At 70.4% G+C, this 56,995-nt stretch carries 51 protein-coding genes and 2 pseudogenes (2 of these 53 only partly in view); 26 read left to right on the top strand and 27 right to left on the bottom strand.

The window, feature by feature from the left end:
- A pseudogene (locus AB0D04_RS07550) lies at positions 1 to 66 on the bottom strand (peptide-methionine (R)-S-oxide reductase); its annotated part reaches 153 nt to the left of the window's first position; the annotation flags it as partial.
- Between the two features lie 128 nt (positions 67 to 194).
- Between AB0D04_RS07550 and AB0D04_RS07545 the strand changes: the two are divergent.
- The 6 genes from AB0D04_RS07545 to AB0D04_RS07520 all read left to right on the top strand — a co-directional run bounded on the left by AB0D04_RS07545 (position 195) and on the right by AB0D04_RS07520 (position 5,322).
- Complete coding sequence (locus AB0D04_RS07545; protein WP_362700370.1) at positions 195 to 617, top strand: recombinase family protein; 423 nt, start codon at positions 195 to 197, stop codon at positions 615 to 617.
- A gap of 456 nt (positions 618 to 1,073) precedes the next feature.
- Positions 1,074 to 1,601 (top strand): hypothetical protein, encoded by a 528-nt coding sequence (locus tag AB0D04_RS07540; protein ID WP_362700368.1) that lies wholly within the window; start codon positions 1,074 to 1,076, stop codon positions 1,599 to 1,601.
- Positions 1,602 to 1,636: 35 nt separating this feature from the next.
- Positions 1,637 to 1,948, top strand: coding sequence for a hypothetical protein (locus tag AB0D04_RS07535; RefSeq protein ID WP_362700366.1), 312 nt, complete (start codon positions 1,637 to 1,639; stop codon positions 1,946 to 1,948).
- 321 nt (positions 1,949 to 2,269) lie between these two features.
- A complete protein-coding gene (locus AB0D04_RS07530) occupies positions 2,270 to 2,710 on the top strand; it encodes a C2 family cysteine protease (RefSeq protein ID WP_362700431.1) in 441 nt (146 codons plus the stop codon).
- Between the two features lie 20 nt (positions 2,711 to 2,730).
- A complete protein-coding gene (locus tag AB0D04_RS07525; protein ID WP_362700364.1) occupies positions 2,731 to 3,003 on the top strand; it encodes a DUF6406 domain-containing protein in 273 nt (90 codons plus the stop codon).
- 126 nt (positions 3,004 to 3,129) lie between these two features.
- On the top strand, positions 3,130 to 5,322 hold the full coding sequence (locus AB0D04_RS07520) for an SUKH-4 family immunity protein (protein WP_362700362.1): 2,193 nt from the start codon (positions 3,130 to 3,132) through the stop codon (positions 5,320 to 5,322).
- Positions 5,323 to 6,312: 990 nt separating this feature from the next.
- Here the strand turns inward: AB0D04_RS07520 and AB0D04_RS07515 are convergent.
- From AB0D04_RS07515 to AB0D04_RS07490, 6 genes are all read right to left on the bottom strand, one after another.
- Positions 6,313 to 7,116 (bottom strand): hypothetical protein, encoded by an 804-nt coding sequence (locus AB0D04_RS07515; protein ID WP_362700360.1) that lies wholly within the window; start codon positions 7,114 to 7,116, stop codon positions 6,313 to 6,315.
- Positions 7,100 to 8,344: a hypothetical protein gene (locus AB0D04_RS07510; RefSeq protein ID WP_362700358.1), complete on the bottom strand. Its 1,245-nt coding sequence runs from the start codon at positions 8,342 to 8,344 to the stop codon at positions 7,100 to 7,102. The genes AB0D04_RS07515 and AB0D04_RS07510 overlap by 17 nt, the downstream gene beginning before the upstream one ends.
- Before the next feature lie 712 nt (positions 8,345 to 9,056).
- Entirely contained in the window at positions 9,057 to 9,464 is a 408-nt protein-coding gene (gene msrB / locus AB0D04_RS07505) for a peptide-methionine (R)-S-oxide reductase MsrB (RefSeq protein WP_362700356.1), read from the bottom strand.
- Between the two features lie 16 nt (positions 9,465 to 9,480).
- The gene (gene murC / locus AB0D04_RS07500) at positions 9,481 to 10,881 is read right to left on the bottom strand and encodes a UDP-N-acetylmuramate--L-alanine ligase (protein WP_362700354.1); all 1,401 of its coding nucleotides are present in this window, start codon (positions 10,879 to 10,881) and stop codon (positions 9,481 to 9,483) included.
- 143 nt (positions 10,882 to 11,024) lie between these two features.
- Positions 11,025 to 11,705 (bottom strand): response regulator transcription factor, encoded by a 681-nt coding sequence (locus AB0D04_RS07495; protein WP_362700352.1) that lies wholly within the window; start codon positions 11,703 to 11,705, stop codon positions 11,025 to 11,027.
- The gene (locus tag AB0D04_RS07490; protein ID WP_362700350.1) at positions 11,702 to 12,937 is read right to left on the bottom strand and encodes a sensor histidine kinase; all 1,236 of its coding nucleotides are present in this window, start codon (positions 12,935 to 12,937) and stop codon (positions 11,702 to 11,704) included. The genes AB0D04_RS07495 and AB0D04_RS07490 overlap by 4 nt, the downstream gene beginning before the upstream one ends.
- Before the next feature lie 208 nt (positions 12,938 to 13,145).
- On the opposite strand from AB0D04_RS07490, the gene AB0D04_RS07485 reads away from it, so the two are divergent.
- Together AB0D04_RS07485 and AB0D04_RS07480 are read left to right on the top strand one after the other, a co-directional pair.
- On the top strand, positions 13,146 to 14,216 hold the full coding sequence (locus AB0D04_RS07485) for an ABC transporter permease (protein WP_362700429.1): 1,071 nt from the start codon (positions 13,146 to 13,148) through the stop codon (positions 14,214 to 14,216).
- Complete coding sequence (locus tag AB0D04_RS07480) at positions 14,213 to 14,893, top strand: ABC transporter ATP-binding protein (protein ID WP_362700348.1); 681 nt, start codon at positions 14,213 to 14,215, stop codon at positions 14,891 to 14,893. Before AB0D04_RS07485 ends, AB0D04_RS07480 begins: the two co-directional genes overlap by 4 nt.
- Before the next feature lie 34 nt (positions 14,894 to 14,927).
- Here the strand turns inward: AB0D04_RS07480 and AB0D04_RS07475 are convergent, their stop codons facing one another.
- Positions 14,928 to 15,392, bottom strand: a complete 465-nt coding sequence (locus AB0D04_RS07475; protein WP_362700427.1) for an indole-3-glycerol phosphate synthase — start codon at positions 15,390 to 15,392, stop codon at positions 14,928 to 14,930.
- 154 nt (positions 15,393 to 15,546) lie between these two features.
- On the bottom strand, positions 15,547 to 16,401 hold the full coding sequence (locus AB0D04_RS07470) for a dihydrofolate reductase family protein (protein ID WP_362700346.1): 855 nt from the start codon (positions 16,399 to 16,401) through the stop codon (positions 15,547 to 15,549).
- A 115-nt stretch (positions 16,402 to 16,516) separates the two neighbouring features.
- Here AB0D04_RS07470 and zapE point away from each other — a divergent pair, with 115 nt between their 5' ends.
- Positions 16,517 to 17,599, top strand: a complete 1,083-nt coding sequence (gene zapE / locus AB0D04_RS07465) for a cell division protein ZapE (protein ID WP_362700425.1) — start codon at positions 16,517 to 16,519, stop codon at positions 17,597 to 17,599.
- Here zapE and AB0D04_RS07460 read toward each other — a convergent pair.
- A complete protein-coding gene (locus tag AB0D04_RS07460; RefSeq protein WP_362700441.1) occupies positions 17,596 to 18,009 on the bottom strand; it encodes a hypothetical protein in 414 nt (137 codons plus the stop codon). The genes zapE and AB0D04_RS07460 overlap by 4 nt on opposite strands.
- Here AB0D04_RS07460 and AB0D04_RS07455 point away from each other — a divergent pair.
- Together AB0D04_RS07455 and AB0D04_RS07450 are read left to right on the top strand one after the other, a co-directional pair.
- Positions 17,917 to 18,483, top strand: a complete 567-nt coding sequence (locus AB0D04_RS07455) for a TetR/AcrR family transcriptional regulator (RefSeq protein ID WP_362700423.1) — start codon at positions 17,917 to 17,919, stop codon at positions 18,481 to 18,483. The genes AB0D04_RS07460 and AB0D04_RS07455 overlap by 93 nt on opposite strands.
- A 126-nt stretch (positions 18,484 to 18,609) precedes the next feature.
- Positions 18,610 to 19,977, top strand: a complete 1,368-nt coding sequence (locus tag AB0D04_RS07450; RefSeq protein ID WP_362700344.1) for an alkaline phosphatase PhoX — start codon at positions 18,610 to 18,612, stop codon at positions 19,975 to 19,977.
- A 22-nt stretch (positions 19,978 to 19,999) separates the two neighbouring features.
- On the opposite strand, the gene AB0D04_RS07445 is transcribed toward AB0D04_RS07450, so the two are convergent.
- The 4 genes from AB0D04_RS07445 to AB0D04_RS07430 all read right to left on the bottom strand — a co-directional run bounded on the left by AB0D04_RS07445 (position 20,000) and on the right by AB0D04_RS07430 (position 22,785).
- On the bottom strand, positions 20,000 to 20,260 hold the full coding sequence (locus AB0D04_RS07445; protein ID WP_362700342.1) for a hypothetical protein: 261 nt from the start codon (positions 20,258 to 20,260) through the stop codon (positions 20,000 to 20,002).
- A gap of 28 nt (positions 20,261 to 20,288) precedes the next feature.
- Positions 20,289 to 20,954: an ABC transporter gene (locus AB0D04_RS07440; RefSeq protein ID WP_362700340.1), complete on the bottom strand. Its 666-nt coding sequence runs from the start codon at positions 20,952 to 20,954 to the stop codon at positions 20,289 to 20,291.
- Positions 20,951 to 21,940: an ABC transporter ATP-binding protein gene (locus AB0D04_RS07435; protein WP_362700339.1), complete on the bottom strand. Its 990-nt coding sequence runs from the start codon at positions 21,938 to 21,940 to the stop codon at positions 20,951 to 20,953. The genes AB0D04_RS07440 and AB0D04_RS07435 overlap by 4 nt, the downstream gene beginning before the upstream one ends.
- A gap of 167 nt (positions 21,941 to 22,107) precedes the next feature.
- Positions 22,108 to 22,785, bottom strand: coding sequence for an AIM24 family protein (locus AB0D04_RS07430; protein ID WP_362700337.1), 678 nt, complete (start codon positions 22,783 to 22,785; stop codon positions 22,108 to 22,110).
- Positions 22,786 to 22,862: 77 nt separating this feature from the next.
- Between AB0D04_RS07430 and AB0D04_RS07425 the strand changes: the two genes are divergently transcribed.
- From AB0D04_RS07425 to AB0D04_RS07400, 6 genes and pseudogenes are all read left to right on the top strand, one after another.
- Positions 22,863 to 23,600: a peptidyl-tRNA hydrolase gene (locus AB0D04_RS07425; protein WP_362700335.1), complete on the top strand. Its 738-nt coding sequence runs from the start codon at positions 22,863 to 22,865 to the stop codon at positions 23,598 to 23,600.
- 61 nt (positions 23,601 to 23,661) lie between these two features.
- Positions 23,662 to 24,312, top strand: a complete 651-nt coding sequence (locus AB0D04_RS07420) for a LysE family translocator (RefSeq protein WP_362700333.1) — start codon at positions 23,662 to 23,664, stop codon at positions 24,310 to 24,312.
- Between the two features lie 172 nt (positions 24,313 to 24,484).
- Positions 24,485 to 25,799, top strand: a pseudogene (locus tag AB0D04_RS07415) (DUF692 domain-containing protein).
- Between the two features lie 31 nt (positions 25,800 to 25,830).
- On the top strand, positions 25,831 to 26,895 hold the full coding sequence (locus AB0D04_RS07410; protein ID WP_362700331.1) for a TIGR04222 domain-containing membrane protein: 1,065 nt from the start codon (positions 25,831 to 25,833) through the stop codon (positions 26,893 to 26,895).
- Positions 26,896 to 27,027: 132 nt separating this feature from the next.
- Positions 27,028 to 27,786: a TIGR04222 domain-containing membrane protein gene (locus AB0D04_RS07405; RefSeq protein WP_362700329.1), complete on the top strand. Its 759-nt coding sequence runs from the start codon at positions 27,028 to 27,030 to the stop codon at positions 27,784 to 27,786.
- A 137-nt stretch (positions 27,787 to 27,923) separates the two neighbouring features.
- Positions 27,924 to 29,615, top strand: a complete 1,692-nt coding sequence (locus AB0D04_RS07400; protein ID WP_362700327.1) for an alpha/beta hydrolase — start codon at positions 27,924 to 27,926, stop codon at positions 29,613 to 29,615.
- Positions 29,616 to 29,740: 125 nt separating this feature from the next.
- Here the strand turns inward: AB0D04_RS07400 and hemQ are convergent, their stop codons facing one another.
- Both hemQ and hemG read right to left on the bottom strand, forming a co-directional pair.
- Positions 29,741 to 30,496: a hydrogen peroxide-dependent heme synthase gene (gene hemQ, locus AB0D04_RS07395; RefSeq protein ID WP_362700325.1), complete on the bottom strand. Its 756-nt coding sequence runs from the start codon at positions 30,494 to 30,496 to the stop codon at positions 29,741 to 29,743.
- Positions 30,493 to 31,992, bottom strand: a complete 1,500-nt coding sequence (hemG, locus tag AB0D04_RS07390) for a protoporphyrinogen oxidase (RefSeq protein WP_362700323.1) — start codon at positions 31,990 to 31,992, stop codon at positions 30,493 to 30,495. Before hemG ends, hemQ begins: the two co-directional genes overlap by 4 nt.
- 286 nt (positions 31,993 to 32,278) lie before the next feature.
- Between hemG and AB0D04_RS07385 the strand changes: the two genes are divergently transcribed.
- The 3 genes from AB0D04_RS07385 (at position 32,279) to AB0D04_RS07375 (ending at position 36,037) form a co-directional block, all read left to right on the top strand.
- Positions 32,279 to 33,274, top strand: coding sequence for a DUF4349 domain-containing protein (locus tag AB0D04_RS07385; RefSeq protein WP_362700321.1), 996 nt, complete (start codon positions 32,279 to 32,281; stop codon positions 33,272 to 33,274).
- A 136-nt stretch (positions 33,275 to 33,410) separates the two neighbouring features.
- A complete protein-coding gene (locus tag AB0D04_RS07380; protein ID WP_362700319.1) occupies positions 33,411 to 34,607 on the top strand; it encodes a thiolase family protein in 1,197 nt (398 codons plus the stop codon).
- A 47-nt stretch (positions 34,608 to 34,654) separates the two neighbouring features.
- On the top strand, positions 34,655 to 36,037 hold the full coding sequence (locus AB0D04_RS07375; RefSeq protein WP_362700317.1) for an FAD-dependent oxidoreductase: 1,383 nt from the start codon (positions 34,655 to 34,657) through the stop codon (positions 36,035 to 36,037).
- Between the two features lie 9 nt (positions 36,038 to 36,046).
- Here AB0D04_RS07375 and AB0D04_RS07370 read toward each other — a convergent pair whose 3' ends face one another.
- A complete protein-coding gene (locus tag AB0D04_RS07370; RefSeq protein WP_362700315.1) occupies positions 36,047 to 37,543 on the bottom strand; it encodes a hypothetical protein in 1,497 nt (498 codons plus the stop codon).
- A gap of 48 nt (positions 37,544 to 37,591) precedes the next feature.
- On the bottom strand, positions 37,592 to 38,659 hold the full coding sequence (gene hemE / locus AB0D04_RS07365) for a uroporphyrinogen decarboxylase (RefSeq protein WP_362700313.1): 1,068 nt from the start codon (positions 38,657 to 38,659) through the stop codon (positions 37,592 to 37,594).
- 146 nt (positions 38,660 to 38,805) lie between these two features.
- Here hemE and AB0D04_RS07360 point away from each other — a divergent pair, with 146 nt between their 5' ends.
- The 6 genes from AB0D04_RS07360 to AB0D04_RS07335 all read left to right on the top strand — a co-directional run bounded on the left by AB0D04_RS07360 (position 38,806) and on the right by AB0D04_RS07335 (position 46,000).
- Positions 38,806 to 39,462 carry a DUF3000 domain-containing protein gene (locus AB0D04_RS07360; RefSeq protein ID WP_362700311.1) on the top strand — a complete coding sequence of 219 codons (657 nt, stop codon included), beginning with the start codon at positions 38,806 to 38,808 and terminating at the stop codon, positions 39,460 to 39,462.
- 473 nt (positions 39,463 to 39,935) lie between these two features.
- Positions 39,936 to 40,598 carry a response regulator transcription factor gene (locus AB0D04_RS07355; RefSeq protein ID WP_016573641.1) on the top strand — a complete coding sequence of 221 codons (663 nt, stop codon included), beginning with the start codon at positions 39,936 to 39,938 and terminating at the stop codon, positions 40,596 to 40,598.
- A 78-nt stretch (positions 40,599 to 40,676) separates the two neighbouring features.
- Entirely contained in the window at positions 40,677 to 41,951 is a 1,275-nt protein-coding gene (locus AB0D04_RS07350) for a ribonuclease D (RefSeq protein WP_362700309.1), read from the top strand.
- Between the two features lie 225 nt (positions 41,952 to 42,176).
- Complete coding sequence (locus AB0D04_RS07345) at positions 42,177 to 43,403, top strand: acetyl-CoA C-acyltransferase (RefSeq protein ID WP_362700307.1); 1,227 nt, start codon at positions 42,177 to 42,179, stop codon at positions 43,401 to 43,403.
- A complete protein-coding gene (locus AB0D04_RS07340; protein ID WP_362700305.1) occupies positions 43,400 to 45,532 on the top strand; it encodes a 3-hydroxyacyl-CoA dehydrogenase NAD-binding domain-containing protein in 2,133 nt (710 codons plus the stop codon). Before AB0D04_RS07345 ends, AB0D04_RS07340 begins: the two co-directional genes overlap by 4 nt.
- Positions 45,533 to 45,613: 81 nt before the next feature.
- Entirely contained in the window at positions 45,614 to 46,000 is a 387-nt protein-coding gene (locus AB0D04_RS07335) for an NTP pyrophosphohydrolase (protein ID WP_362700303.1), read from the top strand.
- A 43-nt stretch (positions 46,001 to 46,043) separates the two neighbouring features.
- Here AB0D04_RS07335 and AB0D04_RS07330 read toward each other — a convergent pair whose 3' ends face one another.
- The 9 genes from AB0D04_RS07330 to ngcE all read right to left on the bottom strand — a co-directional run.
- Positions 46,044 to 47,591, bottom strand: a complete 1,548-nt coding sequence (locus tag AB0D04_RS07330) for an amino acid permease (protein WP_362700302.1) — start codon at positions 47,589 to 47,591, stop codon at positions 46,044 to 46,046.
- A 217-nt stretch (positions 47,592 to 47,808) separates the two neighbouring features.
- A complete protein-coding gene (gene dxs / locus AB0D04_RS07325) occupies positions 47,809 to 49,803 on the bottom strand; it encodes a 1-deoxy-D-xylulose-5-phosphate synthase (RefSeq protein ID WP_362700300.1) in 1,995 nt (664 codons plus the stop codon).
- Positions 49,804 to 50,025: 222 nt separating this feature from the next.
- A complete protein-coding gene (locus tag AB0D04_RS07320; RefSeq protein ID WP_362700298.1) occupies positions 50,026 to 51,333 on the bottom strand; it encodes a sugar ABC transporter permease in 1,308 nt (435 codons plus the stop codon).
- Entirely contained in the window at positions 51,330 to 52,130 is an 801-nt protein-coding gene (locus tag AB0D04_RS07315) for an ATP-binding cassette domain-containing protein (RefSeq protein ID WP_362700296.1), read from the bottom strand. The genes AB0D04_RS07320 and AB0D04_RS07315 overlap by 4 nt, the downstream gene beginning before the upstream one ends.
- A gap of 117 nt (positions 52,131 to 52,247) precedes the next feature.
- Positions 52,248 to 53,342, bottom strand: coding sequence for a substrate-binding domain-containing protein (locus tag AB0D04_RS07310; protein WP_362700294.1), 1,095 nt, complete (start codon positions 53,340 to 53,342; stop codon positions 52,248 to 52,250).
- A 140-nt stretch (positions 53,343 to 53,482) separates the two neighbouring features.
- Positions 53,483 to 54,682: an ROK family transcriptional regulator gene (locus tag AB0D04_RS07305; protein ID WP_362700292.1), complete on the bottom strand. Its 1,200-nt coding sequence runs from the start codon at positions 54,680 to 54,682 to the stop codon at positions 53,483 to 53,485.
- A 286-nt stretch (positions 54,683 to 54,968) separates the two neighbouring features.
- A complete protein-coding gene (locus AB0D04_RS07300) occupies positions 54,969 to 55,937 on the bottom strand; it encodes a carbohydrate ABC transporter permease (RefSeq protein ID WP_362700290.1) in 969 nt (322 codons plus the stop codon).
- A complete protein-coding gene (locus AB0D04_RS07295) occupies positions 55,937 to 56,860 on the bottom strand; it encodes a sugar ABC transporter permease (RefSeq protein WP_362700288.1) in 924 nt (307 codons plus the stop codon). The genes AB0D04_RS07300 and AB0D04_RS07295 overlap by 1 nt, the downstream gene beginning before the upstream one ends.
- A gap of 78 nt (positions 56,861 to 56,938) precedes the next feature.
- A protein-coding gene (gene ngcE / locus AB0D04_RS07290; protein WP_362700286.1) for an N-acetylglucosamine/diacetylchitobiose ABC transporter substrate-binding protein crosses the window boundary here: on the bottom strand, positions 56,939 to 56,995 show its 3' end. 1,383 nt of this gene lie beyond the right edge of the window; only the last 57 of its 1,440 coding nucleotides appear in the window; its start codon lies beyond the right edge, outside the window; it ends in the stop codon at positions 56,939 to 56,941.

Here is a 56,995-nt window from a genome sequence, read left to right as displayed (position 1 = left end):
GTCCTCGATGAGCTCTACGGCGTCGGAGTCCTTGGGGTCGCAGAAGGACGGCCATCCTTAGTGTGTGGATACGCACTATTGCGGGATGGTGACATGAGCGAGCGCGTGATCGGCGTCATCCGCCTTTCAGACAAGACGGATGCCACGACCTCACCCGTACGGCAACGAGCCGGCATCACCAACGCAGCGGCAGCATGAGGGGCGACGATCGTCGACTGGGCCGACGACATCGACGTATCCGCTCCCACAAATCTCCCTGGGAGCGCCCGGAACTCTCCAAGTGGTTCGATCGTCCGGAGCAGTGGGATGCCCTCATCTTCTGGCGGCTGGACAGATTCGTTCGAAAGGTCTCGGACTTCACCGAGATGATCAAATGGTGCCAGGCGCATGACAAGAACCTGATCTCTGCCACTGAGACGATCGATATCCGCTCCCCCATCGGCCGGGTCATCGCATACCTCGTGTCAGCTTTCGCCGAAATGGAGGCGGAAGCGATTCGCGAGCGTGTTACCGGATCGCATGACCACCTGCGAAGGAACGGCCGGTGGGCGGTGGTCTCGCTCCATACGGCTACCGGGCCGAGCCCATCCCTGGAGGCAAGGGGGTGCGACTCGTAGAAGATCCTGAGGCCGGCGAGATCGTAAGAGAGATCGCTCGACGGGTAATCGCGCGCGAGTCCTACCTCTCGATCGCCGCGCTTCTCAACGAACGTGAGGTGCCCTCACCTACACACCAGCGCAACATCAGCGCCGGCCGTCCCGTTGAACCCAAGGGGAAGCCCTCGAAATGGCCCGCCCCTTCTTCGGTCCCACCGGGCCTGACGGCACCCGGACGCCGTTGCGGGTGCGCGAGTTCGACATCGGCTACCCCGAACACGGCGATCGCTTTATCTCGGAAGGTGTATCGGCCGGACGCTCCCGGGACAGCACTTTGACACCCAGGGGTTGAGGGCTTGTCAGTGCCTCTGGCTACGCTGGCACAGATATGAAACGGACATGAACCGGCAGCTCGATGACGCCGGTTGGTGAACGGGGGCGCAGTCATGGGCAACGGGTTCAAGAGCGAACCGGGAGTTGCTGAAGGTCGAGGGGAAGAACTTCTCCGAGATCGGCAGGGATTTCTACCAGGCGACCACCAAGCTGAAGAACGGCCTGGCGGCGCAGGGTGACGGTGGAGGCAGCGGAGGCGAAGCGCCGAAGGAGACGACGTTCTCGAGTGTCGCGCAGGACGCCGGGAAGGGCCTGACCACCTTCAGCGACAAGGAAGGCACCCCACCGTGGGGTGACGACGAGCTCGGCGAGAAGTCCGGCGTGGTCTACGAAGACCCACGCGACGGCATGACGGACTCGATGGAGCACCTTGCCACCAAGCTCAATGAAATCGGCAAGGCGTTGGAGCGGATGGCGAAGAACGCACGAGGCCACGGGGGCGTGTGGCGACCATACAGCGGGGTTGCAGGGCCGCCACAGCAGCACCGTCGCGGCAGCCAGGGTCGAGTGTTTGCGCCGTATCGGTTTCGGCGTCGGCTCGGCTCCGGCTCGACGTTTCGACGGCCAACTGCCCCCCGGCAAGTCCGAGTTCCACCGCATGACCGCGCCTGACCCACAGCCGCACCTTCACTGATAGGAGAGAGTCCGTGTCGCATCCCGACGCCCCGGAACCGGTACAGCCCATCCCCGCCACTGCCGAAGAGGCATTGGCTGCCGCTCGCGCCCGATTCGAAGTACTGGATCTGGAAGGAAACCCGGCGCCGTTGTACGTGGCGGAGTTCGACATCGGCTTCCTCGTCCACGCCGTCATGCCCCCACCGCCGCCCGGCACTCAGGCGCCATTGGGTGGCAGTCACATGGTGATCTCCAAAAGCGACGGAGCCGTCACCTATGTCCCCAACTTTCCGCCGGACTCCGCGATCGAGTTGTACCGCAGCCTGCGCCGGCCCAATGACTAGGGCGGCCGCCTGAGGGCTGGACGGCTTTGGACCGGATGTCTGCTACAGCACTGTGACACAACAGAGTTGAGGGATTCAGAAGGGCCCTTGGGTAGGCTCTGGCATGGGCATGGCTCTGCGCCGGCGCAAGCCGGTTGAGCACTCACGAGGCTCCGAATGGCGCCTCCGGCAGCGGAGAAGCAGGGGCCCTTCCGCCGGCGGTGAGGCGGCAGGGGCCGGTCGGCCCACAGGGCTGGGACAACACGAACTGCAGGGGCGACAACGGGGGTCTTCGTCGTCGCCGGCGATCACGGAGAAGGCCATCGCGGGCCTCGACCAGTTCTGGGACGACAAGAAGCGCGAGCACGAGTCGCAGTTGCCCCGCAACAGGGACTTCGACGACAACCTGCTGACGGGTACTCCCGTATCACCCAGGGCTCCACATCCGGCGACCGTGCCGAGCTGCTTGTCCAGCTCACGGGACGCACGTCGGAGAACCACGAATTCCCGACGCATTACGATATTCACGGCCGCAGCCCGGAAAAGCAACTCCTGGACCACCTGCGGGAACTCACGGAAAGCGGCAGACCGGTCGTTATCGGCACCCGCCCCAGGGGCACGGATGTGGAGAACAATATGGAGAAAAACCTCCTGAGTTCACACGCCTACGAGATCGTCTCGGTCGACGACAAGGGCCTGATTCAATTGCGCAATCCGCACAACAAGGACCATCCCGAGCCGCTGACCATCAAGGAATTCATGAAATGCTGCAGCAACCAGTAAGCGTCTTTGGAGGATGAGAAATGAGTAGAGCCGACACGATTCACCTCTGGCACGGGATTCAGAAAAATACCGAGAGCGCGAGCTACACAGTGATGGACATCTACAGGGACTCCGACGCCTCGGTCAGGGTTCGGCTCGGGATCGCCGCCGCCGAGGAGCAATATCACACCCTCCGCATCGGCGAGACCTTCCCCGTGGGCGACGAGACATGGCAGCTTGCCGACCTGACGGGTTGGCCGAGCGAGGACGACTGGACCGTGGTGCTGCGCCGCGTCGCGACTGCCCCGGCCTGAGACCGCCACCGCCCACTTCTGCAGGCGACACCGCCTGCCCGGGTCATGCGGCAGCAAGAGCCCGGGCCGTTCCTTCACCCGCGGCCACGCATAGGGTCGAGGAGTCATCGCGCACCGAGGAGGACCATGCCCGAGCCAACCACCGACGCCCCCGGAATCCCCGAGGAAGAGGTCGCCGGTCGCGTCGGCGCATGGTGGCGTGAGGGTGGGCGCGGCGGCCAAGTGGCCTATCTTGTCCCGACGGACGGCCATGGTGCCTGGGCCATCGTGCGGGAGATACACGAGCACGTGCCCGGCAGTGTTGTCGTCGACGCCACCGGTCTCACCGCCGAGCAGGTCATGCAGCAGGCCCTCGCGGCGCTCGGGGTCGATCTGTCCGAGGACAAGCGGGACGACTGGCGTTTCGCGCTCGGCGCGTGGCCCGAGGAGCGGTTGCTGCTGGTCGTCAACGCCCACCGTGCCGGGACGACACGGCGGTCGTACGAGCCCGAGCGGCTGGTGACCTGGATTCTTCGGCAGTTGGCGCGTGGCAAGTTGGCCGTGATGGTCCATGTGGTTCCGCGGTTGCTGCTTACGGGGGCCGATCCCAGGGAAGTGTTCCGGGTTTCCGCGCCCGCCACCGGGCCGTCGGTGGCGCCGGACTCGGCCGCCCTGCGGGCCTTGGCCCTTGCCGAGCCCCGCCATGTGCCTCTCCCCGTCTGGGCCCAACTTGTCACCGGGCTGACCGGTGAAGCGGCATCCGAAGACGAACTCACCGAATTCGCGAGGGAAGAGCCCGGAATTCTTCGGCTCGGGCCGCTCGGGGTTTCCTTTGTCAACGAGGGCCTGGCCGAGACCTTGCGCCGGGAGGCCGAATCCACCGAACTCCGCCGTGTCCATGGGCATGTGGTTACTTGGCTGATGCGCTCGGCACCGGATATGCGCCACCCCGGCGGGTGGGCCAGACGTGGCGCCGTCGGTCTGTACGCGGCCACTGGGCTCGCCATGCACGCCGTGCAGGCGGGAACGTACGGCGAAGTCCTTCGGGACGGACGCGTCATCGCCAATCTGCCGCAAACGGCACTCATGGACGCGGCACGCAGCATCACCTTCCTCATCCCCGGAAACACGGCCGCCTCCGACGCCATTCATCTGTGGGGCTGGGATGTCACACCGCGGCATCAGACGGACTGGGCTTCGTGGCTGCACTTGATGGCTCTTTCGCGCGACGATCTCGAGGTCGCGTCAGCGATCGTCTCCTCTGGGGTGGCACTGCCCTGGCAGGCCAAGTGGGCGCATTGGCGGCCGCCGGGCGGCTATCACGCGAGCTATCTTGAGGCCGGGAGATTCGCCGCCCTGACGGAGGTGCGCTGGCAGGGGCGTCCCGCCATCGCCGGCTTGCAGCAGCGGACGGTGAACGGGGAACGGCAGCCGTTCGTCTCGATCTGGGACGTGGAGACGGGGGACCATGTCGCGGGCCCCTGGGAGCACGACGAGATTCCGCAGGAGCATCGTGCTGATCTCACCTGGCCCGCGTCGTCCGGGAACGGCTCCGCCGCGCCTGCTCGTGTCCGAGAGTTGTTCGCCGCATCGTCCCCCCGACGAGACGGCCGGGCTTTCATGCTGCCCTGCGCGCCGCTGGCCGTGGGTGAAGTCGTCGTCTTCGCGGGCAACTTGGGGCTGATCGCCGTCAAGCCCGCGGACGGCGTGGACATCTCCGACTTCGGTGCCCGGCTGCAGCCTCTGAGCGGGGACTACACGGACGCGGGCCCGTGCCGTCCGATCGACGCGCCGGCACCGAGTCACGAGGACCTCATCGCACTGTTCGGCGAGGACCTGCTCTATCCCATCGAGGCCGAGGACTTTCCGGATCGGCTCACCCATGCGGCGACGCGCGAACTTCTCCTTGATTTCGGTCTGCCCTACATGAACGAAGGGGCCATGGGGCTTTTCCCGTTCGGCAACTGGGAGATGGGAATTCTCGACGAACTGCCCTCCTGGCCCGAGGGAATCGAGCCCGTCCCCGAAAGCGGGCCCTTCTTCCAGATCGGCAAGTGGATAGGCGGCAAGCTCGTCGTCGACGGTCCCACCGGACACGTCCTGCGCGTTCCCACGGAGCCGGGCCAGGGGCACCTCGTCGGCCTTCCCATCGCGCACAGCCTCGAAGTTTTCCTCACCATGGTCGCGCTGTTCGTCACCGGGTGGCGTACGCGGGACATTGCGCCCCCGGCCAGTTCCGAGCGCGAGCAGGTCGCCTATTGGGTCCTGGGAGCGCTGGCCGAAGTCGACGAGACGGGCGGTGAGCAGCCCGCCTGGTCGTACGTACTCCACAACACGTGATGCCGACCACAAAGTTGCTGGACTTCCCGGGAAGCTCTGTTCACCTCACCCGCGACATCGAAGAGACCGTCGGCAGTCAATGGTGCGACTCCCCCAGGGGTTCCAGGAGCGCGAGGGGAATCTGGTGCCTGTGACGGTCGGGAATGGGTCCGTCGGCCATCCGATGGAGACCGCACAAGGTTTCGACTGGGTGTACGGCCCGAGAGGTCTCTCCGTGCTTCACGCACCGTTCGAGTACCGGCTTCACCGCGAGTGCGCCTGGAGCGCAACGTGCTGGACCTCCCGGTGGATCACGGAATGTTGGCCAGTGTCGCCTTGGGGGGACTGTTTACATTCTCAGAGCGACTCTGCATCCCCCTGGCCCTGGAAGTGCTCACCGCATACTGGGAAGAGGAGTTCGACATCCCCGTGAAGGACCGTCCCCGCCCGATGCAGGCACGGAGGCTGCGACGCAGTCAACTCCCATCAGAGATCGTCCCGCTCCGACCTGACTGGCGAGACGAAGAAGTGACGACCGCAGATGAGGCAGACCAAGACACCGCTTCGCGCTTCGTCCGAGAATTCATCAAGTCCAACCCAAGTGATACAGCAGAGATGTCGATTGGCTGGACCGAGATCTACGTCTACACCGGAATGGTGCGACTATCTCGTGGTTTGTCGACGCCGACGACACCACGATTTCCGTCGCCGTCGCGGGTGCGGTTGTGGGCCACCCGATCACAAGGGTCGACGGTCACGCGTGGGTGTACGGGCCATTGCCCGCGACACTGCATGCCCCGTTCGAGTACCGAGTCCATCGTCGGTCCGGCAGGCTGATTCTCGACATCTCCCTCTACTGGGACCTTTGGACCGAGAACGGCGCCGGCGTCTCCGACGTCAGACGCGGCGTCGATGCACTGACCAGCCTCGGTGGGCAACTCGCCTGACTGACATCGTCATTGAGGTTCTCCAACGTGGCGTTGAGACATGGTGGAGGACGACGAGGGCCTGTCACCAGCCGACTGGCGTGATTGCATCTTCGGGTCCTTCGGGCGGCATCAGATCTCCCTCGCTGACGGTGTACGTCAGCGAGGGGTAGACGAAGTCCGTTTCTGTGTTCTCGCGGCGCCGCATTCGGAAGAAGTCGCGCCTCTGCTCATCGTCGGCCGACGTGAGCCGCGCGCCCTGTGGCAGGTGCGGGAGTCCGCCGCTGAACCGGATGAAGGTCTTCGACGTGCGAAACGTCACGCCCAGCCACTGGTTGTCCGCCACCTGGGCGGGCGCGTCCAACACGATCCTGTGCTTGAGCCGTCGATTCAAAGCGACGGAAAAAGCGACGATGCCGTGGTGGTCGAGAGGGATCTCAAGCTTCTCGTCACCGGGCTGCTTCGTTTCGAAGATCAGCTTCCTCGGCGGTCCGGATTCGGGATACCGGTAGCAGGAGAAAACAGCGATGAACGATTCTTCGGCCAGATCAAGGGCCTGGTCGGAATGGCCGCCCATCTTGGTGTATGCGTTCGTGTAGCGCTCGATGAGAGCATTGTTGAAGCCAACCGGAAGCTCCGCACACTCCTGGATCTGTTGCGCCAGCCGTTCGTGTACCGCCCGGAAACGCTGCATCGGGCTGCCGTATTGAGTGGTGGTGCGTACGAGAGGCACATCGCCGGCATTGTCAATCTTCGTGAGTGCGGCGCCCTGCCGGCCTTTACCCACGTCTTCCCAGCGCACCGACGCGGACAGTTCCGCGAAGAGGTTCTCTTCAGTCGGCAGAGTGCAAGAGAAGATCTCGTCCCAAATCCTAGTCTCGGGGGGCAATGTAGTCTCCCGTGTTCATGCTGAAGAGGAATGCGTCGCCGTAGTCGATGAAGGACGAGGTCCTGTTCTCCTCGGCGTACAGCCTGCGCAGCGCGTCCATGCCGGCCTCTGTGGGAGGCTCCAGCGGCACCCGGTCACCTGCCCCTGTTCCTCCCGCTACCTTGAGGTAGGTGTGGCCGTCCTCATGCATGGCTTCCGCGCTCGAACAGCGGACCACGTATCCCAGTCGGGTCGGGAGCAGTTCGGCATCCAACGCCGACGGCCGGATCTCGTGCGTATAGAGGCGGTTGGCGGACAGCGGCATGAAGAAGACAGAGCCGGGATAGAGCGTCACGGTGAATTGCGCGGGGAACGAGGCGTCGTCGCGTTCTTCAGTAGGATCCTTGAGGCGAAAGTGGAGTCGAGTCAAACCGCTGACACCCTCCGCCCCGAAGTCGAAGGGGTCTTCGGTCAGCGGCCGCAGGTCATCGAGCTGGTCGTAGAACGTGCAGAAGGCCATGATGCCGTTGACGGGCATGTCCTTGGTCTTGTCGGCATGCGCAGAGATCCGAGCCTTGGACTGCTTGCGCTCCGCCGTTGCAAGGGTGTTGTGGTAGATCTGGGCCAGGACGTGATTGAGCGGTGCCTGGTTCCGGAAGACAGTGGTGGCCTCGCGATTGAGGTCGCCGACAATGCGTGTGTCGGTGGGCCGGAAGTCCTCGGTGGGCCCAGAGAGATTCGTGGAGCATCGGAGCAGGCGGAAATGCAGTGCGTCTCCGACTCGTGTGACGGGCGTCAGATAGATTCCACTGCGATGGGCCGTTCCCGGCTTGGTGGACTCTGTCAGGGACTGGAACGTGTGCTCCGCACGAATGCGGTCGAACTCATCGGAGCCGAGCCCGAAGAAGCGTCGGTAGTACACACCGACGCCGTGTACGCGGAGGGGCACTCTGCCGAGGTCGACAAGGGGCCACGGCGCACCCACGCCCTCGGGGTAGCCGTGTGAAAGCTCCCGGATAACGAACACGCGGGCGGCGGCCTGCAGTCGACAGTCGCTGATCCCGGATATGTCGCCGCACAGATAGACGGTCTTTCGTGCGAGGTCGGGCGGAGCTGAAGCCAGGCCCTCGGGCGTGATGGTGGTCCCGAAGAAGGCCCTGACCCATTCCTGGTCCTGCATCACCGACGGCGCGACCAAGATGTTGCTCGAATCATCAACGCGGGCTTCTGCGAACTCTGTTGTGCCCATTCAACGGTACCTGCCATCCACGCTTGCGAGTAATCCCCCGGCGAGGAGAGCGAGGTGGCCAGTTCCGTACCCGGAGGGCGAGAATGAAGCCACCCCATGGCCTCGCTGTCCCGAGGCAGACGAGAGGGCTGGTGCCCCTCTCGTGGGAAGGGCGCTGAGAAGGTAGCCCGTTCATGTCCTCGGCACACGGAACGCTAGCAGTCTGGCCCGGGATCACGTCGTACGGATTCTCCGTACGCACAGGCGACTGACGACCAGACGACAGGACATCGGGACACGGTGGCGACGCCGTCCTATTACCGTGATGAAGTTCGGGAGCGGTGGCGGCGAGGAGCGGCATGACTGTGGCATCGGTGGGCATCCCCGCGGAAGGAGTGCCCGGTCGCGTGGGCGCGTGGTGGCGTGGCGGTGGGCGGGGTGGCAGCGCTCCTTCGTTGAGGAGGGCGTGGCCGAAGCCCTGCGACGCGCAGTCGATTCCGAGGACCTTCCCGAGGGGTTGACCCATCAGCCGTCTCGCGAGCTTTTTACCGAGTTCGGCCTGCCGGACGTGGGCGAGGGCGAGGGCGTGGGCGAGGGCGAGGGCGAGGGCGAGGGCGACATGAGGCTACTGCCGTACGGAGATTGGGAAGTCGGCCTCTTCGACGAGGTGGCCGATGCCCGCACAAGGCTCCCTGTGCGGGCATCCTCCAGTCCAACAACAGCCGGTTGCGGGTCAGTCCTCGTCAGCCGTCAGCCGCAGTGAGATCGAGTTGATGCAGTACCGCTGGTCCGTCGGGGTGGCGTACCCCTCGCCCTCGAAGAGATGACCCAAGTGGGAGCCACACTTCGCGCAGCGGACCTCGGTGCGGTCCATTCCGTGCGAATGGTCGGACAAAAGTTCCACCGCGTCTGAGTGATGTGCATCCCAGAAGCTCGGCCAGCCGCAGTGGCTCTCGAATTTGGTGTCGGAGCGGAAGAGTTCGGCGCTGCAGGCGCGGCAGGAGTAGACGCCCGTGGTCTTGGTGTCGGTGTATTCGCCCACGAAGGCGGGCTCGGTGCCGGCCTCGCGGAGGACCTGGTACTCCGCGGGGGTCAGCTCGGCGCGCCACTGGTCGTCGGGCTTGTCGATCTCGTACGGCATCTGGGGCCTCCTCGGCTCAGCCGGCCAGGCGGGTCAGGATGGCGGGGCCGAGGTCGGTCACATCGCCCGCGCCCATGGTGAGAACAAGGTCACCGGGCTTGGTCATTCCGGCGATGAGGTCGGGGACGGCTGCCCGGTCACTCTCGGCGGTGACATCGGCACCGGCGGCGCGCGCGGCGTCGATGATCAAGGTGCTGGTGACGCCCGGGATCGGGTCCTCGCGGGCCGGATAGATGTCCAGGACGACGGAGGCGTCGGCGAGGGCGAGTGCCTGGCCCATTTCCGCGCCGAGCTCCTGGGTGCGGGAGAAGAGGTGCGGCTGGAAGACCACCAGGACCCGGGAGCTGTCCGCGACGGCGCCGCGGATGGCGTCGAGGTCGGCGGTCATCTCGGAGGGGTGGTGGGCATAGGAGTCGATGACCTGGACGCCGGCCGCCTCGCCCTTGAGCTGGAGGCGGCGCTTGACGCCGGTGTAGGTGCCGAGCGCGGAGGCGAGGTTGTGCGGCGGCAGGTCCAGGGCGACGCCGGCGGCGAGGGCGGCGACGGCGTTGTGGGCATAGTGCCGGCCGGGGACGGAGACGGTGAAGGTCAGGATCTTGCCGCTGGTGAGGGTGACGGTGACGTCGCTGGTCAGGCCGCGGGGGTTGACCTTGAGGATGCGGACGTCGGCGTCCCTGGACTCGCCGTAGGTGACGACCTCGATGTCGTAGCGGCCGGAGATCTTGTCGGTCAGCTCGCGGGCGCCGGGGTGGTCGGCGGAGATGACGAGGGTGCCACCGGGGCGGATGCGGCCGACGAAGGTCTCGAAGGACTCGTAGATCTCGTCCATCGAGGCGTAGTTGGCGTGGTGGTCCAGCTCGACGTTGAGGACGATGGCGACCTCGGGGGCGTACTTGTGGAAGCTGCGGTCGCTCTCGTCGGCTTCGGCTACGAAGATCTGGCCGGTGCCGTGTTCGGCGTTGGAGCCGGGGGCGTCCAGGTCGCCGCCGATGGCGTAGGACGGCTTGAGGCCGAGCGAGGTGAGGGAGACGGCCAGCATGGAGGTGGTGGTCGTCTTGCCGTGGGTGCCCGCCACGGCGATGGGGCGCAGGCCGTCCATGAGGGCGGCGAGGGCGTCGGAGCGGTGGACGACCGGGATGCCGCGCTCCTGGGCGGCGACGAGCTCGGGGTTGTCCGCGCGGATGGCGGAGGAGACCACGACGCTGGTGGCGTCCGCGGCGAGATGTCCGGCGGCGTGGCCGATGTGGACGGTGGCGCCGAGGTCGCGCAGGGCCTGGGCGGTCGCGGAATCCTTGGCGTCGCTGCCCGCCACCTTGGCGCCGCGCTGCGCGAGGATCTTGGCGATGCCCGACATGCCGGCTCCGCCGATACCGATGAAGTGCGGCCGGTCCATCGAGGCTGGGATGGCGGGTGCCATGGGTGGGTCTCCCTGAATCGTCATCGTCGCGTGCGGTGGTGCGGTGGTGCTGTCTGTCTGCGTGCGGTCGTGCTTCTGGTGATTCTCGCACTCGGCACCGACAGAGCGGGGCGCGACGGTCACTCGGGGGCGGTTCCGGGCGCTCAGCGGCGGATCAGGCCCTGTGCCGTGGCGGCCGCGACCGCCGAGGTGCGGGAGTCGACGCCCAGCTTGGCGTAGATGTGGACGAGGTGGGACTTGACGGTCGCCTGGCTGAGGAAGAGCTGTTTGCTGATCTGCGCGTTGGACAGGCCGTCGGCGACGAGCTGGAGGACCTCGGTCTCGCGGCGGGAGAGCGCGGTGGCGGGGGTGCGCATGCGGTCCATCAGGCGCAGCGCGATGGTGGGCGCGAGGGCGGACTTCCCGGCGGCGGCGGTGCGGACGGCGGCGGCGAGCTCCTCGGGCGGGGCGTCCTTGAGGAGGTAGCCGGTGGCGCCGGCCTCTATGGCGGCGAGGATGTCGACGTCGGTGTCGTACGTGGTCAGGACCAGGACGCGGGGGGCGCCCTCGCGGGCGGTGATCTCGGCGGTGGCCTGGGAGCCGAGCATCTTGCCGCCGAACTGGAGGTCCATCAGGACGACGTCGACATCGAGCTGGGCGGCGAGGCCTACGGCCCCTTCGGCGGTGGGGACGTCGGCGACGACCTCGAAGTCCGGTTCGGTCTCCAGGACGGCGCGCAGTCCGGCCCGTACGACGGGGTGGTCGTCGGCGAGCAGCAGCCGGATGGTGGGGGCACCTCCCTGCTCGAGCGGAGCCGAGAGCTTGGGGGAGTCCGTGGCGGTCACGTGGCGGCCTCCGGGGTGGCGGGTGCTGCGGGGCAGGGCAGGGTGACGGCGATGGCGGTGCCCTCTCCGGGGGCGGACTCCACGGCGAGGGTGCCGTGCAGGGCGCGGGCCCGGGCGCGCATGGCGGCGAGGCCGAAGCCGGCGCCGGAGGCGGCCGCGGAACCGGGGGCGGCCACCCGGGAGGGGACGAAGCCCGTTCCGTCGTCGACGACGTCCAGGGCGACCTCGGTGTCCATGTAGCTGAGGGTCAGCTCGACCCGTTCCGCGCCGGCGTGCTGGACGGTGTTGGCGAGCGCGGACTGGGCGATGCGCAGCAGGGCGACCTCGTGCGGGGTGGGGAGTTCGGTGGGGGCGCCGGAGACGTGGCAGTGCACGGCGAGGCCGGAGGCGCGGGCGGTGGTGGCGCAGAGCCGTTCCAGGGCGGCGGGCAGCGAGCCGGCCTCCAGGTCGGGCGGGCTGAGGGCGCGGACGAAGCGGCGGGCCTCGGCGAGGTTGTCGACGGCGGCGACACGGGCCTGCCGGACATGGCCGAGGGCCGTCTCGGGGCGCTCCGGTATGGCGCGTTCGGCGGCGCGCAGCAGCAGCTGGATGCTGGAGAGGCCCTGCGCGAGGGTGTCGTGGATCTCGCGGGCCAGACGCTCGCGCTCGGCGAGGACGCCGGCGGTGTGTTCGGCGGTGGCCAGGTCGCTGCGGGCGGCGGTGAGCTCCTCGATGAGGCGGCGGCGCGCCTCGCTCTCCCGGTAGAGCGCCTCGTAGCCCAGGACGACAGCGACCGCGACGGCCGCGCCGAGGGCGGGGCCGACGACCGTTCCGACGCTCAGGGTGTGGGTGTGCCATCCGAATCCGGCGATGGCGATGACGGTGGTGGCCACGACGGCGGGCAGTGCCCCGCGCAGCGGCAGCAGATGCAGCTGGACGAAGAAGAGCGGGAAGGCCAGCCAGATGCCGTCCGGGGTGAGGGCGAGAAGCAGCATCCACAGGAGCGCCACGGCGCCGAGCCAGAGGGCGGCGGCCGTGGTGGAGGTGCGGATGCGGGGCAGCGAGGGGCCCGCGGCGTAGAGGGCGAAGAGGGCGAGGGCGGTGATGATGACGGCCGGGGCGTCGGCAGCGTGGTCGGCAACCGCCCGCAAGGAGGCGAGCGCGAGCAGCGCGGCCACCATCAGGTGGAGGCAGGTGCGCAGCACCCGCAGCACGGGGGTGAGGGAGTGATCGCTCCCGGCTTTCTCGGTCACGGCCCTATCAGGCTAAGGGCCGCTCCGACCTGCGGCATCAATCGAAAGGTGGAGCGCCTGCTGATCGAAGGGCGGAGCGCGGGCCGCATCTTTCGATACGGGCGAACCAGACCCTGGTGCGATGCCACGGGCCCCTGCTTCGGGCGACGGTGGGACCAGTCGCCGGGCGGTGGGGCCCGGCGGCGCCGATCCGAGGATGGCAAAGCCTGTGTTCGTCGCGTGGAGAGACCTGAGGTTCGCCAAGGGGCGGTTCGCCCTGATGGGCACCGTCATTGTGCTGATCACGGTGCTGGTGGGCCTGCTGTCGGGCCTGACGGCGGGCCTGGGCCGGGAGAACACCTCGGCGATCACCGCGCTGCCCGCCGACCACCTGGTGTTCTCGGCGCCCGCCGAGGGCAGCGCCGTCTCGTTCAGCGACTCGCGGCTGCCGGAGCGGACCGCGCAGGGCTGGGCACGGGTGCCGGGCGTACGGCGCGCCGAGCCGCTGGGGATCGCCACGACGAAGGCGGAGGCGGGGAGCAGGACCGCGGCCGTGTCGGCGTTCGGCATAGGTTCCGGGTCGCCGCTGGCGCCGGGAGGGGTGTCGCCCGGTGACGGCGAGGCGGTGCTGTCCGAGAAGGCCGCGGATTCCCTGGGCGTACGGGCCGGCGGTTCGCTCACGCTGGGCGGCCGCACGGTCGAGGTGGCGGCGGTGACGGGTGCGGCGATGTACAGCCACACGCCCGTGGTCTGGACGTCGCTCAAGGGCTGGCGGCAGCTGGCCGGCGGCTCCGGTGGCGCGACCGTCCTGGCCCTGTCCACCACCGGTGCGGCCGATCTGGCCGCCGCCGACGAGAAGCTCGGCACCGAAACCGTCACGGCCGACGACGCGCTGAAGGCCATCGGCTCCTACAGCGCCGAGAACGGCTCCCTCCAGCTGATGCGCGGCTTCCTCTTCGCGATATCCGCGCTGGTCATCGGCGCCTTCTTCACGGTGTGGACGATCCAGCGCAGCGGCGATGTCGCCGTCCTGAAGGCGCTCGGCGCCTCGACCCGGTCCCTGCTGAAGGACGCGCTCGGCCAGGCCGTCGTCCTCCTGGTGATCGGTACGGGCCTGGGGACCGCGGTGGCGGCCGGGGTGGGCGCCGCCGTCGGGGGCACGGTGCCGTTCGTCCTCGACCCCGCCACAGTGCTGATACCGGCCCTGATCATGATCGCGCTGGGTGCCGTCGGCGCTGCCCTGTCCATCCGCCGCATCACGTCCGTAGACCCGCTGACCGCCCTGGGAAGTGCCCGATGAGCCTCGAGATGACCGATGTCACCCTCACCTACCCCGACGGCGGCGGCCGGCTGACCGCGCTGGACGCGGTGTCGCTGGAGGTGCCGGCCGGCCGGATGACGGCGGTGATCGGCCCGTCCGGCTCCGGCAAGTCGAGCCTGCTGGCGGTGGCCGCGACGCTGATCACCCCGGACCGCGGGCGGGTGGTGGTCAACGGCACGGACACCACGGGTCTGAGCCGTGCCGAGCTGACGGCGCTGCGCCGCACGACCATCGGCACGGTCTTCCAGCAGCCGAATCTGCTGCCGTCCCTGACGGCTGCCGAGCAGCTCCAGGTGATGGCCCACCTGGACGGCCGCTCACCCCGTAAGGCCAGGTCGCGGGCGCTGGAGCTGCTGGCGGCGGTCGGCCTGGAGGGTCAGGCCGACCGGCGGCCGCACCAGCTGTCGGGCGGTCAGCGGCAGCGGATCAACATCGCCCGGGCGCTGATGAACGAGCCGTCCGTCCTGCTGGTGGACGAGCCGACCAGCGCGCTCGACCACGAGCGGGGCGCCGCGGTGCTCGATCTGCTGACCACCCTCACCCATCAGCGCGCGACCGCGACGGTGCTGGTCACCCACGACCGTTCACATCTCGACGCGGCGGACGCGATGGCCGAGGTGCTGGACGGCCGGCTGAGCGTCCCGCTACGGACGTGAGAACGGGCCGCGGGTGTTGCCTGGGCCGTGTCGTCTAGCTTCCGCCCTTGGCGGGCTCGTCGGGTGCGTGCGAGAAGAGTTTGAGGACCGGCACGCCGACCTTGTGGCGGGCGCGGGAGGCCCAGTCGCGGTGGAAGAACTCCTCGACGAAGTGCGGGGCGGTCAGCACGATCACCTCGTCGGCGTGGGTCTGCTCGACCACGGACGTCAGTAGGTCAAGCGGGTGGTCCTCGACCACCTGTCCGACGGCCTCGGCCCCGGTGGCGCGCAGCGAGGCGAGGGTGTGGGACAGGGCGCGCTCGACGGGAAGCTCCGCGGTGATCTCCTCGCCCTCGCGCACCGCCTCGTCGAACTCCCCCAGCGCGACGTCGTCGATGGCCCGCAGCAGGACGTCCTGCTTGCCGCGCGGCTGCATCAGGACGACGAATGATCCCTGGTCATCGCCGTGCAGGGTGGTCACAAACTCCACGTCGGCGGGCGTCAGCGGCTTCTCGATCATCAATACGCTCGTGAACACGACGGACGCCCTTCTCCTCTTCGGGCCCGCATGGCACGGAGCCCACAGAAACCATCCTGCCCCGTCGCCACGCGGGACCTGTTGGCCTTTAGTGTGCCCAACCGGGGCTAAGCGGAACTGGTAATTCCGTTCATTGTCAGGACCGACGGTATCGGGTGAAGAGGAACCCGGCCTCCTCCAGAACGGACGCCAGCGCGAACCGTTCCGGAACCGCCACCGCGGGCCCGTTCATGATCCTCGGGGCGTCGCCGACGGCCACCACCGGAGCCAGCGACAGACACATCTCGTCCAGCGCCCCGGCCGCCGCGAACTGCCCCAGAAGCGACGGCCCGCCCTCGGTGAGCAGCCGCTCGAGCCCCCGCCCGGCGAGCACCCCGGCCACCCGCGCCGGGTCCACGCCCAGCCCTTCGCCCGCGAAGAGCACCTCGACGCCTGCCGCCCGCGCCTCGTTCACCCGGTCCGACGAGGCGCCCGCACCGGTCAGTACGAGGGTGGGGACCACGGGCGCGGCAAACAACGGCAGGGTGAAGTCCAGCCCCAGCCCCGCGGTCACCACGGCGATGGCGGGCGCCGGGCCCTGGCCCGCGGCGGCCCGCCGGGCGGCGAACGCCTCGCGGGCACGGGCAGGCCGGTAGCCCTCCTGCCGGACCGTTTCGGCGCCGACCACCACCGCATCCGCGAGGCCGCGCAGCACGCCGAAGATCCGCATATCGGCGTCGCTGGAGAGCGGCTGGGAGCGGCCCTCGTGATGGGCCGCGCCATCCATGGAGGAGACCATGTTCGCCCGCAGCCACCCGGTGCGGCCGGCCCGCGCCGGGTCGTCCGCCGCCGGGTACGCATAGGCGTCGGCCAGCTCGTCCAGCGTCCACTCGCGGTCCGTGGTGTCCGCCGGCACCGGCCCCGACGTGGGGTTCTCAGCGTCCCCGGCCCCTGTGGACGAGCCGGTGTGCTGGGCGGGCGGAGGAGTGAATGGCGGGTACAGGCGTCGCATGGCGGCAGTGTGACATGCCTCGCTCACCGGACCGAGGGGTCCCGCGGAGCGACTAGGCTGGACGGCTGTGTCGTCGTCTTCGCAGCCCTCGTCCTCGTCCTCCCAGCCCGCCCCGATATCCGGGGCGCCGGCTGACGGGAGCGACGCGGCCCCCGCCGCGCTCACCGCCCGAGCGCCGCATGTCCCCGCCGACCGTCTGGTCGCGGAGATGGTGCCGCCGCCCCGTTTCCAGGGCGCCCGCTTCGACACATACCTACCCGACGCGAACCAGCCCAGCCAGGCCGAGGCCGTCCAGGTGCTGAGCACCTTTGCCGCAAGCATCGGGGCCGGGGCCGGCGAAACCGCGAAGCGGCGCTGGTTCGCCAAGAAGCCCGCCGCCCCCAAGGGCCCCCGCGGTGTCTATCTGGACGGCGGCTACGGCGTCGGAAAGACCCACCTTCTCGCCTCCCTGTGGCACGCCACCGCCGCCCCGCCCGAGCGCAAGGCCTTCGGCACGTTCGTCGAGCTCACCAACCTCGTCGGCGCGCTCGGCTTCCAGCAGACCGTCCGCACCCTCGGCGAGCACAAACTGCTGTGCATCGACGAGTTCGAGCTGGACGACCCCGGTGACACGGTCCTGGTCTCCACCCTGCTCGGCAAGCTGGTCGACTCCGGCGTGGCGCTGGCCGCCACCTCCAACACGCTGCCCGGCAAGCTCGGCGAGGGCCGGTTCGCGGCCGTCGACTTCCTGCGCGAGATACAAGGACTCAGCGCCCATTTCCGCCCGCTGCGCATCGACGGCGAGGACTACCGTCACCGCGGCCTGCCGGAGGCGCCCGCCCCATTCGACGACGAGACCGTCACCCGCGTCGCATATGGCACCCCCGGCGCCTCGCTCGACGACTTCCCCTCCCTGCTGGACCACCTCTCCAGGGTCCACCCCAGCCGCTACGGGGCGATGTGCGACGGCATACAGGCCGTCTGCCTCACCGACGTCCAGGCGGTGCCCGACCAGTCCACCGCGCTGCGTCTGGTGGTCCTCGCCGACCGGCTCTACGACCGCGAGATACCGGTGCTGACCTCCGGCAAGGCCTTCGGCGAGCTGTTCAGCGACGAGATGCTGCGCGGCGGCTACCGGAAGAAGTACTTCCGAGCCATATCCCGGCTGACGGCGCTGGCCCGCGACGCGGGGGCGCTGGCCGGGCACCAGGCGGCCTAGGGGCTCTTGCCGTAGTGCCGGGCGAGGGCGTGGAACGCCTTCTTCGGCTCCCATGGCATGCCGGGATACGCCTGTGACGGGGTCCCGTCGAGGGTCTTCACGATGCCGAACGAGCCGAGGTCCAGGTCCGTGCGGGGGTCCGCCCGGTGCGGGAGCACGTCACAGGCGAAGCTGAACCAGAAGGTCGAGTCGACGCCCTCCGCCTCGAAGACCGGCAGCAACTCATCCATGTAGCGGACCTGTTCGCCCTCGTCCCGTACCGTCCCCGGCCGGATGGTGTGGTCCGGCTCGATGACGGTGAAGCCGGCGGCGCCGAACTGGAAGCCGCGCTGCTCCAGGCCGCCTGGGAGGAACTCCTCCCGGTCGGCTACCAGGAGCTGACGTACGAGGGCGTGGCGGCCCGTGCCCACACCAGCCGGACGGTGCTCTACCGGCGCTGGCCCCAGCGCCGCGATCTGGTCCTGGCCGCCCTGCGCCACCAGACGCCGCCGCTGGCCCCGCCCGCGCCGGACGCCGGGTCGCTGCGCGGCGATGTACTCGGACTGCTGCGTTTCATCGCCGCGAGGATGACCGATCTCGCACCGGTTCTCCAGGTGCTCACCGACGGCCGTACCCGCGACAGCGACCTCAGCGATTTTGTGGCGGACCGCACGCAGGAGGCCGGCGGGGACGCGATGGCGGCCGTGCTCGACCGCGCGGCGCGGCGAGGCGAGGTCGAGCCCTCCCGCCTTCCCGCCCGGGTCACCGCGCTGCCCGTCCACCTGGTGGTCGCCGAGACCCTGCTCACGCATCGCGCGCCGTCGGAAGCGGCCCTCACGGAAGTGGTGGACCAGATTTTCCTCCCGTTGGTCGGCCACTACGGGGCGCCGGAAGGGGGCGGATGAGGGCCGGCGAGTCCCTTCGGCCCCACGCGCATCCGGGGGAACGCTGGTTCGCCTGGTTCCCGGCGGCGGGTGCGCGTGGTACACACAACCGGGTCACGTCTCCTGTCCGCCAACAGGGAGTTGCCCATGTCTGCGACACGACGTCAGATCCTGGCAAGAACCGGCGCGTTGGGGGCGTCCATCGCCTTCGCCGGCAGCCTCTCGGAGATCTTCGCGGGGACCGCGACCGCCCAGAGCATGGGCAAGAGCGGCTACGGACCGCTGGTCCCCGACCCCGACGGCCTGCTCGACCTCCCCCAGGGTTTCCGCTACCGGGTCCTCTCCCGGGAGGGCGACCCGCTGCCCTCCGGCGAGGGCAAGGTCCCCAGCAACTGCGACGGTATGTCGGCGTTCCCCGGACGCCGCGGCGGCACCTACCTCGTCCGTAACCATGAGAACCGCACGAACTCCCGCTCCGCCGTCCCCCGGGTCCCCGATCTGACGTACGACCCCGGCGGCGAGGGCGGCTGTACGGCCCTGGAACTGGACCGGGACAACCAGGTGCGCTCCGAACGGGTCGCCATCGCCGGTACGTCCACCAACTGCGCGGGCGGCCACACCCCTTGGAACACCTGGCTGACCTGCGAGGAGACCGAGTTCCGGGCCGGGGAGGAGAACTACACCAAGGACCACGGGTTCATCTTCGAGGTCGATCCCTACGACCCGCGGCGCACCGGGGCCGTTCCGCTGACCGCGATGGGCCGCTTCCAGCACGAGGCCATCGCGGTGGACCCCGGCACCGGCACGGTCTACGAGACCGAGGACGCCTTCGAGAAGCCGTTCGGCCTCTTCTACCGCTTTCTGCCCGAGAAGCCGATGGGCGGCCGCGGCTCACTGCGGGCGGGCGGCCGACTCCAGGCGCTGCGGGTCCCCGGCGTGCCCGACCTGTCCACCGTCCAGGAGCCCGGCATCGCCTTCGACCGCGTCACCTGGGTGGACGTCCCCGACCCGCTCGCGCGCCGGACCCCGATCCGCTTCCAGGACTTCGGCCCCCAGGGCATCACTCATGCCCAGAAGCTGGAGGGCTGCTACTGGGGCGGCTCCTGCGTCTATTTCATCTCCAGCTTCGCGCACCGCGACGACGGCTCGATGGCCGACCACTACGGCCAGGTCTGGAAGTACGACCCGAAGCGGCGCCGGCTCAGCCTGGTCGTGGTCTTCGGCCCGGACACCGACCTCCAGCTCCCCGGCGAGTCCCCCGACAACATCTGCCTCGCACCCAGCGGCGGCCTGATGGTCTGCGAGGACGGCGAGGGCGCCCAGCATGTCTTCGGCCTCACCCGCTACGGCGAGGTGTACGCCATGGCCCGCGGCCGCCAGAACATCGGCACCCCGGAGAAGCCGGAGTGGGGCGAGTTCGCAGGCGTGACCTTCGCGCCCGACCACCGGACGATGTACGTCAACTGCTACACGCCGGGGACGACATTCGCCGTGACGGGTCCCTGGCACCACTGAGCCGCTGCCGGCCCGTTCCCGGCTAGCCGGAGCAGGCGGAGCGCTGGGCCTCCTGCCACTCGCACACCGGGCAGAGCACGATGCCGGGACGGTCGGCCGGATACTCCGTCGGCTTGCCGCACAGCACACAGTCCGCGTACGGCGGTCCCCCCGCGGGGCCGTCGTACGCGACACCGCCGGGAGCAAGGCAGTAGCCGGGCTCGGCGGGCTCGTCGGTGTCGTGCTTGCCGTTGGCGTGTCCGTCGAGGGCGTGTCCGTCGAGGGCGTGGTCGGTGTCCGACATGGCATCGAGGGTACGCCGGGGCGCCCGGTCAGCCACGCCGGGAGCTCAGCGCGCAGGCGGCAGCGACGGCCACCGCGGCTATTGGGACGGTCCCGGCGAGCGGCAGCCACGGGATGCTGACCGTGCCGTGTTCGGAGCCGGTGACCAGGCCGGTCACGGCGGCGTTGGCGGGCGAGGCACCCACGACGGACACCAGCAGCGCGGCGAGCATCCCGGCCGGTACGGCCAAGCCGGGGCTGCGCAGGACCGGCCAGTTGCACAGCGCGCCGACCGCCGTGCCGAGCAGCACACAGGACAGCGCGGTGAGCAGCCCGGCACCGGTGGCGGGCAGGAGGGGGATGGCGTGATGGTCCGAGGAGCGGGGATCGGACGTCAGGGCCACGAAGGCCGTACCCAGGATGCCCAGCAGCAGTGCGCCGGACATCCCGGTCAGCAGGCAGGCCAGGTGGACGCGGCCGGGGCCGGCGGCCGCCGCGACGCAGTTGCGGGCCGCCGGGGGCTCGTTGGTGACGCAGATCCTGGTCAGCCAGACGGCAATGGGCAGCAGCCCGGCGCCGGCCATGCCGTACGAGTCGAGGATCGGGCCGCCGGTCTGGATGCCGACGGCCACGAAGGCGGCGTAGAGGATGACCGGTGGCAGCCAGCGGTGCGAGCCGATGAGCAGGGCCGCCTGATAGCGGAGCAGGGCGGTCATGGGCGGGGTCCCTCGTCGGAGTCGTGGCCGGGGTGGTGGGCGGCGCCGTGGCCGGGGGTGCGTCCCGCACTGTGGGCAATGGGGCCGGCACCGTGGCCCGTCTGCTGGGCTTCGGGGCGCGGGGTGGCGGTGACCGAGCGGATGTGCCAGGGCGGGCGCGCGGTGAGCAGGGCCCGTAGCAGCGCGTCGGAGTGTGCGGCCGCCACGGTCAGCCGGGTCGTACCGTCCGGGCCCGGCGCCATTGCCGGTCTGCCGGGGAGTTCCGGGGCGCCGGTGGCGGGGCCGGCCCCGGCTTGCGGCACGCTGCCCGGCGGGCCCTCGGCCTCGATGACCACCCGGGGGCCGGCGGCCGCGGCCGTCTCCTCGGCCCGGCCGCGTTCCGCCGCCACCAGCCGGCCGTCCGCGACGCGGTAGCGCGCATCGGCCGCGCCGGCCAGGCGGCGCGGATCGTGGTCGACGAAGACAACGGTGCCGCCGTCGGCGACCCGCTCGGCGACCGCGCGGTCGAGGACATCGCGCGCCGCCTGGTCCAGGCCGGTCCAGGCCTCGTCCAGGACGAGGAGTTCGGGTTCGGCGAGCAGCGCCTGGGCGACCGCGACTTTCTGGCTGGTGCCCTTGGACAGCTGGGCCAGCGGTGTGATGCCGTGCCCGGCCGCCCCGAAACGGTCGAGCCAGGCGTCCGCGCGCCGGGCCGCCTCGGGGCCGCGCAGACCGTGGATGCGCCCCAGGTGGGTGAGATAGCCGCCGGCGGTGAAGGGCAGCGCCACCGGGAACCGCTCGGGCACATACGCGGCGCGCGGGCGGCCGGTGATGCGCCCGGTGGTGGGCCGGTCGATGCCCGCGAGCAGGCGCAGCAGGGTGGACTTTCCGCTGCCGTTGGTCCCCTCGATGCGCACCAGCCTCCGGGCGGGCACCTCGAGCTGCACGTCCCGCAGCACCCAGGGTCCCCGCACCCCGTAACGCCGCCCGACCCCGTCGAACCTCATGCCGTCCGGCACCTCCCCGTAGCCCGGTCCCAGGTTCCCCCGGCCCCCCGAAAACCCCGTCGCTCCCCCAACTCCGTCCACCCCCGGATTGGTTCCCGCCGAATGCACCCGTTCCCTTCGCCCGACCACGGGAGTTTGACGGCAGGGCCTAGACCCATCGGACAGCCCTAGTTCCCCGCGGACTTCTCCGGACGCAGCTCACTCGGCCGTACGATCACGAACCCCTCGCCGTCCAGCCGCAGTTGGACGGCCTCCCCGGAGCCGCCGCGGAGCATCGAGCCGAGGCTCTGCGAGCGGTGCAGCGAGGTCTGCAGGGCGCTGCTCCAGCCGACCACCGCGTCGGTGTCGACAAAGACCGGGGCCTGGGCGGAAACGGGTATGACGATGGGGTTGCCCTCACACATCACGCCGAGCTTGCCCTGGCCGCTGAAGACGGAGTTGAAGATTCCGCCGCCGACCATGCCGGCGCCCTTGACGACCTTGATCTCGTAGGAGAGGGACGGGTCGAAGCAGAGCACGTTGCGGCCGTTGATGGTGACGCCGTCGCCGGGAGTGATGTCCATGATGAAGCAGTTGGCGGCCTCGTGTGCGAACCACACCTCGCCCTGGCCCCGTACGGTCATCAGCGCCAGGCCCTCGCCGGTGACGGCGCGCTTGAGGAATTTACCGACGCCCTGGCCGTGCTTCTCGAACTGCAGGTTCCCGCGGTAGGCGATCATCGCCCCCTGCCGCGCGTAGCACTCGCCGTTCACCGCGTACTTGATCGACTTCGCGTTCTGCTGTGTCATGCCGGGCGCGGCGGCCGGCTTGGCCATGTTCTCGGAGGCGAAGAGGTCGCTGTTCATGGCCGGGATGCTAGGCCGTATCGGTCGCGTGGGCCGCGCACATCGCGCAGTTGGCAGCGGCTGGCAAACTGGGCCAGGTGACACGACCCGATACCACCAGCCCCAGCAGCCCCTTCCACCACGAAGTGACCGACCGGGATGCGGCGCCGCAGTTCGTCTTGCCGCTGGTCGCGCGCATCGAGCGGGCCGAGCCTCCGGCGCGTACGGACGCGCTGGAGACCGCGGCGCGCGCGGTGCTGGTGCTGCTGTCGGACGAGCGGGCGGCCGACGACGGCGAGTGGGCACAGGCGGTACGGGACTGGCAGGACGCCCGGATCCGGAAGGTGGTGCGCCGGGCGCGTGGCGCGGAGTGGCGGCGGGCCGAGGCGCTGCCGGGCATCACGGTGACCGGCGAGCACGCCGAGGTGCGGGTCTTCCCGCCGGTCCCGCTGGACGGCTGGCCCAAGGACCTGGCACGGCTCCAGGTGTCGGGCACCGAGCTGGACGACCCGGAGCCGCCGGCCGCTCCCGAGGCCGGCGGGCCGGTGCTGTGGTTCAACCCCGAGCTGGCGATGTCGGCCGGCAAGGAGATGGCCCAGGCCGGACACGGCGCGCAGCTCGCCTGGTGGGAGCTGTCCGGGGAGGAGCGCGCGGCCTGGGGCGCGGCCGGTTTCCCGCTGGCCGTACGGTCCGCGGACCCGGCCGCCTGGGATGCGCTGACCCGCAGCGGGCTGCCCGTGGTCCGCGACGCCGGGTTCACGGAGATCGCCCCGGGTTCGTGCACGGTGGTCGCCGATCATCCGGCGCTACGGCGGGCGCTGCCGCACGGGGGCTGACCTGCCGCACGACCGGGCCGGGCGGCGGCCGGGGCGCGGGCGCCCCCGTACCCTGGCCCCCATGCTTGCCTCGCTCCTCGGATTCACCGCCGTCGCCGCACTGCTCACCGTCTCGCCCGGCCCCGACTTCGCGGTGGTCCTGCGGACCGCGCTCGGCTCGGGACGGCGGGCCGCGCTGTGCAGTGCGTTCGGGATAGCCGCCGGATGCTTTGTGTGGGGGCTGGCCGGCGCGGTCGGGCTGACGGCGATGCTGGCCGCCTCCCAGGTGGCGTACGACGTGCTCCGGGTGGCCGGGGCGCTCTATCTGATGTGGCTCGGGGTGCAGGCGCTGCGCAGCGCCCGGCGTACCCGGGCGGGACGGGGGACGGCGCGGCCCGCCGGAGAGCCGGCGGCCGAGGAAGTGCGCCAGACACCCCTGCGGGCGTTCCGGACGGGTCTGCTGACCAATGTCCTCAACCCCAAGGTCGGGGTGGTCTATATGTCCCTCCTGCCACAGTTCATCCCGCACGGCGCCTCGGTCATCGCGACAACCCTGCTGCTCGTCGCCGTCCATGCCGTGCTGGGCGTGCTGTGGCTGGGGGGCATCGCCGTGGCGGTCCACCGGGCGCGGGGCATCTTCCAGCGTCCGCGCGTACGGCGGTGGCTGGATCAGGCCACCGGCGGAGTGCTGCTCGCGCTGGGCGCGGCGGTGGGATACGAGACCGCCCGCTGACCCACCGGAGTGCCCGTCCGCCGCCCCTCCGGCCCCGCCGGGATCCGCGGGGGCCTCCGGCGGCCCCCGCCCGCGCCGGAAGCTCAAATCAACCTCTGAACACCGCAGGTGCAGGGTTCGGCCCGCTGTCAGTGGCCATGAGTACCCTCACCACGGAGCGAGAGGGGGAACCATGGAGCGCCTTGGTACGGGAATCGGCTGGCGGCCGGAAATTGCCGCGGAGATCGCCCGGCTGCCCGGTGTCGACTGGGTGGAGGTCGTGGCCGAGAACATCTGCCCCGGCCATCTTCCGCAGGCCGTACAGGAGCTGCGCGAGCGCGGCACGACCGTCGTCCCGCACGGCGTCTCGCTCGGCCTCGGCGGTGCCGACCGGCCGGATGCGGGGCGGCTGACCGCGCTCGCCGAGCGGGCCGAGGCGCTGGGTGCGCCGCTGGTCACCGAGCACATCGCATTCGTCCGGGCCGGCGGGCCGCTGACCGCCTCGCCGCTGATGGAGGCCGGGCATCTGCTCCCGGTGCCGCGCACCCGCGACGCACTGGACGTGCTCTGCGAGAACGTACGGATCGCCCAGGAGGCGCTGCCGGTGCCGCTGGCCCTGGAGAACATCGCCGCGCTCATCAACTGGCCGGACGAGGAGCTGACCGAGGGGCAGTTCCTCACCGAGCTGGTCGAGCGGACGGGGGTGCGGCTGCTCATCGATGTCGCCAACCTCCATACGAACCACGTCAACCGGGGCGAGGACCCGGCGGTCGCACTGGACGAGCTGCCGGTCGAGGCGATCGCGTACGTCCATGTCGCGGGCGGGGTGGAGCGGGACGGGGTGTGGCACGACAGCCATGCCCACCCGGTGACCCAGCCGGTGCTGGACGTACTCGCCGAGCTCTGCGCCCGTACGACGCCGCCGGGCGTGCTGCTGGAGCGAGACGACAACTTTCCAGACTTCCCCGAGGGCGGGGAGCTGGCCGGTGAACTGGACGCGATACGCGCCGTACTGAAGGAGGCCCGTCATGTCCAGGCGGCTTGAGGTGGTGCCGGGCGGCAGGGGCGCGCCGGGGTCCGGTACGGATGCGGCGCGGCAGCGGCTGGCGCTCGCGCAGACCGCGCTGCTGTCCGCGCTGGTCGCCGGGACGCCGGCCCCGGAGGGGTTCGACCGCACCCGGCTGGGGGTGCAGAGCCGGGCGCTGACCGCCAAGCGCGCCTCCGTCGTGGCCAAGGTCGCGCCCGAACTTCCCGAGATCCTCGGCGACGGCTACCGGGCCGCCTTCCTCGGCTATGCGCGGCACCGTCCCATGAGCGGCGGCTACCGTCAGGACGCCCTGGACTTCGCGGCGCATCTGCTGGCGCAGCACCGTCCCGAAGACCCCTCCGCGCGGCGGCAGTTGACGCAGTGGTGGCGGGACCGCGCGGGCCCGAAGCCGCCGTCCACCGGGCCCGCGGCCCGGCTCGTGCGCGCGGTCCGGCTCGCGCTCCACCGGGGCGGTGCGTGACATGACGTACGCAACGGGGGAGGTGCAGGGCATGACGTACCCGACGGGGGTGTTCCTGGCGGTCCTGGTCTCGTCGCTGGTGCTCATCATCGGTACGGTCGCGGTCCGCCGGGCCACGCCGCCGCGCATCCGGCCGGCGGACGCGCCGACCCACGACGTCCGGGAGATCGCGTTTCTCGCCGGCGGTCCCGGCCGGGTGGTGGACTCCACGATCGCCCAGATGCACGAGGACGGGCGGCTGGCGGTCGGCGGTCCCGGCGTGGTGACCGTCCGTCAGGCCGTCGCCCATCACGCGGTGGAGACGGCCGTCCTGGACGCGGTCGCGCAAACGCCCGGTGGGGCGCTGCCCGCGGTGCGTGCCGCCGCGATGCGGAGCCCGGCGGTCCAGGGGATCGGCAACCGGCTGGCGGCCCGCGGGCTGATGCGGCATCCACAGACGGGCCGGGGCTGGCGGGCAATGGCCGGGTTCCAGGTGGCGGGTTGTGTGGCGCTGGGCTTCGTCGGCCTGGTGATCACGCTTTCAGGGGCCGACGGGAACGACGAGTTCGAGGCGCCGACCGTCTTCGTGATCGCGCCGGTTGTCGTCATCGGCATGATCGTCGCCTCGACGTGCAAAAAGGCGCTCGCCCGGCGGATCACCAAGGCCGGAACCTTCGTGCTCAAGGCCGCGCGGGCCGCCAACAGCCCCAGTGCGGTCCATGGCCCCGGTGCAGTCGGCGACGTCGTCCAGGCCGCGGGGATCGCGGTGGCGCTCGGCGGAGCCGCAGTGATCGCGGACGAGCTGGTGCGGGAGCAGCTGACACAAGCTCAGCGCGCCATGGTGTCCGCCTCCGCCACGCCGTCCAGCACCGGCTCGTCCTCGAGCAGCTGCGGCTGGGTCACGCCCGACGGCGGCTCGTCCTGGTGCGGCTCCTCGGGCGACGGGTCCTCGTCCGGCTGCGGGAGCTCTTCCTGCGGCGGCGGGGGCGGCGGATCGAGCGACGGGGGCGGATCCTCGTGCGGGGGCGGCGGGTCCTCGTGCGGGGGCGGCGGGTCCTCGTGCGGGGGCGGCGGATCGTCGTGCGGCGGGGGCGGCTCGAGCTGCGGCGGCGGCTGACGCCGTGCGGGAGGCGGCGGACCCCGTGAGCGACGGGCGGAAACGGGTCCGTGACCGCCCGCGCTCGCGGCCGTGACCAGATGCTGAGAAACCTCGTGGCGACGCGTATCCGCCATCCCGTAGAACTCCGCCATGTGGCTCCTCTTCCTGGCCGTCGCCTGGGTGGCGGCGGGCCTGTCCTGCGCCCGTGTCTGCCGTACGGCCCTGGCCGCCGCCCGTGCCACGCTGCCGGTGCCCGGCTCCGATGAGCGGCGGCCACCGGAGCTGACCCTGTACGAGACCGCCTATCTGGCCGGTGGCCCCCACCGGGTGGCCGATGTCGCCCTGGTGTCGATGGCCGGAAAGCACCGGCTGCTGCTCGCGCACACCGGCTGGGCCTCGGTCATCGACCCGGTCGGCCGGGACGGGGTCGAGCGTGCCGTCCTTGCCGCCATCGGCCCCGAGGGCCAGTGCCGGATCCAGGCGATACGGGGCGCCCTCGCCACGACCGCCGTGGTCCGGGCGCTGTCCGACCGGCTCGTCGCCGCGGGCCTCGCCCTGCCCGCCCAGGCCCGTACGGGTGTTGCCACCGCGATCCGCCGTCTGAAGGGCACCGTCCTCCTCGTGCCGCCGGCCGCCGGGGCGGCCCTGTGGACGGCACCGGCGGGCACCGGGAGCGGGCTGCTGCTGGCATGGTTCGCGCTGCCGCTGGTCCTCACCACCGGTACGTGGGCGATCGCCCGTATGGAGGTCCATCCCTACCCCAACTGGGCTACCCCGGCGGGCGAGCGGCTGCTGCGGCAGCACCGGCAGGCCGACGCCCGCGCCGCCCTCACCGCGCTCGCCGTCCACGGCCGGTCCACCCTCACCGATCCCGCGCTGCGCGCCGCCCTCCACTCTTCCGGGGCATAGCGTCCGACACCGGTGTCCGGTGCTTTACATCGCGAACCCTCGCCTCAACTATCCCTTTTGTATGCACACCGTGCGGCCTAGTGCACCGAACATCTCATCGTGCGCGACGCCCCCCGCACCCCACGAAGGGACGGCTCGTGAGAACACTTGCGTTGTACGGCACCATCGGGTCGCTGGTCCTGACCGCGCTGGCCACTGCCCCGGCAGGCGGTGCCACCGCGCCGCCCACCGCACCGCCCGCCCCGGTCCCCCAGCGCATCGCCTTCGGCCGGTGCGCGCCGGTCGAACATCTGCCCGCCTCCGTGCAGTGCGGCAAGCTCGCCGTGCCGCTCGACTACGCGCGCCCCGAGGGCAAGAAGATCACCCTCACCGTCAGCAGGATCCGCGCCACCGCGCCCAAGGAGCGCCAGGGCGCCCTGGTCTTCAACCCCGGTGGTCCCGGCGCGAGCAGCATGGAATTCCCGCTCTACGGTGGGCTGCCCAAGTGGCGCCGGACCGCCCGCGCCTATGACTTCGTCGGCTACGCGCCCCGGGGTGTCGGCCGTTCGGCTCCGCTGTCCTGCCAGGACCCGCAGGAGTTCGCCAAGATGCCCACCGACACGCAGCGCTATCCCACCGAGGCGTTCAAGCGGGAGAAGATCGCGGCGGCGAAGGCATACGCCCAGGGGTGCGCCCGCCACGCCGGGGCCGATCTGCCGTTCTACAACTCCCTCAACAATGCCCGCGACCTGGACATGCTGCGGGCCGCGCTCGGCGAGCAGAAGCTGACGTTCATGGGCGCGTCCTACGGGACGTACTTCGGCGCCGTCTACGCGACGCTCTTCCCCGGCCACATCCGCCGGATGATCTTCGACAGTGTCGTCAACCCCGACCCCCGCCAGATCTGGTACCGCAACAACCTCGACCAGAACGTCGCCTTCGAACGCCGCTGGGGCGACTGGCTGCGCTGGGTCGCCGCGCACGACGCCACCTACCACCTCGGTACGACCCCGAAGGAGGTGCAGGGCGCGTACGACACGGCCATCCAGCGGGTGCGCCAGGCGCCGGTCAACGGGAAGATCGGGCCCGCCCAGCTGCAGTCGGCGTTCCTCAAGACGGGCTACAACGACGCCTACTGGCCGCTCAGCGCCCAGGCGCTCGCGGCGTATCTGCACGGCGATACGAAAGCGCTGGCCACCCAGGCCCTGCCCAAGGCGAACAACGCCGCGGCCGACGAGAACACCAACGCGGTCTACACCGCCGTCGAGTGCAATGACGCGTCCTGGCCGCGCGACTGGCAGACCTGGGACCGGGACAACACCCGGGTCGCCCGCACGGCGCCGTTCGAGACCTGGGACAACGCCTGGATGAATCTGCCGTGCGCCTTCTGGCCCGAGCAGACGCAGTCGGCCACGGCCCGGCTCGACGCCGCGGTGGGCACGGTGGCCGGCGGCGCCACCAGGAGCGGCGCGATCCAGGAGCTGGCGGACGCCGGCAGCCAGGCGGCGTCGGCCGCCGTCGACGATGCGCTCGGATCGCGCGTCCCGCTCGACATCCGTACGGCGCCCGGCGCGCTGCCCCCGGTGCTGCTGCTGGCGGCGGAACGGGACGCGGCGACCCCGTACGCGGGCGCGGTGGAGCTGCAGCGGCGGCTGGCCGGATCCTCGCTGGTCACCGAGCGCGGGGCGGGCACCCATGGCATCGCGCTGGGCGCCAACGAGTGCGTGAACCGCTTCACCGAGGCGTATCTGCTGGACGGGAAGGTCCCGGCGCACTCGGTGACCTGCGGTCCGCGCGCCGAGCCGATGCCCAATCAGCAGCCGGAAGCCAAGACCAGGCAGGCGAGGTAGCCGGGCAGTCGCGGCGGCCGAGGTCTTCGGAGAGCGCACTGCGGGCCGTCCCTCGGGGGGCGGCCCGCAGTGCTGGGCCGCAGGCTGCGGCCCAGCGTCGGCCCATGGCGTTACGGCAGGGCGGGTCAGGCCAGACCGGCGACCAGCTCGGAGACCGGCTTGCGGCGCCCCGTGTAGAACGGGATCTCCTCGCGGACGTGCATCCGCGCCTCGGAGCCGCGCAGATGGCGCATCAGGTCGACGATGCGGTAGAGCTCGTCGGCCTCAAAGGCCAGCACCCACTCGTAGTCGCCGAGCGAGAACGACGGGACGGTGTTGGCGCGGACGTCCGGGAAGCCGCGGGCCATCTTGCCGTGGTCGGCGAGCATCCGGCGGCGGTCCTCGTCGGGGAGGAGGTACCACTCGTAGGAGCGGACGAAGGGGTAGACGCTGACATACGCGCGGGGCTGCTCATCGGCCATGAAGGCCGGGATGTGCGACTTGTTGAACTCGGCGGGGCGGTGCAGCGCCATGTTCGACCACACCGGCTCCAGCGTGCGGCCGAGCCGGGTGCGGCGGAAGAGGTTGTAGGCCTCCTGGAGGGCGTCCGAGCTCTCCGAGTGCCACCAGATCATGATGTCCGCGTCGGCGCGCAGACCGGAGACGTCGTAGGTGCCGCGCACCACGACGTCCTTGGCGGCGAGCTGCGCGAACAGCTCCTCGACCTCGTCGGCGTAGCCGCCGCGGTCCTCCGGGAGGACGTCCTTCAGCTTGAACACCGACCAGAGCGTGTAGCGGATGACCTCGTTGAGGTCCTTCGCCTTCTTGCCGGCGTTCGGCGCCTTCTCGGAGGTCTTGTCCGCGGTGTCGGGAGCGGTGTCGGGGGTGGAAGCGTCTGTCATGGTGTCCATTCTCGCTCGCCCGGGGCGGTGGCCCGCGGCAGGGTGCCGAGGATGTCGTCGGCGGCCTTGCGGGCCGAGCCGACGCAGGCCGGGATGCCGACGCCGTCGTAGACCGCGCCGCACACCCGCAGCGGGCCCGGCAGCCCGGCGACGGCGGCGCGGATCCTGGCCACCCGCGCCAGGTGGCCGACGGCGTACTGCGGCAGACCGCCGTGCCAGCGGGTGACGGTGCTCGCGACGGGCCGCGCGGCCAGGCCCACCGCCGCGCCCAGGTCGGCGAGCGAGAAGTCGACCAGTTCGGCGTCGTCGCGGTCCAGGTCGGCGTCGTCCTGATAGCGGCCGAAGGAGGTGCGCAGGACGAAGAGGTCGGGGTCGGCGTCGCCGATCCAGCCCCACTTGTTGCCGGCGAAGGTCGAGGCCTTGATCCGGTGGCCGTCGACGGGCGGTACGAGGAATCCGCTGCCGCCGGGCACATGGTCCAGGTCCGCGCGGCGGAAGGCCATGGTGACCAACGCCATCGAGGCGTAGTCGACGGTGGCCAGCTCGGTGGCGGCGGCCGGGCAGTCGTGGCGCAGGATCCGCGCCGCGTCGCCCGCCGGGGCGGCCATGATCACCGCGTCCGCCTCGATGGCCGCATCGCTGACGCAGACCTCCCAGCCGTCGTCGCCGGCCCAGCGCAGATCGTGGACGAACGTGTGGTGGAGGATCTCGCCGCCCTTGGCGCGTACGGCGTCGGCGACCGCGCCCGGCAGCGTCCCGATGCCGCCGTCGATGCCCATGAAGACGGGACCGGCCGTGGCCGGGCCGCCGGCCGTGGGCCCGGTCCGGTGGACCGTGGCGGCGGCCCGCTCCTGGATGCCGCGTACACCGTCGAGCAGCGAACGGTGTGCCCGCGCCGCCTCGAACAGCTGCGGAACGGCGGCCTGCATCGAGATCCGGTACGCATCGCCCGCGTACACCCCGCCCAGCAGGGGCTCGACGAGCCGGTCGACGACCTCGCGGCCCAGGCGCCGGGCGACGTACTCGCCGACCGCGACGTCCTCACCGACCTCGGTGCGCGGCAGCCGGGCGTCCTCCTCGATACGGGCGAGCCCCGCCGCGGAGATCACCCCTGAGGCGGCGAGCGGGGCGAGGTCCCCGGGGACGCCCATGACATGGCCCTTGGGCATCGGGCGCAGCGCATCGCGGGTCCACAGGGACGCGGTGGCGGTGGTGGGCGGCTGCAGCCGCTCGCCGATCCCGACGGCGCGCGCGAGGTCCACCGCCTCCGGCCGCCTGGCCAGCATCGATTCGGCGCCGAGGTCGACCTGTACGCCCGCAATCCCGCCCGTGCGCAGCTTGCCGCCGAGCCGGTCGGACGCCTCCAGGACCGTCACCCGGGCGCCGCCTTCGAGCAGGCGGTGCGCGGCCGCCAGGCCCGAGATGCCACCGCCGATGACGACGACGTGCCCGACGCTGCCGGGCGCCCGGCCCGTACTGCTGTGCCCTGCGCTCATGTCTCCACTCTCTCAGAGCCCACTGACACCCCCGCCGGCACCACCCGCGGAGCCCACCGGCAGGACCGTGACCGGATCGCGATCTACGGAGGGCAACCCCGGGACCGCCGCCGCCGTCGAAACGGCAACACCATCAAGCCACTTGGAGGGCGAGCAGCCGATGGGGCGAGTACGGGGCATACGGGGAGCGGGGGCCGCGGGCCGGCCACCGGGACGTCGGGTGGCCGCGGCGGGCGTGCTGCTCGCGGCGTCTGTGGCGGTGACGGGGTGCAGCGGGTCGAACGGCGTGAGCGCGAGCTCCGACGCGAAGGCAGGGGGCAGGGCCGCGGTCGCCCCCTCGAAAGCGCCGGGCGATGAGCGGGGCAACGGCACGGGTGCGACGGACGCGACCAGGGGCCGGGACGGCAAGGCGGCGAAGGCCGTCCCCGACCAGATCATCCGGACGGCGACGCTCACCGTGCAGACCAAGGACGTGCCGGCGGCGCTGGCCAGGGCCCGGACGGCGGTGGACGGTGCGGGCGGCTACGCCTCCGACGAGACCACCGACCGGGACTCCGGGGGCCACGACCGGTCGCGGATCGTGCTGCGGGTGCCGCCGAAGGAGTACGACGCGATGCTGGGGCGGCTGGCCGGGTTCGGCAAGCTCGTCTCGCGCGAGGTCTCGGCGAAGGACGTCACCGACCAGGTGGTGGACGTCGACAGCCGCCTCAAGACACAGCGGGCGAGCGTCAACCGGGTGCGCGAGCTGATGGACCGGGCGACGTCGATCAGCGACATCGTCTCGCTGGAGTCCGAACTGAGCACCCGGCAGGCGAACCTGGAGTCGCTGGAGGCCGAGCTGAAGTCGCTCAAGGAGCGCACCGGCATGGCGACCATCACGCTGCTGCTGCGGCAGCCGGACGCCACGCCCGAGAAGAAGCCGGAGGACGAGCCGACGTCCTTCGGGGACGCGCTCTCCGGCGGCTGGCACGCCTTCATGACGGCCGTGCAGTGGGTGCTGGTGGCGATCGGTGCACTGCTGCCGTTCGCGGGGGCCGCGGCGCTGCTGTACGGGCTGTGGCGGCTGGTCCGCGGGTGGCTGCCGGCGCGGTTCCGTACCCGGAGGCGGGCGGTGGGCAGCGGCCCGAAAGCGGCGGACCGTGGGGCCGGTGGTCCGGCGGACGCCCCCGAAGCCGGGCAGGCGGCGGAAGCCGAGGGGGTCGACGGGCCCGAGCAGCCCGAGGCGCCCGAGAAGTTCCGGAGGGCCCGAACGGCGACGGAAGGTGACCGAGGGCCCCGTTGACACCGGGCGACGGCGGGCAAAGACTCGGGGCGGGCGGCGGCGATCTTCACACCGGTCGTCGCCCGCCGGACCCACCCGCCCCAAGGAACCCCAGCCCCACCCCACCGCCGAGCCGGGACAGCGAGGACAGCGCCTGATGACCGATCCACGCCTGCGGGATGTCTTTATCGTCGATGCCGTACGGACCCCCGTCGGCAAGTACGGCGGCGCCCTGGCCTCGGTCCGGCCCGACGACCTGGCCGCCCATGTGGTCAAGGCCCTGGTGGACCGCACCCCCGACCTCGATCCGGCCCGTATCGACGACGTCTGCTTCGGCGATGCGAACGGCGCGGGCGAGGACAACCGCAATGTCGCGCGGATGGCGGTGCTGCTGGCCGGGCTGCCGGTCACGGTGCCCGGTGTGACCGTCAACCGGCTGTGCGGCTCCGGCCTGGAGGCGGTCATCCAGGCGGCCCGCGCCATCGCGCACGGCGATGCGCATATCGCGGTGGCGGGCGGCGTGGAGTCGATGAGCCGTGCGCCCTATGTGCTGCGCAAGCCCGAACGTGCCTTCCCCGCGGGCCATCAGGAGATGTTCTCCTCGACGCTGGGCTGGCGGATGGTCAATCCCCGGATGGCTCCGGAGTGGACGGTCGCGCTGGGCGAGGGCGCCGAGCTGATCGCCGACCAGCACGGCGTCACCCGTGAGCAGCAGGACGTGTTCGCGCTGGCCAGCCATCAGAAGGCGGCACGGGCCTGGCGGGAGGGTGCGTACGACGCCGAGGTGGTGCCGCTGGCGGGCGTCGCCCTGGACCGCGACGAGACGATCCGGGAGGCGTCCTCCCTGGAGTCGCTGTCCAAGCTGAAGCCGGTCTTCCGTACGGCCGGGGGTACGGTCACCGCCGGAAACTCCTCGCCGCTCAACGACGGCGCCGCCGCGCTCCTCCTGGTCGACGAGGAGGGCCTGCGGGCCACCGGGCGCGAACCGCTGGCCCGTATCCGCGCCAGTGCGGTCACCGGCGTCGAGCCCCAGCTGTTCGGCCTCGGCCCCGTGGAGGCGGTACGGCGTGCCCTGAAGCGCTCCGGGCGCACCTTCGCCGACGTCGCGACCTTCGAGCTCAACGAGGCGTTCGCCGCCCAGGCGTTGGGCTGCATCGGCCAGTGGCCGGAACTGGACCCCTCCGTGGTGAACCCTCGCGGCGGCGCCATCGCCATCGGCCACCCCCTGGGCGCATCCGGCGCCCGCCTCGCCGGCTCGGTGGCCCACCAGCTCGCCGCCCTGGGCTCGGGCACGGGCCTGGCGGCGCTGTGCATCGGCGTGGGGCAGGGGCTCGCGCTCGTCTTGGAACGTTAGGCTCGGCGGCACCCGGCGCAGCAGCACCCGGCGAAGGGACACCCCGCATGGCGGCGGAACGACTCGTGGTCGTCGGCGGCGATGCGACGGGCATGGCCGCCGCCTCGCAGGCCCGGCGGCTGAAGCGGCCCGGCGAGCTGGCGATCACCGCGTTCGAGCGCAGCCACTTCACCTCGTACTCCGCCTGCGGCATCCCGTACTGGGTCGGCGGCGCGGTCGACGGGCCGGACGCGCTGATCGCCCGTACGGCCGAGGAGCACCGCGCGCGGGACATCGATCTGCGGATGCGCACCGAGGTCACCGCACTCGACCTGGACGGCGGCCGGGTGCGTACCCGGGATCTGGACAACGGCGGCCAGGAGTCGTGGACGGGCTTCGACAAGCTGGTGCTGGCGACCGGCGCGCGGCCGATACGGCCGCCGCTGCCCGGTATCGACGCGCCCGGCGTGCACGGCGTACAGAATCTCGACGACGGCCAGGCCCTGCTGGACAGCCTGGCCGCAGCCAAGGGCCAGCGGGCCGTGGTGATCGGCGCCGGCTACATCGGCGTCGAGATGGCCGAGGCGCTGATCAACCGCGGCTACCAGGTCACCGTCCTGGAGCGGCGGGAGCAGCCGATGTCCACCCTCGACCCGGACATGGGCGCGCTGGTGCACGAGGCGATGTGCGGACTGGGCATCGAGACGGTGCGCGGCGCGGCGGTCACCGCGGTGCTGACGGACGCGTCCGGGCGGGCCCGCGCGGTCACCACACAGGACGCCGAATACCCGGCGGATGTGGTGGTGCTGGGCATGGGCGTACGCCCCGAGACCACCCTGGCCGCCGCGGCCGGACTGCCGCTGGGCGAGTCCGGCGGGCTGCTCACCGACCTCGCGATGCGGGTCCGCGGCCATGACCACATCTGGGCGGGCGGCGACTGCGTCGAGGTTCTCGACCTGGTCTCCGGACGCGAGCGGCATATCGCGCTGGGCACCCACGCCAACAAGCACGGCCAGGTCATCGGCGCCAATGTGGGCGGCGGTTATGCGACGTTCCCGGGGGTGGTCGGGACGGCCGTCAGCAAGGTCTGCGACCTGGAGATCGCCCGTACGGGGTTGCTGGAGCGCCATGCCCGCGCCGCCGGGCTGCGGTTCGTCACCGTCACCATCGAGTCCACCAGCCGCGCCGGTTACTACCCGGGCGCGCGGCCGATGCACGTCAAGATGCTCGCCGAGCGCCGTACGGGACGCCTGCTGGGCGTGCAGATCGTCGGCCGGGAGGGCGCGGGCAAGCGGGTGGACATCGCGGCGGTCGCGCTGACGGCCGGGATGACGGTGGAGCAGATGACCGCCCTCGACCTCGGTTACGCCCCGCCGTTCTCCCCGGTCTGGGACCCGGTCCTGGTGGCGGCGCGCAAGGCGGTGGGGGCGGTGCGGGCGGCGGGGATCTGACGGGCCGCCTCACTCCTCCTCGTCGTCGTCCCCGTCGACCTCGTCCTCCGCCGCCTCGTCCCACTCGTCCATCCACTCCAGCTGCCCCTGGGCGACCGGGGCGAGGTTGCGGGGGCAGGCCCAGGCGTCGAAGGGCAGGGCGCCTTCCGGGGCGGGGAAGGCCTCCGGGGCGCAGAGGTGCGCGAGGTGATCGCCGACCGCGTCGCGCAGGTCGGCCCCGATTCCCGGGTGGTCGTCGCCGTGCGGACACGTCTCGGACGGCGGGGCGGCGAACGCTTCCTCGAGGAGGGGGCGTATCGGGCGGTAGACGGACGGCGGCGGGTCCGGGTAGGCGATGTCAAGGCAGCGGGCGGCAGCCAGGAGAAGGAAGAGCCGCTCGCGCGTGTCGCCGGTGTTCTGCGCACGGCGACGCGCGGCCCACACCGCGAGGTCCTCCGCATACGGCTGGTTCCGTGAGGTTTTCACCAGCCGTTCCGCGATCTTGGCCACCTCCAACTTCCCGTCCGCGCGCAGGTATTCGGCGTCCAGGTGGTCCGTACGCCGCTCGCCGAAGAACCGTTCGCGGGCCTCGGTGAGGGGGCCGTGGGTGTACCGGGCGAGGTCGCGCAGAAGGACGGGGCAGGTCCAGGCGGCCGGCGGGGCATCCTGGCCGCCGTCCTCGTACTCCTTCTGCAGGCGGGCCCGGCCGCCCGGGGTGAGGAGGTAGTGGCCGAGGGCCGCGTCGGCTGCCTCGTCGCCCGAGAGTTCGGGGTGCTCGCCCTCGGCATGCGCGCAGGACGCCCCGTCCAGCCGGGCCAGGACGCGTTCCAGCGCCTCGATGGTGTCGTCGAACACCCAGCGCTGTCTGATGAACCCCGAAGCGACGTCCCAGCAGGAGCGCCGGATCAGGACGATATGCCCGGCGAGCGTCCCCTTGGTGGGGTGCTCGGGGACACCGGTCGTGAGGTCGTACTGGGGGTCGGAGCTGTTCGGATAGCCGTGCAGCAGCATCTCGAAGTCTTTGGCACAGCCCTCGAGGTACGCCGGGACGCGGTCGGGGATGCCCTCGGCGGTGCCGGGCTCGATGATCTCCGCCGCGATCCGCGCGAACATCGCGACGGTGTGCGGGCAGCGGTACTCCTCTGAGTCCTCAAGGTGTACGGACTCGGGCACGGCGGCGGCCAGCCGGACCTCGTCGATCTCGGTGTCGAGGGCGCGCTCGTAGGGGTGCGTGGCGTGCTCGCACGGCGGGCCGTCCACCGCTTCGGCGGCCGCCCGCAGCGCCGCGACGACCTCCCGGGCCACCTCGTCGTCCGCTCCGGTGGCCACGTAGCGGGTCATCGAGAGCAGCCGGTAGACCTCCTCATGGGCGCGCTCGCCGCCGGGGTCGGCGGCGAGCGCACGGGCGCAGGCAAGGACGTCCGCATCCGGTATCTCGGCCGGAGCGCGTTGATCGAGCCGCTCCCGTGCGGCGCTCATCTCGTCGAGGGCCGAAGTGACGGGGTCCTGCTCGGGCGTCGCGTTCATGATCCCTACGACGCCCGGCACCCCGCAGAAGTTCCGCGGACGTTCCGCTCAGCGCGCCGTCTGCTCGTGTACGTACGCGACCAGGCGGGTCAGCGCCTCCGGGTCGGTGTTCGGCAGCACGCCGTGGCCGAGGTTGAAGATGTGGCCCTCCAGGCCGGCGGCCGCGTCCAGGACCTCGCGGGCCTTGGTCTCGACGGCCTCGCGGGGGGCGAAGAGCACGGCGGGGTCGATGTTGCCCTGGAGCGCCTTGCCGGGGCCGACGCGGCGGGCCGCCTCGTCCAGCGGCACCCGCCAGTCGACGCCGACGACGTCCGCGCCGGCCTCGCCCATCAGGCCGAGGAGTTCGCCGGTGCCGACACCGAAGTGGATACGCGGGACGCCGTAGCCCTCGACGGCCTGGAAGACCTTGACGGAGGCGGGCATCACGGAACGGCGGTAGTCGGCGGGCGAGAGGGCGCCGACCCAGGAGTCGAAGAGCTGGATCGCGCTCGCGCCGGCCTCGATCTGGACCTTGAGGAAGGCGGCGGTGATGTCGGCGAGGCGGTCCAGGAGGTCGGCCCACAGCTGCGGGTCGCCGTACATGAGGGCCTTGGTGCGCTCGTGGTTACGGGACGGGCCACCCTCGACGAGGTAGCTGGCGAGGGTGAAGGGGGCGCCGGCGAAGCCGATGAGGGGGGTGCTGCCCAGCTCGCGCACCAGCATGCCGATGGCCTCGGTGACATAGGAGACGTCGCCGGGCTCCAGGGTGCGCAGCTGCTCGAGGTCGGCGCGGGTGCGGATCGGGTTCTCGACGACCGGGCCGATGCCGGGCTTGATGTCGAGGTCGATGCCGATGGCCTTGAGGGGGACGACGATGTCGCTGAAGTAGATGGCGGCGTCGACGTTGTGGCGGCGTACGGGCTGGAGCGTGATCTCGGTGACCAGGTCGGGCCGCATGCACGAGTCGAGCATCGCGATGCCCTCGCGGACCTTGCGGTATTCGGGGAGTGAGCGCCCTGCCTGGCGCATGAACCACACCGGCGTGTGCGGCACCGGCTCGCGTCGGCAGGCCTTGAGGAATGCCGAGTCGTACGTACCGGTCTGCTGCTGGCCCGCAGGCGTTTCGTTGGCGCTCACGTCCCAAATCTTCGCATGAGCCCCACCTACCGAATTCGGTAGGTGGGACGCAATGACCGGCGCGCGGCGGCACACCTCCGAATGGGCGACGCGCGCAGCGGGTGTCCTCCCCGGATGACGGCCTCCTTCCGCCTAATCTTCCGGGCATGGCTGCGGCTCAAGAACACCTCGCGGACAGCGCGGACGAGACCCCGATCCCCTTCCGTCAGGCGGTCGAGGCGCTCCGCGCGGCCCGGCTGCGGCCGGAGATCGAGATCGACCCGACGCCCGCCCCCAAGCGGCTCGCCCCGTTCGCGTACGCCCTGGAGGCGGCGGTCGTCGACGCCGGCGCCGGGCCGGACGGCGAGGACGTGGACCTGGCGGACGGGCGGCTGGTACTGCTCTTCAACCCGGCCGGTGACGACGCCTGGCAGGGCACCTTCCGTGTGGTGACGCTGGCGCGGGCGGAGCTGGAGCCGGAGATGGGCGCCGATCCCCTGCTGCCCGAGGTGTCCTGGTCGTGGCTGACCGGTGCGCTGGAGGCGCGCGAGGTGGAGTACGGGGAGCCGAGCGGCACCGTGACCCGCGCCGCGTCGCACTACTTCGGCGGCCTGGCCTCGCGCGAGCCCGCGACACAGATCGAGATCCGGGCGTCGTGGACACCGGACGAGGGGCCGGACGGGGTGCCAGACATGGCGGCGCACCTGGCGGCCTGGTGCGATCTGCTGTGCCAGGTGGCGGGCCTGCCGCCGGCCACGCTCGACCCGGCGCCGCGCGGCGGGGTGGTGGCCCTGCCACAGCGCCGCGGCCCAAAGCCGCACTGATCCCGTACGCCGGGGTGGACCGGGGCAGGAGCCGTTGGTGCTTCCGGCACGTGACCAAAGGACCCACAGCCGCACTGATCCCGTACGCCGGGGTGGACCGAGGCAGGAGCCGTTGGTGGTCCCGGCACGTGGCCCAAAGACCCGCAACCGCACTGATCCCGTACGCCGGGGGCACAGCCGCGCTGAGGTTCGTCTCCTCCCGGCCGGTATTCCTTACGCACCGCCGATCATGTTCGCGCATGATCGGCGCCTTGGCGTGCCCTGGTGAAGTCCGGTGGGCAATCGCTGCTCACTCGATGTTCACCCTTGATCGCTCAGGCATCCGATTTGCCCGAATTGCCCCTAACTAAATCGTGATCAAAGTCTAAAGTCCCGCCGGATTGCTGCCGAAGAGGTCAGTGACCCTTCAAACACGGATCCTTCCGGCTCTCCCCAGTCGGCTTCCGTCCCCCGCCACTCCCCCAGGAGGCCCGGTGTCTGTTCTCCTCGAGCAACCTTCGAGCCTGGTCGCCTACCGCCCGAACAAGCCGACGGCCATGGTCGTCGTGGCCGACCCTCGCGTCCGCTCCACCGTCACCCGCCACCTGTGGGCCCTCGGAGTACGCGACGTGATCGAGGCGTCGTCCATCGCGGAGGCCCGTCCCCGCGTCGGCAACCCACGCGACATCTGCGTTGCCGACGTCCATCTTCCCGACGGCTCCGGCCTCACGCTGCTGTCCGAGACGCGGGCCGCGGGCTGGCCCAACGGTCTCGCGCTGTCCGCCGCCGATGACATCGGCGCGGTACGCAACGCGCTGGCGGGCGGCGTCAAGGGCTATGTCGTCACCGGCACCCGTACCAACCTCGGCCTGCCCGGACGGCCGGGCGCCGCCCCGATCGGCGCGAATGCGGCCCGTATGCAGCGCCGGCCTCCGGGTGCCCCAGGGCACCCCGGTGGCTACCGCGAGCTGTCGGGCCGGGAGGTCGAGGTGCTGCGGCTGGTTGCGGAGGGCCAGTCCAACAAGGCCATCGGCGTCTCGATGGGGCTCTCGGCGCTGACCGTGAAGAGCCATCTCGCCCGCATTGCCCGCAAGCTCGGCACCGGTGACCGGGCCGGAATGGTGGCGGTCGCGCTGCGCACCGGCATCATTCACTGACCCCTTCGCCCGACCGTCCCGCCCGTCGAGGGAACGTTCCCTCGACGGGCGACGTGCATACACAGATACCCTTGACTGGTGACCGACGCCCAAAAGACCGCAGCAGACACGACACTGCGAGCCTCCGGAGACTCGCCTCCGGACCCCCGACCGGCGCCGGTCCCGCTCCTGGAGCCCCGCGAGGGCATTCCTGCGGTGACCGCCACCGACGTGGCACTCACCGAGGTCATCGCGGCCTTCGCGGCGGGCCACGGCCCGGTCGCCGTCGACGCCGAGCGCGCCTCCGGCTACCGCTACGGCCAGCGCGCCTACCTCGTCCAGCTGCGCCGCGAGGGCGCCGGCAGCGTACTGATCGACCCGGTCGGCTGCCCGGACCTGACCGCGTTCGGCGAGGCCATCGGCGACACCGAGTGGGTCCTGCACGCCGCCACCCAGGACCTGCCCTGTCTTCGCGACATAGGGATGGTCCCCACCCGGCTCTTCGACACCGAGCTGGCCGGGCGGCTGGCCGGCTTCGCCCGGGTCGGCCTGGGCGCGATGGTCGAGAACGTCCTCGGCTTCGCCCTGGAGAAGGGCCACTCCGCCGTCGACTGGTCCACCCGCCCGCTGCCCGAGCCGTGGCTGCGCTACGCCGCGCTCGATGTGGAACTGCTGGTGGATCTGCGCGACGCGCTGGAGGAGGAGCTGGAGCGGCAGGGGAAGCTGGAGTGGGCCCGGCAGGAGTTCGCGGCCATCGCCGCCGCGCCCCCGCCGCCGCCCCGTAAGGACCCCTGGCGCCGCACGTCCGGCATGCACAAGGTGCGCCGGCGCCGCCAGATGGCCGTCGTACGGGAACTGTGGACGGCCCGGGACCAGGTCGCCCAGCGGCGCGACGTCTCGCCGGGCAAGGTGCTCGGGGACGGCGCGATCGTGGAGGCGGCGCTGAATCTGCCGCCGAACAGCCACGCGCTGGCCGCGCTGCCCGGCTTCGGCAACCGGATGGGCCGCCGTCAGCTGGAGCAGTGGCAGGCCGCCGTGGACCGCGCCCGCGCGCTGCCGGACAGCGAACTGCCGCAGCCCGGCCAGCCGCTCAACGGCCCGCCGCCGCCCCGCTCCTGGGCCGACAAGGACCCGGCCGCCGCGGCCCGGCTGTCGGCCGCCCGCGCGGCGGTGACCACACTCGCCGAGAGCCTGAATCTCCCCCAGGAGAACCTCATCGCCCCGGACACGGTGCGCCGGCTGTGCTGGGAGCCGCCGGCCGAGCCCGCCCCGGAGACGGTCGCCGAGGTGCTGGCCGGGCACGGCGCCCGCCGCTGGCAGATCGAGCAGGTGACGCCGATCCTCACCGAGGCGCTGCTGACGAACGGCGACTGACCAGCGACAACCCGTACCCCAAGGCCCCGGCCGCGTGTGAGGACACGCGGCCGGGGCCTTTTGCAGGCCGGACACACCACGCGATAGGCGTCCATCCGGTGTGATGTTCGCCGCTCCCGGCGGTGGGGGTGTGCAGCTTGGTTACCCGTAAGTAGCATGTGGGTGTGAAGCGTCCCTGGGGGCGCCCACGCAGCAGTGCCATCCCGCACCTGGAGGAGAGCCAACGTGCCTCGTACCGCTAGGGACGTCGTCTTCGTCGACGGCGTCCGCACCCCGTTCGGCAAGGCGGGCCCGAAGGGCATCTACCACGAGACCCGCGCCGACGATCTCGTCGTAAAGGCCATCCGGGAGCTGCTGCGCCGCAACCCGGACCTGGACCCCGCGAAGATCGACGAGGTCGCCATCGCCGCGACCACGCAGATCGGCGACCAGGGTCTGACCCTGGGCCGTACCGCCGGCATCCTTGCGGGCCTCCCGCAGTCCGTGCCCGGCTACTCCATCGACCGTATGTGCGCCGGTGCGCTGACCGCCGTCACGGCCACCGCGGGCTCCATCGCCTTCGGCGCCTACGACGCCGTCATCGCGGGCGGTGTCGAGCACATGGGCCGCCACCCCATGGGCGAGGGCGTCGACCCGAACCCCCGGTTCGTGTCCGAGAAGCTCGTCGACGAGTCGGCCCTGTTCATGGGCATGACCGCGGAGAACCTCCACGACCGCTACCCGACCATCACCAAGCAGCGCGCCGACGAGTACGCCGTGCGCTCGCAGGAGAAGGCGGCGAAGGCGTACGCGAACGGGAAGATCCAGCAGGACCTGGTCCCGATCTCCGTACGGAACACCAACGCCGAGGTGGGCGAGACCGGTTGGGGTCTGGTCACCGCCGACGAGCCGATGCGTCCGGGGACCACGCTGGAGAACCTGTCGGGCCTCAAGACCCCGTTCCGTACGCACGGCCGGGTCACGGCCGGTAACGCCGCGGGTCTCAACGACGGCGCCACCGCCTCGCTCCTCGCCTCCGAGGACTTCGCCCGGGAGAACAACCTCCCGGTCAAGATGCGCCTCGTCTCCTACGCCTTCGCGGGCGTCGAGCCGGAGGTCATGGGCTACGGCCCGATCCCGGCGACGGAGAAGGCCCTGGCCAAGGCCGGGCTCTCCATCGAGGACATCAACCTCTTCGAGGTCAACGAGGCGTTCGCCGTGCAGGTGCTCGCCTTCCTCGAGCACTACGGCATCGCCGACGACGACGCGCGGGTCAACCAGTACGGCGGCGCGATCGCCTACGGTCACCCGCTGGCCTCCTCCGGTGTCCGGCTGATGACGCAGCTGGCCCGCCAGTTCGAGGAGCAGCCGCAGGTCCGCTACGGCCTGACCACCATGTGCGTCGGCTTCGGCATGGGCGCCACGGTCATCTGGGAGAACCCGAACCACAAGGACGCCGGAGGCGACAAGTGAGCACCACCACCGCTGAGCTTCTGAAGGGTGCGGCCGAGCTGTTCCCCGACGAGGTCGTCACGTCGGCGCACGTACGCCACCTCGACCTGCCGTACGGCGCGGGCAGGTTCGCCCTGATCACGCTGGACAACGGCTTCGACCACACCAAGCCGACCACCTTCGGCCCCGGCTCGCTGGCGAACCTGAACGCCGCCATCGACCAGGTCGAGAAGGAGGCCGCGGACGGCGACATCGTCGGCGTCGGCCTCACCGGCAAGCCGTTCATCTTCGCCGTCGGCGCCGACCTCAAGGGCGTCGAGATCCTCAAGAAGCACGAGGACGCGCTGGCCATCGGCAAGGGCGGCCACGATGTCTTCAAGCGGCTGGCGAGCCTGGCCGTGCCGACCTTCGCCTACTACAACGGTGCCGCCATGGGCGGTGGCGTCGAGGTCGGTCTGCACTGCTCGTACCGCACCGTGTCGAAGGCACTGCCGGCGTTCTCGCTGCCCGAGGTCTTCCTGGGTCTCGTCCCGGGCTGGGGCGGCTGTGCGCTGCTGCCGAACCTGATCGGCGCCGACAAGGCCGTCTCGGTCATCATCGAGAACTCCCTCAACCAGAACAAGCAGCTCAAGGGCCAGCAGGTCTTCGACCTCGGGATCGCCGACGCGATCTTCGAGGGCGCGGACTTCCTGGAGCAGTCGCTGATCTGGACCGCGAACGTCCTCAAGGGCGACGTGAGCGTCGAGCGTCCCGAGGTCGACCGCGGTGAGGCCTGGGACCAGGCCGTTGCCAAGGGCCGGTTCATCGCCGACGGCAAGGTGCACGGCGCCGCCCCGGCCGCGTACCGCGCGCTGGACATCATCGCCGCCGCCAAGAGCGGTGACCTGCAGGCCGGTTTCGACGCCGAGGACCAGGCGCTCGCCGACCTGATCATGGGCGGCGAACTGCGCGCCGGCATCTACTCGTTCAACCTGGTGCAGAAGCGCGGCAAGCGGCCCGCCGGTGCGCCGGACAAGAGCCTGGCGCGTCCGGTCACCAAGGTCGGCGTCGTCGGCGCCGGTCTGATGGCCTCGCAGCTGGCGCTGCTCTTCCTGCGCCGCCTCGAGGTGCCGGTCGTGCTGACCGACATCGACCAGGAGCGCGTCGACAAGGGTGTGGGCTATGTCCACGCCGAGATCGACAAGCTGCTCGGCAAGGGCCGGATCCACCAGGACAAGGCCAACCGCCTCAAGGCCCTGGTGTCCGGTGTGCTGGACAAGGCCGAGGGCTTCGCCGACGCGGACTTCATCATCGAGGCCGTCTTCGAGGAGATCGGCGTCAAGCAGCAGGTGTTCGCGGAGGTGGAGGCCGTCGCCCCGGCGCACGCGATCCTCGCCACCAACACCTCCTCGCTCTCCGTCTCCGAGATGGCGTCGAAGCTCAAGCACCCCGAGCGGGTCGTGGGCTTCCACTTCTTCAACCCGGTCGCGATCCTCCCGCTGCTGGAGATCGTGCGCGGCGAGAAGACCGACGACGCCTCGCTGGCCACCGCCTTCGGTGTCGCCAAGAAGCTGAAGAAGACCGCGGTGCTGACGAAGGACGCCCCGGCGTTCGTCGTGAACCGCATCCTGACCCGCTTCATGGGCGAGATCCAGAACGTCATCGACGAGGGCACCCCGGTCGAGACCGCGGAGAAGGCCATCGAGCCGCTCGGTCTGCCGATGTCGCCGCTGGTGCTGCTGGAGCTGGTCGGCCCGGCCATCGGTCTGCATGTGTCGGAGACCCTCAACCGGGCGTTCCCCGAGCGCTTCACGGTCTCCCCGAACCTCGCGGCCGTCGTCAAGGCGGGCAAGCGCGGCTTCTACGTCTACGACTCCGGGAAGCCGGAGCTGGACCCCGAGGTCGCCGCTCTCCTCAAGCAGGGCGATGTCGTCCTGACCGAGGAGCAGGTCCGTGACCGCGTGCTCGACGCCGTCGCCCAGGAGATCGGGCTCATGCTCGACGAGGGCGTCGTCGCCGAGGCACAGGACATCGACCTGTGCCTGATCACCGGCGCCGGCTGGCCCTTCCACCTGGGCGGCATCACGCCGTACCTGGACCGCGAGGGTGTCTCCGAGCGGGTGACCGGCAAGAAGTTCCTGGCCCCGGGCGTGGCGAGCGTGCCCGCGTAAGGGTGCACAGCTGATTGCGGGATGCGCGGGCCGGCTCGGTGGAGTCGGCCCGCGCTTTCGCGTTCGTGGGAGGGTGGCGCCATGGATTCCTTGGTCATTGTCGATGCCGCGAATGTGGTCGGCTCGGTACCGGACGGCTGGTGGCGGGACCGGCACGGGGCGGCGGAGCGGTTGCGGGATGCGCTGCCGGAGTACGTCGACAACGGGCTGCCGGGGCTGGTCGCGCTGCCGCTGGAGATGGTGCTGGTCGTGGAGGGCGCCGCGCGGGGGGTGGCGTCCGTGGAGGGCGTACGGGTGGAGTCCGCGGGCGGCAGCGGGGACGACCGGATCGTGGAGCTGGTGGCAGCGGAGGGCGGTGGCCGGGACTGCCTGGTGGTCACCGCGGACCGTGCATTGCGGGAGCGGGTTGAGGCGTTGGGGGCACGGGTGACCGGGCCGCGCGCCGTCTGGGGCCGTCGGAGGACATGAAGAAGGCCCGTACGGCCGCAAGACCGTACGGGCCCCACCGGGGTCACGACGGGGTGCTGTCCCTGCCCTCCCGGCTTTTCTGCCGCGAGCGGATCCCGAGGCGGCTGTGCGAGCGCCCGTACACGAAGTAGATGCCGAAGCCGGCCACCATCCAGATCCCGAAGCGGACCCAGGTCTCGGCGGGCAGATTGAGCATCAGCCACAGCGAGGCGAGGACGGACAGGACCGGGACGAACGGGACGAGCGGGGTGCGGAAGGAACGGGGCAGGTCGGGGCGGGAGCGGCGGAGGATGATGACGCCGATGGCAACGACGACGAACGCGAACAGCGTGCCGATGTTGACCAGTTCGGCCAGGACATCGATGGACGTGAAGCCGGAGGCGATGGCGACCACGACACCCAGCAGGACGGTCGCCCGGTACGGGGTGCCGAACTTCGGGTGGGAGCGCGAGAAGACCCGCGGCATCAGCCCGTCCCGGCTCATCGCGAAGAACACCCGGCTCTGGCCGAGCAGCAGGATCATGCAGACCGAGGTGAGGCCGACGGCCGCGCCGAAGCTGATGATGTTCCCGAAGAAGGGATGTCCGAGATCCTTGAAGGCGTCGGCGAGCGGGGCGTCGGTGGAGAGCTTGCTGTATTTCTCCATTCCGGTGACGACGACGGAGACGGCGACGTAGAGGACCGTGCAGATGGCGAGCGAGCCGAGGATGCCGCGCGGGACGTCGCGCTGCGGGTTGCGGGTCTCCTCGGCCGCGGTGGCCACGATGTCGAAGCCGATGAAGGCGAAGAAGACCACGGCGGCCGCGGTGAAGATGCCCATGGTGCCGAAGTTGGCCGGGGTGAAGCCGAACATCAGCTGGGCCAGCGGCGCGGCGAGCCCGCCGCCGCCCTCAGTGGGCACGCTCGGCGGGACGAACGGCTCGTAGTTGGCGCCGCTGATGAAGAAGGCACCGGCGATGATGACCAGCAGCACGACGGTGACCTTGATGGCGACGATCACGGCCGTCACCCGCGAGGACAGCTTCATCCCGAGCACCAGGATGCCGGTCAGGACGAGGACGAGGATGCAGGCGAGGAGGTCGAAGCCGAACACTCCCTCGTGGGTGCCGGCCAGTCCGGTGGGCAGATGCCAGCCGGCGGAGTCCATCAGCGAGCGGATATAGCCCGACCAGCCGACGGCGACCACCGCACAGCCCAGGGCGAGTTCCAGGACCAGGTCCCAGCCGATGATCCAGGCGGGGAACTCGCCGAGGGACGCGTACGAGAAGGTGTAGGCCGAACCGGCGACCGGGACGGTGGAAGCGAATTCTGCGTAGCACAGGGCCGCCAGCGCGCAGACCACGCCCGCGACGACGAAGGAGACCGCGACGGCGGGCCCCGCCTGTTCCTTGGCAATCTTTCCGGTGAGGACGAAAATGCCGGTTCCGATGACGACACCGACACCGAAGACCGTCAGATCGAGCGCGGAAAGTGACTTCTTGAGCGTGTGCTCCGGCTCCTCGGTGTCCTGGATCGACTGCTCCACAGTCTTCGTCCGGAACATGCCGCGATCGCGGCGCGAAATTTTCCCTGTGCCGTGCTGTGTGCTCATGGGCGAACCTCCGCCTGGACGACCCTCGCAACTCTCCTGAACTGACCGAGTCTCCGCAATGGGGAGAAATAGTCAGTGTCGGCGGGCCTTCGCACGGCGGTGATTCACCCGATGGGGCGTGGCCGCGGGTATGCCGAGGGGCCGGTCGGAACACCCGTACGGGTGACCGGCCGGCCCCTCACGCTGCCGGATGGCGGAGCGTGCCGCCGTTCGTGGCTCAGTCGCGGGCGACCTCGGCGGCCCGGTCGTCGGTGGCCGCCACGGACTGGGCGTCGCCGGCCCGGGTGTCGATCCGGGCGACGAGACCCGTCACCTGGCGGGCGATGTCCGGCGCGGTGAGCCCGATCTCGGCCATGACCTCCTTACGGGAGGCGTGGTCGAGGAACCGCTCGGGGATGCCGAAGTCGCGCAGCGGAAGGTCCACCCCGGCGTCCCGCAGCGCCTGCGCGATGGCCGAACCGACGCCGCCGGAGCGGATGTTGTCCTCGACGGTGACCACGACGCGGTGCTTGGCGGCGAGCCCCGGCAGGGCCGCATCGACCGGCTTGACCCAGCGCGGGTCGACGACGGTGGTGGAGATGCCCTGCTTGTCCAGCAGGTCGGCGACCTCCAGGCACATCGGCGCGAGGGCACCCACGGAGACCACCAGGACGTCGGGCCGGTCGGCCTTGCTCTCGCGCAGGACGTCCATGCCGCCGACCTTCCCGACCGCGGGCACGGCCGGTCCGACGACGCCCTTGGAGTAGCGCAGCACCGTCGGCGCGTCCTTGACCTCGACGGCCTCGCGCAGCTGGGCGCGCAGCTGCTCGGCGTCGCGCGGCGCGGCGAGCCGCAGCGTGGGCACGACCTGGAGCATCGACATGTCCCACATGCCGTTGTGCGAGGCGCCGTCGTCGCCGGTGACGCCGGCCCGGTCCAGGACGAAGGTCACACCGCACTTGTGCAGCGCCACATCCATCAGGACCTGGTCGAAGGCCCGGTTGAGGAACGTGGCGTAGACGGCGAAGACGGGGTGCACTCCACCGGTGGCCAGGCCCGCGGCCGAGGTGGCGGCGTGCTGCTCGGCGATGCCGACGTCGTAGATACGGTCCGGGAACGCCTCGGCGAACTTCTTCAGGCCGACGGGCTGGAGCATGGCCGCAGTGATCGCGACGATGTCGTCCCGCTCCCGGCCGAGCTTGACCATCTCGTCGCCGAAGACGGAGGTCCAGCTGGCGGCCGCGGTCTTGACCGGCAGGCCGGTGTCGGGGTGGATCGGGCCGATGCCGTGGAAGCGGTCGGCCTCGTCCTGCTCGGCGGGCTTGTAGCCGCGGCCCTTCTCGGTGAGGCAGTGCACGATGACCGGGCCGCCGAACCGCTTGGCGCGGGCCAGCGCGGACTCCAGGGCCTCGATGTCATGGCCGTCGATCGGGCCGACGTACTTCAGGCCCAGGTCTTCGAACATGCCCTGTGGCGCGATGAAGTCCTTCAGGCCCTTCTTGGCGCCGTGCAGGGTCTCGTACAGCGGCTTGCCGACCACGGGTGTGCGCTCGAGGAGGTCCTTGCCGCGGGCCAGGAAGCGCTCGTAGCCGTCGCTGGTACGGAGCGTGGCGAGGTGGTTGGCGAGGCCGCCGATGGTCGGGGCGTAGGAGCGCTCGTTGTCGTTGACGACGATGACGAGCGGGCGGTCCTTGGCGGCGGCGATGTTGTTGAGCGCCTCCCAGGCCATACCGCCGGTGAGCGCGCCGTCACCGATGACGGCGACGACATGGTCGTCCTTGCCGCGTACCTCGTTGGCCTTGGCGAGACCGTCGGCCCAGCCCAGCACCGTGGAGGCGTGGCTGTTCTCGATGATGTCGTGCGGCGACTCGGCGCGGGAGGGGTAGCCGGACAGGCCGCCCTTGGTGCGCAGCCCCGTGAAGTCCTGGCGGCCGGTGAGCAGCTTGTGGACGTAGGACTGGTGTCCCGTGTCGAAGAGGACCTTGTCCTTCGGGGAGCGGAAGACGCGGTGCAGGGCGATGGTCAGCTCGACCACGCCGAGGTTCGGGCCGAGGTGGCCGCCGGTCTTGGACACCGCATCGACGAGGAAGGTACGGATCTCCCCCGCCAGCTGCTCAAGCTGCTCCGGCTCCAGCCGGTCCAGATCGCGCGGTCCCCTGATACGGGAAAGCAACGCCCGCCCGTCGCCCGCCACCGCCCCGACCTGGCGCGCTTCGCGCGGCACCTTTTCCACTCCTGCCTCCTTGCTGCGTTCTGCCTGCTGCCTGTGCCTGTTGCCGTGCATCGAGCGTGCCGATCAGATGAGTCTAATGTTCCGCCCACGGTGCCGACGGCCGGGCCTTGCGATGTATGTCACCGGGGTGCGACAACCGAACGGAGCTACCCGCGGACACGGGCCGGCCCCCACTGGCGTATGCCTGGTGGGGGCCGGTCCGCCCAGAATGTCCGGACCGGGTCAGGTGCGCCCGGCCGTTTTCTGCGTACGGCGGGAGACCGAGTCGATCACGACGGCGGCGAGCAGCACCGCACCGGTGATCATGTACTGGATCTCGCTGGCCATGCCGAGCAGGTTCAGGCCCTGCTGGATCGACTGGATGACCAGCATGCCCAGCAGCGCCGACCAGATCTTGCCGCGGCCGCCGAAGAGGCTGGTGCCGCCGATGACGGCCGCCGCGATGACGTTCATCAGCGTGTTGCCGGAGCCCAGGTTCTTGGTGGCGCCACCGGAGAGGCTGGCGATGAACAGTCCGCCGAAGGCGGCCAGCATCCCGGAGATGGCGAAGACGCTGATCCGGATCTTGTTGACGTTGATGCCGGCGCGGCGGGCCGCCTCGGCGTTGCCGCCGACCGCGAAGATCTGCCGCCCGTAGGTCGTACGGCGCACCACGAAATCCGCGATGACCAGCACGGCGAGGAACAGCACCAGGGCCAGCGGGAGGCCGCGGGCGCCGGCCGGCTCGTTGAGGACGTAGGCGACGACAAAGGAGAGCACCGCGACCACGCCGGCACGCAGCGCGATCTCGCTGAGCGGCCGCGAGGGCAGGGCGGCGGCCTTGCGGCGCTTGGCGTCCAGCAGCAGCGATCCGGCGTACGCGAGGACCGCGACCAGCGCCAGCCCGTAAGCGGCGGCCTTGTCCTCGAAGTAGTAGCCGGTGAGGTTCTCCACCAGGCTGCCACTCGGCGTGTTGATGGAGCCTTCGTTGCCCATCATCCAGATCTGCAGGCCGCTCCAGCCGAGGAAGCCGGCCAGCGTCACGACGAACGCGGGCACGCCGATCTTGGCGAAAAAGAATCCGTGCAGGGCACCGATGGCGACACCGGCGGCGACGGCGATCAGGACCGCGAGGTAGTCGTTGACGCCGTGGGTGACGCTGAGCACCGCCCAGACGGCCGCGCCGACACCCGCCACCGAGCCGACCGAGAGGTCGATCTCGCCGAGCAGCAGGACGAAGACGATGCCGACGGCCATGATGCCGAGGCCGGAGGTGTAGACGCCGATGTTGGCGAGGCTGTCGGCGGACAGGAAGCTGCTGTTCTTCAGCTGGAAGACGACCGCGATCACGATCAGACCGATGATGACCGGCAGCGAGCCCAGCTCACCGCCGCGCACCCGGCGCTTGAAGTCGTTGAGGTAGCCGGTGAAGCCCTGTTCGCGGACGAGCAGCCGGGGGTCGACTGCGGCCGGGGCGGTCTTGTCGGCCGTCTCGGTCTTCTCGGCCGTCGGCTCCGCGGCGTCGACGGGCTCCTTCTTGAGGTCGCTCATGCCCCGGCCTCCTTCTTCACCTGGTCCGTACGCGCCTTGCGGCGGGTGACGGCGTTGTCCGAGGCGCCGGTGATGGCGGCGATGACCTCTTCGTGGGAAGTGCCCTCGACATCGAAGACACCGTTGTTACGGCCCAGCCGCAGCACCGCGACGCGGTCCGCGACGGCCTGCACATCGGCCATGTTGTGGCTGATGAGGATGACGCCCAGGCCGCGTTCCCGCAGCCGCTCGACGAGGTCGAGGACCTGCGCGGTCTGCTCGACGCCGAGGGCGGCGGTGGGCTCGTCGAGGATGACGACCTTCGGGTCACCGATCAGCGCGCGGGCGATGGCGACGACCTGCCGCTGGCCGCCGGAGAGCGCGGCGACGGGGATCCGGACGCTGGGGATACGGATGGACAGGGTGTCCAGCAGCTCCTTGGCGCGCTTCTCCATCGCGATCTCGTCGAGAACACCGGCGGTGCGGCTCTCGTTACCGAGGAAGAGGTTGGCGACGACGTCGAGGTTGTCGCAGAGCGCGAGGTCCTGGTAGACGGTGGCGACGCCGAGCTCCTGGGCGTCGTGCGGCTTGTTGATGCGTACCGTCCGGCCTTCCCACTCGATGGCACCGTCGTCGACGGGGTGCACGCCCGAGATGGTCTTGACCAGGGTGGACTTGCCGGCGCCGTTGTCGCCTACGAGGGCGACCACCTCACCGGGGTGGATCTCCAGGGTGACGTCCGTGAGTGCCTGGACGGCACCGAACCGCTTGGAGATTCCGCGCAACGCCAGCACAGGCGTAGCGGACACGTGAATCATCTCCTTCGCCGCCGTCGCAAACGGCGGGGATGGTGGCGCGAAGAGCGGGGGGCTCTGCGAAGTGGGGGGTGAAGGGGCCCGCGCCAGGGACGGGGCGGCGCGGGCCAGGGGCGCGCGTTACTTGATGTCGGCCGCTTCGCAGGCCTTCTTGACGTCGCCGGTGCAGATCTCGCTCGCCTTGTAGACCTTGTCCTTGATGATCGCGGAGGCGATGTTGTCCTTGGTCACGATCTGCGCGTCGTACAGCTTGGCGGGGATGCCCTTGACGTCACCGCTGAGGCTGTCGACCTTGGTGTCCGTCAGGGAACCGATCTTCTCGCCCTTGAGCAGCTTGACCGCGATCTCGGCCGTGGAGTCGGCCTGCGGCTTGATCTGCTTGTAGATGGTGAACGCCTGGTCGCCCTTGAGGATCCGCTGCAGACCCGCGAGCTCGGCGTCCTGGCCGCCGACCGGGACCTTGACGCCCTGCTTCTTGAGGGCGGTGATGATGCCGCCTGCCATGCCGTCGTTGCCCGAGTAGACGCCCTGGAAGTCGTCCTTGCCGAGCGAGTCGATGGCCGCGCTCATCTTCTTGTTGGCCTCGTCCGGCGACCAGTCCGGGATGTCCTGCTCGTAGGCGACCTTCTTGACCTGCTTGTCGAGGACGCTGTGGGCGCCCTTCTTGAAGAACGGCATGTTCGGGTCGGTGGGCGAGCCGTTGATCATGACGACATTGCTGTCCTTGGCCTTGTCACCGAGCGCCTTGACCAGGGCCTGGCCCTGCAGGCGGCCGATCTTCTCGTTGTCGTAGGACACGTACGCGGAGAGGTTGCCTTCTGCCAGCCGGTCGTACGCGACGACCTTGACGCCCTTCTTGGCCGCCTGGTTGACCCAGGACTTGGTGGCCTTGTAGTCCACGGCGTCCAGAATGATCACCTTCACGCCCTGGGTGATCAGCGCGTCGAACTGCTTCTTCTGGTTCTCGGTGTCCTGCGAGGCGTTGTTGTACTGCACCTTGCAGTCGCTGCACAGCGCGTTGATCTTCGCCTCGATCAGCGGGCGGTCGAAGGTCTCGTAGCGCGTGGTCTTGTTCTCCGGCAGCAGCAGACCGATGGTCTTGCCGTCACCACCGCCGCTCTTGGCACCGTCACCGGCTTTGCCGCAGGCGGCCACGGAGAGCGCCATCGAGACTGCGGCGGTACCTATGACGACGCGACGCGTCCAAACGTTCATTGGGGTTGCCTCCCTGACGAGGCCGCGTCGTTGCGGCCGAGGTGGCTGGAAGTCAACTCGGCCGCCAGCCGACCGTCAAGAAGTAAATCCTTAACGAGATGGCAACGGTGCCATGCGTTAGCTGTGTGAACTCAGCGCTCTCACGCTATGGCGGGCGCGTCGACGCTCTGCGCGCCGTCGAGAAGGGTCGAATCGCCCATCTCGCTCAGGACGAGCGCGAGCGCGCCCAGCACCTCCGCGCGGCCCCCGAGCGTGCCGGGGACGATGCCCAACTGCCGCGCCGCGCTGGGGATCGCGTAGCGCGACACCGATTCGCGGATCGGCGCCAGCACCAGCTCACCGGCCTCGGCGAGATCGCCGCCGAGCACCACCCGGCTCGGATTGAGCAGATTACACAGATTGGCCACACCACTGCCGATATAGCGGCCTACGTCCGCAATCACCCGCCGGCAGCCCGGGTCGCCCTCGCGGGCCAGCTGCACCACCCGCGGCATGGTCAGATCCGCGCCATGGCTCGGCTGGAGCAGCGGGAGCACGTACCGCGCGGCGGTGAAGGTCTCCAGGCAGCCGCGGTTGCCGCAGCGGCAGACCGGCCCGGACTCGTCCAGCGTGATGTGCCCGATCTCGCCGGCGGTGCCGCCCGGCCCGCGGTAGATCTGCCCGCTGATCACCAGGCCCGCGCCGACACCGCTGGCCACCTTGATGTACGCAAGGTCGGCGGCCCCCCGGCCGCCGCCCCACACCAGCTCACCGAGCGCCCCCAGGTTGGCGTCGTTGTCGACGTACACCGGGACCCCGAGGCGGCCGGACAGCTCCTGGCTGGGGTTCGTACCGGACCAGCCCGGCAGGATCGCCGTCGACCCGAGGGTGCCGGATTCGACGTCGATGGGGCCCGGGACGCCCAGGCCGACGCCGATGACCTTGCCGGGGTTGATCCCGGTCGCCGCGATCAACCGGTTGACCAGATGTTCCGCGCGGTCGAAGCCCTCGGCCGCGGAGGCGTCCACATCGATCGGCTCGGCCTCCTCGGCGAGCACCTGGTGGGCGAGATTGCCAACCGCCACCCGCAGATGAGAGTGCCCGAAATCGACCCCGACGACGATGCCCGCGTCGCCCGACAGGGACACGCTGCGCGCCCGCCGTCCGCCCGCGGAGGTGGGGGTCACCTCGACGGTCCCGCCGTCCTTCAGCTCCCGAACGATGTTGGAAACGGTCGCCGCGGACAGCCCGGTGCTCCGGGCGATCTCCGCCTGCGTGAGTGAGCCCGCCATACGCACCGCTCGTACGACCCGCTCCAGATTGGCCCGGTGCAGCGAGGACTGCGACCCCGGAGTCTCCATTGACTCATCCACTCCCGTCTGAAGCTGGGCCACAGCAGCGGGGCCCGGCTCTGTCTCCAACATGTGAATCTAAGCTGACGCGCCTGGGCCGTCTCCCGTCAAGTCCTTGAGCGGACAAGAGATCAAGCCGACTGCATACGGAATGGCCATGGCGCGCCGAGGGCCTCCCCCGGCGAACCGGCGGGAGGCCCTGTGCGGTGTGTGGTGAGCTCTGTACGGTGTGGAGTCCTTGTCTCCGGTGCGGTGTCCTCGTCTCCGTGCGGTGCCCTCGTCTCCGTGCGGTGCCCTACTTGAGGGCTCCGGCCGTCAGACCGGCCACCACCTGCCGCTGGAAGATGATGTACGCCGCCAGCACCGGCAGCATCGCGATCGTCAGACCGGCGAAGAGCCCCGACCAGTCGCCCTTGTACCCCTGGCTCACCGCCAGCGCCACCAGCCCCTGGGTCAGCATCTTCTTGTCCGGGTCGCCGACGTTGAGCACCGTCGGCAGCAGGTACTGATTCCACTGCCCGAGGAAGTTGAAGATCCCGACGCTGATCAGGCCGGGCTTCGCCATCGGCAGCATCACCTGGAAGAAGGTCCGGGTGTGCGAGGCCCCGTCGATGAGCGCCGCCTCCGCCACCGAGGTCGGCAGGGTTTTGAAGAAACCGCTGAGGAAGAAGACCGTGAACGGCAGCGAGTAGGCGATATAGACCAGGACCAGACCGTGGTACGAGTCGAGCAGGGTCATGTTCTTCATGACGAAGAACAGCGGGACCAGCGCCAGGATGACCGGGAAACCCATTCCACCGACGAACAGGAAGTACAGAAACCGGTTCCCGGGGAAGTCGAAACGGGCCAGCACATACGCCGCCATCGACCCGAGCAGCATCGTGCCGATCAGCGAACCCCCCACCACAATGAGCGAGTTGAGGAAGTACTGGCCCATGTTCGCCTTGTCCCAGGCGCGCGCCCAGTTGTCGAAATGCAGGACCGACGGCAGCCCCCAGGGCGAGCCGAAGATCTCGGTGTCGTCCTTGAAGGAGCTGACCACCGCCCACAGCAGCGGCATGGTGACCAGCAGGCCCCAGATCACCAGGACACCGTGCGAAAAGACATTGAGGACGCCGCCCTCACTGCTTTCGCCGGCTTTCCTGACCTTGGAGGGCGGCCCCGGCTTCTCCTTGGTGACGCCGTCCGTGACACCGTTCGTGCCCTCTTGCGAGGCACCTTTCGTGGTGCCCGGCAGCTCCGCGGGGTCCGTCTGCGCACTCATCAGAACTCCAGTCGCTCGCGTCGTCCCAGCCGCATCACGATGGCCGAGAAGATGAGGGTCACGATCAGCAGGGAAACGCCGATGGAGGTCGCGTAGCCGGCCTGACCGTCGCGGAAGGTCTTCTGGTACACGTACAGCGGAAGGACCTCGGTCGAATAGTCGGGACCGCCCGGACCGACGCTCATGATCTGCACGAACGCGAAGGCCGAGACGTCCAGGGCGAGGATGCCCATATAGATCCAGCCGGTCTGCACGGTGTCCCACAGCAGCGGCAGCGTGATCCGGAAGAACGTGTTGAAGCGGTTGGCGCCGTCCAGCAGCGCGGCCTCGTAGAAGTCCTTCGGAATGGAGCTCATACCGGCCGAGAAGAGCACGACATAGAAGCCGACATTGGCCCACACCATCGCGGCCATCACACACCACAACGCGATCTGCGGATCCCCCAGCCAGTCCGGCTGCACACCGTCCAGACCGATCGCCGTGAAGAACGCGTTGAGCGCGCCGCTCTCCGGGTTGTACGCGAACTGGAACAGCAGCGCGACGATCGGGATGGACAGCACCTGCGGGAAGAAGTAGAGGATCTTGTACGCAGCCGAGCCGCGTACGCCGCCGATCACCGCCTTCTTCCGCCGGCGGCCGCCGACATTGAGCATGAAGGCGAAGAAGAGCCCGAGCGCAAGCGTCACCACCGGCAGCAGAATCAGCAGCGTCACACTGTTGCCCACCGCGGCCCAGAAGACATCGTCCTGGAAGAGCCGGACGTAATTGTCGAAGCCGACCATTTTCATGTCCGGACTCAGGCCGGTCCAGTCCGTGAAGGAGTAGTAGATGGCCTGCACGAACGGCGAGATCACGAAGATCCCATAAATCACCAGCGGGACGACCAGGAACCCCGCGATGAAACGGTATTTACCGTGCTGCATGACTACCGATCCCGTTCTCTGCCTGCGGCGGCAGCCGCTGGTGACGCCGTGCACTCATCGGCCGACGCAACGCATCGGTCAGCGCTTGTACTTCTTGACGCTGGAGTCGGCGCGGGTGTCGTCCGCATACTTCTG

It is taken from the genome of Streptomyces sp. NPDC048483, assembly GCF_040651455.1.
Lineage (GTDB): Bacteria > Actinomycetota > Actinomycetes > Streptomycetales > Streptomycetaceae > Streptomyces.
The sequence above is the reverse complement of the archived record's forward strand: the minus strand, read 5'-3'. Positions and strand labels throughout refer to the sequence as shown.

Excerpts from the sequence above, each read along its gene's own strand:
- AB0D04_RS07545 (WP_362700370.1), top strand. The coding sequence starts at position 195 with ATGAGGGGCGACGATCGTCGACTGGGCCGACGACATCGACGTATCCGC.
- AB0D04_RS07525 (WP_362700364.1), top strand. The coding sequence starts at position 2,731 with ATGAGTAGAGCCGACACGATTCACCTCTGGCACGGGATTCAGAAAAAT.
- AB0D04_RS07520 (WP_362700362.1), top strand. The coding sequence starts at position 3,130 with ATGCCCGAGCCAACCACCGACGCCCCCGGAATCCCCGAGGAAGAGGTC.
- AB0D04_RS07510 (WP_362700358.1), bottom strand. The coding sequence starts at position 8,344 with ATGGGCACAACAGAGTTCGCAGAAGCCCGCGTTGATGATTCGAGCAAC.
- msrB (WP_362700356.1), bottom strand. The coding sequence starts at position 9,464 with ATGCCGTACGAGATCGACAAGCCCGACGACCAGTGGCGCGCCGAGCTG.
- murC (WP_362700354.1), bottom strand. The coding sequence starts at position 10,881 with ATGGCACCCGCCATCCCAGCCTCGATGGACCGGCCGCACTTCATCGGT.
- AB0D04_RS07480 (WP_362700348.1), top strand. The coding sequence starts at position 14,213 with ATGAGCCTCGAGATGACCGATGTCACCCTCACCTACCCCGACGGCGGC.
- AB0D04_RS07475 (WP_362700427.1), bottom strand. The coding sequence starts at position 15,392 with ATGATCGAGAAGCCGCTGACGCCCGCCGACGTGGAGTTTGTGACCACC.
- AB0D04_RS07470 (WP_362700346.1), bottom strand. The coding sequence starts at position 16,401 with ATGCGACGCCTGTACCCGCCATTCACTCCTCCGCCCGCCCAGCACACC.
- AB0D04_RS07450 (WP_362700344.1), top strand. The coding sequence starts at position 18,610 with ATGTCTGCGACACGACGTCAGATCCTGGCAAGAACCGGCGCGTTGGGG.
- AB0D04_RS07445 (WP_362700342.1), bottom strand. The coding sequence starts at position 20,260 with ATGTCGGACACCGACCACGCCCTCGACGGACACGCCCTCGACGGACAC.
- AB0D04_RS07440 (WP_362700340.1), bottom strand. The coding sequence starts at position 20,954 with ATGACCGCCCTGCTCCGCTATCAGGCGGCCCTGCTCATCGGCTCGCAC.
- AB0D04_RS07435 (WP_362700339.1), bottom strand. The coding sequence starts at position 21,940 with ATGAGGTTCGACGGGGTCGGGCGGCGTTACGGGGTGCGGGGACCCTGG.
- AB0D04_RS07430 (WP_362700337.1), bottom strand. The coding sequence starts at position 22,785 with ATGAACAGCGACCTCTTCGCCTCCGAGAACATGGCCAAGCCGGCCGCC.
- AB0D04_RS07420 (WP_362700333.1), top strand. The coding sequence starts at position 23,662 with ATGCTTGCCTCGCTCCTCGGATTCACCGCCGTCGCCGCACTGCTCACC.
- AB0D04_RS07410 (WP_362700331.1), top strand. The coding sequence starts at position 25,831 with ATGACGTACCCGACGGGGGTGTTCCTGGCGGTCCTGGTCTCGTCGCTG.
- AB0D04_RS07405 (WP_362700329.1), top strand. The coding sequence starts at position 27,028 with ATGTGGCTCCTCTTCCTGGCCGTCGCCTGGGTGGCGGCGGGCCTGTCC.
- hemQ (WP_362700325.1), bottom strand. The coding sequence starts at position 30,496 with ATGACAGACGCTTCCACCCCCGACACCGCTCCCGACACCGCGGACAAG.
- hemG (WP_362700323.1), bottom strand. The coding sequence starts at position 31,992 with ATGAGCGCAGGGCACAGCAGTACGGGCCGGGCGCCCGGCAGCGTCGGG.
- AB0D04_RS07380 (WP_362700319.1), top strand. The coding sequence starts at position 33,411 with ATGACCGATCCACGCCTGCGGGATGTCTTTATCGTCGATGCCGTACGG.
- AB0D04_RS07375 (WP_362700317.1), top strand. The coding sequence starts at position 34,655 with ATGGCGGCGGAACGACTCGTGGTCGTCGGCGGCGATGCGACGGGCATG.
- AB0D04_RS07370 (WP_362700315.1), bottom strand. The coding sequence starts at position 37,543 with ATGAACGCGACGCCCGAGCAGGACCCCGTCACTTCGGCCCTCGACGAG.
- AB0D04_RS07360 (WP_362700311.1), top strand. The coding sequence starts at position 38,806 with ATGGCTGCGGCTCAAGAACACCTCGCGGACAGCGCGGACGAGACCCCG.
- AB0D04_RS07335 (WP_362700303.1), top strand. The coding sequence starts at position 45,614 with ATGGATTCCTTGGTCATTGTCGATGCCGCGAATGTGGTCGGCTCGGTA.
- AB0D04_RS07330 (WP_362700302.1), bottom strand. The coding sequence starts at position 47,591 with ATGAGCACACAGCACGGCACAGGGAAAATTTCGCGCCGCGATCGCGGC.
- AB0D04_RS07320 (WP_362700298.1), bottom strand. The coding sequence starts at position 51,333 with ATGAGCGACCTCAAGAAGGAGCCCGTCGACGCCGCGGAGCCGACGGCC.
- AB0D04_RS07315 (WP_362700296.1), bottom strand. The coding sequence starts at position 52,130 with ATGATTCACGTGTCCGCTACGCCTGTGCTGGCGTTGCGCGGAATCTCC.
- AB0D04_RS07310 (WP_362700294.1), bottom strand. The coding sequence starts at position 53,342 with ATGAACGTTTGGACGCGTCGCGTCGTCATAGGTACCGCCGCAGTCTCG.
- AB0D04_RS07305 (WP_362700292.1), bottom strand. The coding sequence starts at position 54,682 with ATGGAGACTCCGGGGTCGCAGTCCTCGCTGCACCGGGCCAATCTGGAG.
- AB0D04_RS07300 (WP_362700290.1), bottom strand. The coding sequence starts at position 55,937 with ATGAGTGCGCAGACGGACCCCGCGGAGCTGCCGGGCACCACGAAAGGT.
- AB0D04_RS07295 (WP_362700288.1), bottom strand. The coding sequence starts at position 56,860 with ATGCAGCACGGTAAATACCGTTTCATCGCGGGGTTCCTGGTCGTCCCG.